This is a genomic window from Streptomyces sp. NPDC030893 (assembly GCF_055571535.1).
Map to the genome: position 1 here is coordinate 108795 of NZ_JBVIFC010000016.1, position 55704 is coordinate 164498.

60 protein-coding genes, 1 rRNA gene and 2 pseudogenes (1 of these 63 cut by a window edge) are annotated in these 55704 nt (G+C 71.2%); 34 read left to right on the forward strand and 29 right to left on the reverse strand.

Annotated elements, in window-relative coordinates; translation table 11 throughout:
• Positions 1–36, reverse strand: the start of a protein-coding gene (locus tag ACZ434_RS26525; protein WP_468460060.1) for a hypothetical protein. The gene continues 777 nt to the left of window position 1, outside the view; 36 of the gene's 813 nt are visible here — the first part of the coding sequence; it begins with the start codon at positions 34–36; its stop codon lies off the left edge, out of view.
• A complete protein-coding gene (locus tag ACZ434_RS26530; protein ID WP_468460062.1) occupies positions 33–851 on the reverse strand; it encodes a hypothetical protein in 819 nt (272 codons plus the stop codon). The genes ACZ434_RS26525 and ACZ434_RS26530 overlap by 4 nt, the downstream gene beginning before the upstream one ends.
• A gap of 102 nt (positions 852–953) precedes the next feature.
• On the opposite strand from ACZ434_RS26530, the gene ACZ434_RS26535 reads away from it, so the two are divergent.
• Positions 954–1316, forward strand: a complete 363-nt coding sequence (locus tag ACZ434_RS26535) for a DsrE family protein (protein ID WP_468460064.1) — start codon at positions 954–956, stop codon at positions 1314–1316.
• A 13-nt stretch (positions 1317–1329) separates the two neighbouring features.
• On the opposite strand, the gene ACZ434_RS26540 is transcribed toward ACZ434_RS26535, so the two are convergent.
• The 8 genes from ACZ434_RS26540 to ACZ434_RS26575 form a co-directional block, all read right to left on the reverse strand.
• Complete coding sequence (locus tag ACZ434_RS26540) at positions 1330–1593, reverse strand: DUF3099 domain-containing protein (RefSeq protein ID WP_468460066.1); 264 nt, start codon at positions 1591–1593, stop codon at positions 1330–1332.
• Positions 1594–1680: 87 nt separating this feature from the next.
• The gene (locus tag ACZ434_RS26545) at positions 1681–1968 is read right to left on the reverse strand and encodes a DUF1416 domain-containing protein (RefSeq protein ID WP_006348354.1); all 288 of its coding nucleotides are present in this window, start codon (positions 1966–1968) and stop codon (positions 1681–1683) included.
• Positions 1969–2010: 42 nt separating this feature from the next.
• Entirely contained in the window at positions 2011–2856 is an 846-nt protein-coding gene (locus ACZ434_RS26550; RefSeq protein WP_468460068.1) for a sulfurtransferase, read from the reverse strand.
• Positions 2857–2979: 123 nt separating this feature from the next.
• Positions 2980–3087 (reverse strand): putative leader peptide, encoded by a 108-nt coding sequence (locus ACZ434_RS26555; RefSeq protein WP_392039930.1) that lies wholly within the window; start codon positions 3085–3087, stop codon positions 2980–2982.
• Positions 3088–3283: 196 nt separating this feature from the next.
• A complete protein-coding gene (locus ACZ434_RS26560; protein ID WP_468460070.1) occupies positions 3284–4024 on the reverse strand; it encodes an LmeA family phospholipid-binding protein in 741 nt (246 codons plus the stop codon).
• Between the two features lie 187 nt (positions 4025–4211).
• Positions 4212–5339: a hypothetical protein gene (locus ACZ434_RS26565; RefSeq protein ID WP_468460072.1), complete on the reverse strand. Its 1128-nt coding sequence runs from the start codon at positions 5337–5339 to the stop codon at positions 4212–4214.
• Positions 5336–5596 (reverse strand): MoaD/ThiS family protein, encoded by a 261-nt coding sequence (locus ACZ434_RS26570; protein WP_468460074.1) that lies wholly within the window; start codon positions 5594–5596, stop codon positions 5336–5338. The genes ACZ434_RS26565 and ACZ434_RS26570 overlap by 4 nt, the downstream gene beginning before the upstream one ends.
• 56 nt (positions 5597–5652) lie before the next feature.
• Entirely contained in the window at positions 5653–6525 is an 873-nt protein-coding gene (locus ACZ434_RS26575; RefSeq protein WP_468460076.1) for an alpha/beta hydrolase, read from the reverse strand.
• Between the two features lie 245 nt (positions 6526–6770).
• Here ACZ434_RS26575 and ACZ434_RS26580 point away from each other — a divergent pair, with 245 nt between their 5' ends.
• The 5 genes from ACZ434_RS26580 (at position 6771) to ACZ434_RS26600 (ending at position 12138) form a co-directional block, all read left to right on the forward strand.
• The gene (locus ACZ434_RS26580) at positions 6771–7550 is read left to right on the forward strand and encodes a response regulator transcription factor (protein ID WP_468460078.1); all 780 of its coding nucleotides are present in this window, start codon (positions 6771–6773) and stop codon (positions 7548–7550) included.
• A gap of 107 nt (positions 7551–7657) precedes the next feature.
• Positions 7658–8680, forward strand: coding sequence for a LacI family DNA-binding transcriptional regulator (locus ACZ434_RS26585; RefSeq protein ID WP_468460080.1), 1023 nt, complete (start codon positions 7658–7660; stop codon positions 8678–8680).
• Between the two features lie 93 nt (positions 8681–8773).
• The gene (locus ACZ434_RS26590) at positions 8774–9847 is read left to right on the forward strand and encodes a S1C family serine protease (RefSeq protein WP_468460082.1); all 1074 of its coding nucleotides are present in this window, start codon (positions 8774–8776) and stop codon (positions 9845–9847) included.
• A 99-nt stretch (positions 9848–9946) separates the two neighbouring features.
• Complete coding sequence (locus tag ACZ434_RS26595; protein ID WP_468460084.1) at positions 9947–10681, forward strand: response regulator transcription factor; 735 nt, start codon at positions 9947–9949, stop codon at positions 10679–10681.
• On the forward strand, positions 10678–12138 hold the full coding sequence (locus ACZ434_RS26600) for a sensor histidine kinase (RefSeq protein ID WP_468460086.1): 1461 nt from the start codon (positions 10678–10680) through the stop codon (positions 12136–12138). Before ACZ434_RS26595 ends, ACZ434_RS26600 begins: the two co-directional genes overlap by 4 nt.
• A gap of 162 nt (positions 12139–12300) precedes the next feature.
• Here the strand turns inward: ACZ434_RS26600 and ACZ434_RS26605 are convergent, their stop codons facing one another.
• Genes ACZ434_RS26605 through ACZ434_RS26620 form a run of 4 tightly spaced genes read right to left on the reverse strand, consistent with a single transcriptional unit; the run spans position 12301 to position 17444 of the window.
• On the reverse strand, positions 12301–13710 hold the full coding sequence (locus ACZ434_RS26605; RefSeq protein ID WP_468460088.1) for a DUF6177 family protein: 1410 nt from the start codon (positions 13708–13710) through the stop codon (positions 12301–12303).
• A 34-nt stretch (positions 13711–13744) separates the two neighbouring features.
• Positions 13745–14611 carry an immunity 49 family protein gene (locus tag ACZ434_RS26610; protein WP_468460090.1) on the reverse strand — a complete coding sequence of 289 codons (867 nt, stop codon included), beginning with the start codon at positions 14609–14611 and terminating at the stop codon, positions 13745–13747.
• Between the two features lie 14 nt (positions 14612–14625).
• Positions 14626–17055, reverse strand: coding sequence for a hypothetical protein (locus tag ACZ434_RS26615; RefSeq protein ID WP_468460092.1), 2430 nt, complete (start codon positions 17053–17055; stop codon positions 14626–14628).
• A complete protein-coding gene (locus tag ACZ434_RS26620) occupies positions 17052–17444 on the reverse strand; it encodes a DUF6507 family protein (protein WP_468460094.1) in 393 nt (130 codons plus the stop codon). The genes ACZ434_RS26615 and ACZ434_RS26620 overlap by 4 nt, the downstream gene beginning before the upstream one ends.
• Before the next feature lie 304 nt (positions 17445–17748).
• Here ACZ434_RS26620 and ACZ434_RS26625 point away from each other — a divergent pair, with 304 nt between their 5' ends.
• From ACZ434_RS26625 to ACZ434_RS26640, 4 genes and pseudogenes are all read left to right on the forward strand, one after another.
• Positions 17749–18303 (forward strand): DUF7691 family protein, encoded by a 555-nt coding sequence (locus ACZ434_RS26625; RefSeq protein ID WP_468460096.1) that lies wholly within the window; start codon positions 17749–17751, stop codon positions 18301–18303.
• Between the two features lie 78 nt (positions 18304–18381).
• Positions 18382–18633 carry a hypothetical protein gene (locus tag ACZ434_RS26630; protein ID WP_468460098.1) on the forward strand — a complete coding sequence of 84 codons (252 nt, stop codon included), beginning with the start codon at positions 18382–18384 and terminating at the stop codon, positions 18631–18633.
• Positions 18633–19025 (forward strand): DNA-binding protein, encoded by a 393-nt coding sequence (locus tag ACZ434_RS26635; protein WP_468460100.1) that lies wholly within the window; start codon positions 18633–18635, stop codon positions 19023–19025. Before ACZ434_RS26630 ends, ACZ434_RS26635 begins: the two co-directional genes overlap by 1 nt.
• 34 nt (positions 19026–19059) lie before the next feature.
• Positions 19060–19229, forward strand: a pseudogene (locus ACZ434_RS26640) (DUF1737 domain-containing protein); the annotation flags it as partial.
• A gap of 77 nt (positions 19230–19306) precedes the next feature.
• Here the strand turns inward: ACZ434_RS26640 and ACZ434_RS26645 are convergent.
• Positions 19307–21145, reverse strand: coding sequence for a bifunctional metallophosphatase/5'-nucleotidase (locus ACZ434_RS26645; protein WP_468460102.1), 1839 nt, complete (start codon positions 21143–21145; stop codon positions 19307–19309).
• A gap of 159 nt (positions 21146–21304) precedes the next feature.
• Here ACZ434_RS26645 and mshD point away from each other — a divergent pair, with 159 nt between their 5' ends.
• On the forward strand, positions 21305–22282 hold the full coding sequence (gene mshD, locus ACZ434_RS26650) for a mycothiol synthase (RefSeq protein WP_468460104.1): 978 nt from the start codon (positions 21305–21307) through the stop codon (positions 22280–22282).
• Here mshD and ACZ434_RS26655 read toward each other — a convergent pair.
• Genes ACZ434_RS26655 through ACZ434_RS26675 form a run of 5 tightly spaced genes read right to left on the reverse strand, consistent with a single transcriptional unit; the run spans position 22242 to position 26779 of the window.
• On the reverse strand, positions 22242–22943 hold the full coding sequence (locus tag ACZ434_RS26655; protein ID WP_468460106.1) for an ABC transporter: 702 nt from the start codon (positions 22941–22943) through the stop codon (positions 22242–22244). The two genes, mshD and ACZ434_RS26655, sit on opposite strands and share 41 nt — an antisense overlap.
• The gene (locus ACZ434_RS26660; protein WP_468460108.1) at positions 22934–24457 is read right to left on the reverse strand and encodes an ABC transporter permease; all 1524 of its coding nucleotides are present in this window, start codon (positions 24455–24457) and stop codon (positions 22934–22936) included. Before ACZ434_RS26660 ends, ACZ434_RS26655 begins: the two co-directional genes overlap by 10 nt.
• Entirely contained in the window at positions 24454–25314 is an 861-nt protein-coding gene (locus ACZ434_RS26665) for an ABC transporter ATP-binding protein (protein ID WP_468460110.1), read from the reverse strand. Before ACZ434_RS26665 ends, ACZ434_RS26660 begins: the two co-directional genes overlap by 4 nt.
• A 56-nt stretch (positions 25315–25370) precedes the next feature.
• Positions 25371–26231: a cupin domain-containing protein gene (locus ACZ434_RS26670; protein ID WP_468460112.1), complete on the reverse strand. Its 861-nt coding sequence runs from the start codon at positions 26229–26231 to the stop codon at positions 25371–25373.
• Positions 26228–26779 (reverse strand): RNA polymerase sigma factor, encoded by a 552-nt coding sequence (locus ACZ434_RS26675; RefSeq protein ID WP_468460114.1) that lies wholly within the window; start codon positions 26777–26779, stop codon positions 26228–26230. Before ACZ434_RS26675 ends, ACZ434_RS26670 begins: the two co-directional genes overlap by 4 nt.
• Positions 26780–26890: 111 nt before the next feature.
• Between ACZ434_RS26675 and ACZ434_RS26680 the strand changes: the two genes are divergently transcribed.
• The 12 genes and pseudogenes from ACZ434_RS26680 to pstB all read left to right on the forward strand — a co-directional run bounded on the left by ACZ434_RS26680 (position 26891) and on the right by pstB (position 39379).
• A complete protein-coding gene (locus ACZ434_RS26680; protein WP_468460116.1) occupies positions 26891–27316 on the forward strand; it encodes a GntR family transcriptional regulator in 426 nt (141 codons plus the stop codon).
• Complete coding sequence (locus ACZ434_RS26685; protein ID WP_468460118.1) at positions 27313–28206, forward strand: ABC transporter ATP-binding protein; 894 nt, start codon at positions 27313–27315, stop codon at positions 28204–28206. Before ACZ434_RS26680 ends, ACZ434_RS26685 begins: the two co-directional genes overlap by 4 nt.
• On the forward strand, positions 28203–29249 hold the full coding sequence (locus ACZ434_RS26690; protein ID WP_468460120.1) for an ABC transporter permease: 1047 nt from the start codon (positions 28203–28205) through the stop codon (positions 29247–29249). The genes ACZ434_RS26685 and ACZ434_RS26690 overlap by 4 nt, the downstream gene beginning before the upstream one ends.
• Positions 29246–30115, forward strand: a complete 870-nt coding sequence (locus tag ACZ434_RS26695; RefSeq protein WP_468460122.1) for an ABC transporter permease — start codon at positions 29246–29248, stop codon at positions 30113–30115. Before ACZ434_RS26690 ends, ACZ434_RS26695 begins: the two co-directional genes overlap by 4 nt.
• Before the next feature lie 171 nt (positions 30116–30286).
• Positions 30287–32653, forward strand: coding sequence for an RNA degradosome polyphosphate kinase (locus ACZ434_RS26700; protein WP_468460123.1), 2367 nt, complete (start codon positions 30287–30289; stop codon positions 32651–32653).
• Positions 32634–33000: pseudogene (locus ACZ434_RS26705) on the forward strand (CHAD domain-containing protein); the annotation flags it as partial. The gene ACZ434_RS26700 and the pseudogene ACZ434_RS26705, both read left to right, overlap by 20 nt.
• 512 nt (positions 33001–33512) lie before the next feature.
• Entirely contained in the window at positions 33513–34505 is a 993-nt protein-coding gene (locus tag ACZ434_RS26710) for a CHAD domain-containing protein (protein WP_468460172.1), read from the forward strand.
• Between the two features lie 38 nt (positions 34506–34543).
• The gene (locus ACZ434_RS26715; RefSeq protein WP_468460125.1) at positions 34544–34993 is read left to right on the forward strand and encodes an NUDIX hydrolase; all 450 of its coding nucleotides are present in this window, start codon (positions 34544–34546) and stop codon (positions 34991–34993) included.
• Between the two features lie 221 nt (positions 34994–35214).
• Positions 35215–36342 (forward strand): phosphate ABC transporter substrate-binding protein PstS, encoded by a 1128-nt coding sequence (gene pstS / locus ACZ434_RS26720; RefSeq protein ID WP_468460126.1) that lies wholly within the window; start codon positions 35215–35217, stop codon positions 36340–36342.
• A 133-nt stretch (positions 36343–36475) separates the two neighbouring features.
• Positions 36476–37483: a phosphate ABC transporter permease subunit PstC gene (gene pstC, locus ACZ434_RS26725; protein WP_468460128.1), complete on the forward strand. Its 1008-nt coding sequence runs from the start codon at positions 36476–36478 to the stop codon at positions 37481–37483.
• On the forward strand, positions 37480–38532 hold the full coding sequence (gene pstA / locus ACZ434_RS26730; RefSeq protein ID WP_468460130.1) for a phosphate ABC transporter permease PstA: 1053 nt from the start codon (positions 37480–37482) through the stop codon (positions 38530–38532). The genes pstC and pstA overlap by 4 nt, the downstream gene beginning before the upstream one ends.
• Positions 38533–38602: 70 nt before the next feature.
• Positions 38603–39379, forward strand: coding sequence for a phosphate ABC transporter ATP-binding protein PstB (pstB, locus tag ACZ434_RS26735; RefSeq protein ID WP_468460132.1), 777 nt, complete (start codon positions 38603–38605; stop codon positions 39377–39379).
• A 172-nt stretch (positions 39380–39551) separates the two neighbouring features.
• On the opposite strand, the gene ACZ434_RS26740 is transcribed toward pstB, so the two are convergent.
• Together ACZ434_RS26740 and ACZ434_RS26745 are read right to left on the reverse strand one after the other, a co-directional pair.
• Positions 39552–40550, reverse strand: a complete 999-nt coding sequence (locus tag ACZ434_RS26740) for an inorganic phosphate transporter (protein ID WP_468460134.1) — start codon at positions 40548–40550, stop codon at positions 39552–39554.
• Between the two features lie 7 nt (positions 40551–40557).
• On the reverse strand, positions 40558–41178 hold the full coding sequence (locus ACZ434_RS26745) for a DUF47 domain-containing protein (protein ID WP_093769288.1): 621 nt from the start codon (positions 41176–41178) through the stop codon (positions 40558–40560).
• A 239-nt stretch (positions 41179–41417) separates the two neighbouring features.
• Here ACZ434_RS26745 and ACZ434_RS26750 point away from each other — a divergent pair, with 239 nt between their 5' ends.
• A complete protein-coding gene (locus tag ACZ434_RS26750; protein WP_468460136.1) occupies positions 41418–41768 on the forward strand; it encodes a metal-sensitive transcriptional regulator in 351 nt (116 codons plus the stop codon).
• A gap of 14 nt (positions 41769–41782) precedes the next feature.
• On the opposite strand, the gene ACZ434_RS26755 is transcribed toward ACZ434_RS26750, so the two are convergent.
• The 5 genes from ACZ434_RS26755 to ACZ434_RS26775 all read right to left on the reverse strand — a co-directional run bounded on the left by ACZ434_RS26755 (position 41783) and on the right by ACZ434_RS26775 (position 45832).
• Positions 41783–41947, reverse strand: coding sequence for a hypothetical protein (locus ACZ434_RS26755; RefSeq protein ID WP_468460174.1), 165 nt, complete (start codon positions 41945–41947; stop codon positions 41783–41785).
• A gap of 105 nt (positions 41948–42052) precedes the next feature.
• Positions 42053–42898 carry an SCO4651 family lipoprotein gene (locus tag ACZ434_RS26760; RefSeq protein ID WP_468460138.1) on the reverse strand — a complete coding sequence of 282 codons (846 nt, stop codon included), beginning with the start codon at positions 42896–42898 and terminating at the stop codon, positions 42053–42055.
• A gap of 570 nt (positions 42899–43468) precedes the next feature.
• Positions 43469–44182: a phosphatase PAP2 family protein gene (locus ACZ434_RS26765; protein WP_468460140.1), complete on the reverse strand. Its 714-nt coding sequence runs from the start codon at positions 44180–44182 to the stop codon at positions 43469–43471.
• Positions 44183–44395: 213 nt separating this feature from the next.
• Entirely contained in the window at positions 44396–45403 is a 1008-nt protein-coding gene (locus ACZ434_RS26770) for a C40 family peptidase (protein ID WP_468460142.1), read from the reverse strand.
• A gap of 90 nt (positions 45404–45493) precedes the next feature.
• Positions 45494–45832: an ATP-binding protein gene (locus ACZ434_RS26775; RefSeq protein WP_468460144.1), complete on the reverse strand. Its 339-nt coding sequence runs from the start codon at positions 45830–45832 to the stop codon at positions 45494–45496.
• 296 nt (positions 45833–46128) lie between these two features.
• Here ACZ434_RS26775 and ACZ434_RS26780 point away from each other — a divergent pair, with 296 nt between their 5' ends.
• From ACZ434_RS26780 to ACZ434_RS26825, 10 genes are all read left to right on the forward strand, one after another.
• Positions 46129–46974 carry a helix-turn-helix domain-containing protein gene (locus tag ACZ434_RS26780; protein WP_468460146.1) on the forward strand — a complete coding sequence of 282 codons (846 nt, stop codon included), beginning with the start codon at positions 46129–46131 and terminating at the stop codon, positions 46972–46974.
• A gap of 11 nt (positions 46975–46985) precedes the next feature.
• The gene (locus tag ACZ434_RS26785) at positions 46986–47180 is read left to right on the forward strand and encodes a DUF397 domain-containing protein (protein WP_468460148.1); all 195 of its coding nucleotides are present in this window, start codon (positions 46986–46988) and stop codon (positions 47178–47180) included.
• Positions 47181–47189: 9 nt separating this feature from the next.
• The gene (locus ACZ434_RS26790) at positions 47190–47375 is read left to right on the forward strand and encodes a DUF397 domain-containing protein (protein ID WP_468460150.1); all 186 of its coding nucleotides are present in this window, start codon (positions 47190–47192) and stop codon (positions 47373–47375) included.
• Positions 47376–47384: 9 nt separating this feature from the next.
• Positions 47385–47591, forward strand: coding sequence for a DUF397 domain-containing protein (locus tag ACZ434_RS26795; protein ID WP_468460152.1), 207 nt, complete (start codon positions 47385–47387; stop codon positions 47589–47591).
• Between the two features lie 206 nt (positions 47592–47797).
• Positions 47798–48106, forward strand: coding sequence for a hypothetical protein (locus tag ACZ434_RS26800; RefSeq protein ID WP_030829533.1), 309 nt, complete (start codon positions 47798–47800; stop codon positions 48104–48106).
• 200 nt (positions 48107–48306) lie between these two features.
• Complete coding sequence (locus ACZ434_RS26805; RefSeq protein ID WP_468460154.1) at positions 48307–49101, forward strand: DUF8175 domain-containg protein; 795 nt, start codon at positions 48307–48309, stop codon at positions 49099–49101.
• Positions 49091–50440, forward strand: a complete 1350-nt coding sequence (locus ACZ434_RS26810; protein ID WP_468460156.1) for a hypothetical protein — start codon at positions 49091–49093, stop codon at positions 50438–50440. Before ACZ434_RS26805 ends, ACZ434_RS26810 begins: the two co-directional genes overlap by 11 nt.
• A complete protein-coding gene (locus ACZ434_RS26815) occupies positions 50437–51996 on the forward strand; it encodes an SCO6880 family protein (RefSeq protein WP_468460158.1) in 1560 nt (519 codons plus the stop codon). The genes ACZ434_RS26810 and ACZ434_RS26815 overlap by 4 nt, the downstream gene beginning before the upstream one ends.
• Before the next feature lie 13 nt (positions 51997–52009).
• Positions 52010–53419, forward strand: coding sequence for an ATP-binding protein (locus ACZ434_RS26820; protein ID WP_468460160.1), 1410 nt, complete (start codon positions 52010–52012; stop codon positions 53417–53419).
• Between the two features lie 12 nt (positions 53420–53431).
• Entirely contained in the window at positions 53432–54958 is a 1527-nt protein-coding gene (locus ACZ434_RS26825) for a type IV secretory system conjugative DNA transfer family protein (RefSeq protein WP_468460162.1), read from the forward strand.
• Here ACZ434_RS26825 and ACZ434_RS26830 read toward each other — a convergent pair.
• Positions 54947–55528 (reverse strand): GNAT family N-acetyltransferase, encoded by a 582-nt coding sequence (locus ACZ434_RS26830; RefSeq protein ID WP_468460164.1) that lies wholly within the window; start codon positions 55526–55528, stop codon positions 54947–54949. The two genes, ACZ434_RS26825 and ACZ434_RS26830, sit on opposite strands and share 12 nt — an antisense overlap.
• Positions 55529–55617: 89 nt before the next feature.
• Positions 55618–55704: ribosomal RNA gene (rrf, locus tag ACZ434_RS26835) — 5S ribosomal RNA — on the reverse strand; the annotation flags it as partial.

Sequence of the window (55704 nt, forward strand, 5' to 3'; positions counted from 1 at the left end):
CGCACCGGAGGCGCCGGGCTCAGGTGTCTCACTCACAGCCGCTCCATCTGCCGCTCGGCCAGATCCATGACCAGCTTCCTGGGGACGGGCTCGAGCCCGCTCACCCACACCGTCATGGCGACGTCTCCCCGCCAGGCCCGCGCCGAGGCCCGGTGGATGGGCTCGAAGCCGGGTTCGGTCTCGCGCTTCATCATGTACACCCGGCCGTCGCCGGTACCGGGAATGGCCCAGTCCCGGGTCGTCCTCCCCTCCGCCCAGCGACTCGCGTTGTCGACGTCGTCGGCGGCCGCGAGTTTCGCTTCCTGGCGGTACTGGGTGAGGCGGATCTCCACGAAGTAGCCGTCGGCCTCCCATGAGATCTCGGCCATCCGCCGGAACTCGCCGGCCAGCAGCTCTCCGAACGCATCACCGGGATCCTCGTAGTACCCGGCGTAGACGGCCAGGCTCGCCCAGCCGTCGACCCCGGCCGCCCAGTCCGTCTCCTTCGCCCCGCGTGGCTTCTTGAGCAGCAGTGTGCGCAGGTCCCCATCGGTCCTGACGCGGCGGTCCTGCTTCGCGGACAGGGGCTCGGGCGCCTCGCCCTCCGCCTGCGCGAGCACCGGCTGCGACAGCGGAGGCAGTCGCGTGGGCGCACGGTCGGCCTGTACGAGATAGCCGGTGCAGGTGCCGGCGACACCGCCGAGCACGGCCGCGGCGGCGATCAGCGCGGTCGTCCGCCCCCGCCGGCGCTTCAGGGGCGCGTCCGGAGCCGGGGTCTCCTCCGCCGGTGATTCCGGTGCCAGGACCGCCTCCGGCGCATCCGCCGAACTCGGCTCGTCCCGGGCATCGTCGGCTTCTTCGGGCTGTTCCAAGACGTTCCCCCACAGAAGGTGAAGCGCGCGTTCCGAGTGCGCGTGCAGAGGAGACCCACGGCCGTCGGCCGAAGTTGCGGCGATCATGATTACGATTCGGTCATGGCGAAGAAGCTCGTGATCAAGGTGACCGCGGGGGCCGATGCTCCCGAACGGTGTTCGCAGGCCTTCACGGTGGCGGCGGTGGCCGTGGCCAGTGGGGTCGAGGTCTCGCTGTGGCTCACCGGGGAGTCCGCGTGGTTCGCCCTGCCGGACCGTGCCGCCGGGTTCGAGCTGCCGCACTCCGCGCCGCTGCCCGACCTGCTGGACTCGCTGCTCGCGGGCGGCCGGGTCACCCTGTGCACGCAGTGCGCGGCCCGCCGCGAGATCACGGAGAAGGACGTCCTCGAGGGCGTACGCATCGCCGGCGCGCAGGTCTTCGTGCAGGAGGCCATGGCGGACGGCGTGCAGGCGCTCGTCTACTGAGGCACCTGCCGGACTACCCGGGCGGCCGTTTCCTGCCGTCCAGCTCGTCCCACCACTCGTCGGACTTCGGGTCGCCGGACGGGTCGTCCCACCAGCGGTCGTCGGGCCCGCGCCGGTTGGCGACCACCGCGGCGAGCGGCGGGATGACCATGGCGACCAGGCACATGCCGACGGCGGCCGGCACCGACCAGAGCCGTACGACGCCCCAGGCCAGGACGAACAGCCCGATACAGGTGCCCATCATGACGAAGTACGTATGCCGCCTGCGCGCGTACATGTCTCCAGCGTAGGTCCGCACATGCCGAAGGGCCGCATCCCGGGCGTCCAACCCGTGGGATGCGGCCCTTCGGCCGTTTCCGCGTCCTCAGACCGCGATCGCGACCTCGGCCAGACCGCCCTGCTGGGCGACGACCGTGCGGTCGGCGGTGCCGCCGGGCACCAGGGCGCGGAGGGTCCAGGTGCCCTCCGCCGCGTAGAAGCGGAACTGACCGGTGGCGGAGGTGGGGACCTCCGCGGTGAACTCGCCGGTCGAGTCCAGCAGACGGACGTACCCCGTCACCGGCTCGCCGTCGCGGGTCACCTGCCCCTGGATGGTGGTCTCACCGGGCTTGATCGTCGAGGCGTCCGGGCCGCCGGCCTTCGCACCGCACATGTCGTACTCCTGAAGTGGTCTGGAGAGGTCGGTCGGGAGGGGTCACTTGCCGGGGCCGAGCTCGATCGGCACGCCGACGAGGGAGCCGTACTCGGTCCAGGAGCCGTCGTAGTTCTTGACGTTCTCCACACCGAGCAGCTCGTGCAGCACGAACCAGGTCAGCGCGGAACGCTCGCCGATGCGGCACAGGGCGATGGTGTCCTTGGACAGGTCGACCTGCTCGTCCTCGTAGAGCGCCTTGAGCTCGTCGTCGGACTTGAAGGTGCCGTCGTCGTTGGCGTTCTTGGACCACGGGATGTTGCGGGAGGACGGCACGTGGCCGGGGCGCTGCGACTGCTCCTGCGGCAGGTGGGCCGGGGCGAGCAGCTTGCCGGAGAACTCGTCGGGGGAGCGCACGTCGACGATGTTCTGGTTGCCGATGGCGGCCACGACGTCGTCGCGGAAGGCGCGGATGGACGCGTCCTGCGGCTTGGCCTGGTAGTCGGTCTTCGGGCGCTCCGGCACCTCGTCGCCGGGGACCAGCTCGCGGGCGTCCAGCTCCCACTTCTTGCGGCCGCCGTCGAGGAGCTTGACGCTGTCGTGGCCGTACAGCTTGAAGTACCAGTAGGCGTACGACGCGAACCAGTTGTTGTTGCCGCCGTAGAGGACGACCGTGTGGTCGTTGCCGATGCCCTTGTCCGACAGGAGCTTCTCGAAGCCGGCCTGGTCGACGAAGTCACGGCGGACCGGGTCCTGCAGGTCCTTCGTCCAGTCGATCCGGATGGCGTTCTTGATGTGGTTCTTCTCGTAGGCGGTGGTGTCCTCGTCCACCTCGACGATGGCGATGGTCGGGTCGTCCAGGTGCTCCTGGAGCCAATCGGCGTCGACCAGGACGTCGCTGCGGCTCATGCTGTTCTCCTCCGGGGCAGTTGCGGCGGGGCGTGCGAACGAGAGGGGTGCGCCCGGGTGGGCCGGCGCACGGGTGCCCTCAGCGGGGCGGGGCGAGAGACGCGGACGTCGGCGGACGTCCGCTCAGAAAGTGCGACAGAGCATGGCGGCGACACGGCACAGGTCCACTGCCCGCCGCTTCGTGAGATCCGCCCGTCCCCGCGACTGGGGGACGCTTGTCTGACACTGCATGGGGTCGATCGTAAGGAGGACAGGGCGGGCATGTCACCGGCGTGTCGCATGCTGAGACGAGATCGTCCGCGAACCGAGACCGCAGCCCCCGCGATCCACCCTCGGGCCCCCGCGCTCCCGCCCGCCGGACCCTCCCATCTGCCCTGCGGACACCGCCGTCTCGCCTGACGGACACCGGCCCCCGCCAAAGCGTTCCCTACCCGACCAGACGGACGTCGGAACCCTTCACCACGATGTCCACGCCGTTCTCGGCGGCCTCGACCTTGTCCAGGCGGATCCCGCCGGGGAGTCCGTCGATCTTCTGCTCGAAGTCGGTGATCTTCCGGATCCGCGCCTCGGCGAGCGGCACTCCTCCGAACTCGGGCAGCGCGTCGGCCTTCACCCGCACGGTGTCACCGTCCACGACGGTCACCGAGCTGAGCACGGAGACCGGCTCGGGCAGCTTGTTGCCGAGCACGGTGGCCTCCACCTCGACCTTGATCTTCCCGTTGCCGCCGTGGGAGAGGCCGACGACCTCGGCCGTGACCCCGCGGGCCACCTGGGTGGGCTCGGACGTGGCCTGCTTCAGCAGCTCGTCGTAGGCGACGGTCGCGGTACCGGTGGCGCTGTCGGCGACGGCGGAGCTGAAGTCGCTGGAGAACTCGACGCCCTTCATGTCGGCGCGCAGATCGCCGATGCGGATCCGCTGGGCGCCGTCGCCGGTGCCGGCCTCGTAGCCCTCGATACCGACCTGCACCTCGTCGAGGGTGCCGCCGACGACCTGGGTGAGGAAGGGGAAGCCCTTGATGGACACGTCCGGGGTGGACGCGAGGTTCTCGTTCGCCTTCAGGCGGTCCGCGGCCTCGCCCTCGGCGAAGTTGACCGCGACGCGGTCCACGATCACGAAGATTCCGCCCAGGATCACGAGGACGATGAGCAGTATTCGCAGTGCGCGCATGCGGTGTTTCCCCCACCTGTGCTGTTCCGACGCCGTTCCCCGACGACCGGGTGGCCGTCCTGCGCGAGGGTAACTCGCACGGGTGTGTGGGCCGGGGGATTGTCGATCAGCTGTGACAGGGGGTGGTGGCGCCGGTGCCGGCATACGGCCAGCGCCCCGCAGCCCACGGGCACACGGCCGCCGGCCGTCAGGCGAAGAGCCTGCCCAGGACGTACACCGCCGGTCCCGCGGCCGCCAGGGGGAGCGCGATGCCGGCCGTGAAGTGCACGAACCGCGACGGGTAGTCGTAGGCGGCCACCCGGTGACCGATCAGCGCGCACACGGCCGCACCGGCGCCCAGCGCCGCGCCCGAGGCCTCCATCCCCGCGACCGCGAACCCGGCCCCCGCAGCGACCGCGAGCGCGGCCACCACGGACGCCGCGGTGGGCAGCGGCAGCGCCCGCGCCACCATCGCCACCGCCACGGCGACCGCGCCGGCGGTCACCGCGTCCGCGTCCGCCGCCAGATAGCCGCCCGCCGCGATCGCCAGCGCCGCCGCGGCGACCGTCGCCATCAGTCCGTACATCCGCTCGTCGGGATCCGCGTGCGACCGCAGCTGGAGCACCAGCGACAGCAGCACCCACACGCCCAGCGTCCCGAGAATCGCCGCGGGCGACCGGTCGGACGCCAGCAGCGCCACGTCCGCGACCACCGCGCCCAGGAACCCCAGCGCGATCCCCTGCCGGGCCGGCCACATCCCGTTCAGCCGGAACCAGCCCGCCGCCGTGAGCGCCTGCAGCACCACCAACGGCACCAGCAGCGCGTACGTGCCCAGCGCCGCCCCGCCGGCCAGCAGCAGCCCCAGCACCGCGGTGAGCAGCGCGGGCTGCATCCCGGGATCGATGATCGGCGAACGCCCCTCCGCCCGTGCCCGCTGCGCATCGGTGACGCGCGAGTTCCCGCCCAGCGTGGCCGGCCCGTACTCGGGCCCATCCTCCTGCCGGGGCGCGGGCTCCTGCCGGGGCGCGGGCTGCTGTGCGGGCGGGGGCTGCTGCGGGGGCAGGTACGACGTCTCCTCGGCAGCCGGAGCCGCGGCCACCGGCGGCTGCATCTGCGTCTCCCACGTCTGCCCCTGCCACTGCTGCGTGTACTGCTGATCCGCGTACGGATCGTCGTATCCCTGCTGCTGCCCGGGCCAGACCTGCGGCTGCGGGTACGGCTGTGGCTGCTGGTACGGCTGTGGCTGCTGCTGCGGGTACGGCTGCGGCTGCTGCTGCTGGGGATACGGCGGCTGATACGGGTCGTGCCCCCCGGCCCCGTACGGCTGGTTCGTCATCGACACCCTCCTGCGAACGGCGGAAGCACCTCGACCGTGCCGCCGTCGGCCAGCCGTACCGCGTCGTGCGCGCGCTTGCCCACGGGATCACCGTCGACGAGGTACGAGCACCGCAGCAGCACGCGCGTCAGTTCGCCGGAGTGCCGCGCGCGCACGGCGTCGAGGGCGTCGGCGAGCGTGACCGCCTCGTACGCCTCCTCGGCCACCCCGGCCGCGGCCTTGGCGGCGGCCCAGTACCGCACCGTGACCTTTGCCATCTGCTGGTTCCTCTGGTTCCTCGGTCGGAAATCGGTTGACGGTGAACACCGTCAGGCTAGCCCGCCCGGGCGACCACCCAGTCCCCGATCCTCCGCAGCAGCGGCTCCGGCGCCGCGTTCTCCGCGTGCCCCATGCCGGGCTCGACCCACAGCTCCCCGTGCTCCCCGGCGGCAGCCGCCAGCATCCGCGGATGGTCCAGCGGGAAGTACCCGTCCCGGTCCCCGTGCACGATCAGCAGCGGCGTGGGCGCGATCCGCGGCACCGCCTCGACCGGTGACAGCGGTACGGGGTCCCACTGCCGGTGATGGATCCGCGTCCGCAGCCCGTACCGGCCCACCAGCCGCCCGGCGGGCCGGGTCACCACCCAGTGCAGCCGCCGCATGGGAGCCGTCCCCCGGTAGAACCACCGCGCGGGCGCGCTCACGGACACCACGGCGTCCACCCCCGCGCCGGCCCCCGCGTCCACCCCGGCCGCGTCCCGGCTGATCGCGGCGTGCCGCAGCACCACGGAACCGCCCATGGAGAACCCGACGGTGGCCACCCGCGCGTGCCCCCGCTCGCGCGCCCACTCCACCACGGCCGCGAGATCGAGCACCTCCCGGTCCCCCACGGTCGACCGCCCGCCCGACGCCCCGTGCCCCCGGAAGGAGAACATCACGACACCCCCGTACCGGGAGAGTTCCCGCGCGACCCGCCGCACATGGGGACGGTCCGCGTCCCCGGTGAACCCGTGCGCGATCACGAAAACAAGATCGGATGAAGAATCCGCTCCGGGTTCGTATACGGAATCGATCGCCACACCGTCCGCCGTACGCAAGAACGCACGCAAAGGCACACCGCGCGGTGTCACCGCCCCCGTCTCGGAATACGGACGAATGATGGATCGAACAGTGGATCGCGCCACATGACCTGCCGGACCGGTGCTCATGTCGGCTATTCTGCTGCGAAGAGGACTCGGGCAGCGAAGCCCCCGGGTCCTTTTGTGCTTTCGGAAGCGTTGTATACGAACGCGGGAAACCGCCGGGTGTACGGGCCGTCGAACGCACGCAGCAATGCCGTAAACGTCCTCGCAGGGACCGAGGAGGAACCAGACGTTATGGGCGAGCGAACCGTGCACGACAGCAGGACGGCCCCGACCCGGGCGCGGCGGATCCCGGCAGGTGAGGCGGCACGATGAGCTCACTGCTGCTGCTGACCAACGCGCTCCAGCCGTCGGCGGAGGTGCTCCCCGCCCTCGGTCTGCTCCTGCACTCCGTGCGGGTGGCCCCCGCGGAGGGCCCGGCGCTGGTCGACACCCCCGGCGCCGACGTCATCCTCGTCGACGGCCGCCGCGACCTCCCCCAGGTCCGCAGCCTGTGCCAGCTGCTGCGTTCCACCGGCCCCGGCTGCCCGCTGATCCTGGTGGTGACGGAGGGCGGCCTCGCGGCCGTCACCGCGGACTGGGGCATCGACGACGTACTGCTGGACACGGCGGGCCCGGCGGAGGTGGAGGCACGCCTGCGCCTGGCCATGGGCCGCCGGCAGATCGTCAACGACGACTCCCCCATGGAGATCCGCAACGGCGACCTGTCCGTCGACGAGGCGACCTACTCCGCGAAACTCAAGGGCCGGGTCCTCGACCTCACCTTCAAGGAATTCGAACTCCTCAAATACCTCGCGCAGCACCCCGGCCGGGTCTTCACGCGTGCCCAGCTGCTCCAGGAGGTGTGGGGCTACGACTACTTCGGCGGCACCCGCACGGTCGACGTGCACGTACGACGTCTGCGCGCCAAGCTCGGCCCCGAGCACGAGTCGCTGATCGGCACGGTCCGGAACGTCGGTTATCGATTCGTTACGCCTGAAAAGGCGGAACGCCCGGCCGACGACACGAAGACCAGGAGCGACCGGCAAAAGCCCTCGGATACGGACGAGACGACCGCGGGGAGGACCGCCGGGGCGCCGTCACGGGCGTAGCGGTCGCACGCATGAGCGTTGCGTTCGCACAGACGAGCCGTTTCCGTGCTGTTCGGAACCCTCTTCACTCCCTGCCCGGACGGAATATATCCGCGTAGACTCCGCGCGTGGCCAAGGTAACCAGGGATGATGTGGCGCGGCTGGCGGGTACGTCCACCGCCGTCGTCAGTTACGTCATCAACAACGGACCCCGGCCGGTCGCCCCGGCCACGCGCGAGCGCGTTCTCGCCGCGATCAAGGAGCTGGGGTACCGGCCCGACCGTGTCGCCCAGGCGATGGCGTCGCGGCGCACGGATCTCATAGGCCTGATCGTGCCGGACGCGCGCCAGCCCTTCTTCGGGGAGATGGCGCACGCGGTCGAACAGGCCGCGTCCGAGCGCGGGAAAATGGTGCTCGTCGGGAACTCCGACTACATCGGTGAGCGCGAGGTCCACTATCTGCGCGCGTTCCTCGGGATGCGCGTCTCCGGACTGATCCTGGTCAGCCACGCGCTGAACGACCTGGCCGCGGCGGAGATCGAGGCGTGGGACGCCCGGGTGGTGCTGCTGCACGAGCGCCCGGAGGCGATCGACGACGTGGCGGTGGTCACGGACGACCTCGGCGGCGCCCAGCTCGCCGTACGCCATCTGCTGGAGCACGGGAACGCGTACGTCGCCTGTGTCGGCGGCACGGCGGACACCCCCGCCGTCGGCGACCCCGTCTCGGACCACGTCGAGGGCTGGCGGCGCGCGATGAAGGAGGCCGGGATACCGACCGAGGGCCGCCTCTTCGAAGCACCGTACAACCGCTACGACGCCTACCGCGTGGGCCTGGAGATCCTCTCCGGCCCGGACCGCCCGCCGGCGGTCTTCTGCTCCACCGACGACCAGGCGATCGGCATCCTGCGCGCCGCGCGGGAGCTGCGCATCGACGTGCCGGGGGAGCTGGCGGTCGCCGGGTTCGACGACATCAAGGAGGCGGCGCTCGCCGATCCGCCGCTGACCACGGTCGCCTCCGACCGCCCCGCGATGGCCCGCGCGGCGGTCGACCTGGTCCTCGACGACGGTCTGCGGGTGGCGGGCTCGCGCCGCGAACGCCTGAAGCTGTTCCCGTCCCGCCTGGTGGTCCGCCAGTCCTGCGGCTGCGCGTAGCCCGGCACCCTTTATATCGGGCATACGCGGTTCTGTCGGACTTCTCAGTACGCACTCAGGGTGCTCTCATGGTCCGGCGCGAGGCTCATGAACATGACCGAGAGCCCCCGCCCGAGCGGCGCCTACGAGAACAGCCCCGACCTCCCGCACAGCCCCCACCAGGTGAACCCGGAGTGGCCGCCCCCGCCGGCGTACGCCCCGACGCCCGCGCACGCCTCGGCCCCGCCCTCCGACCCGACCGCGACCCCGACCCCGGACCCGGGCCACACCCCCGACCCGGCCTCCGCGCGGAGGCGCAAGCGCACCCGCGGCCCCGCCACCCTGCTCGCCGCCGTGGCGATCGTCGCGGCGGCCGTCGGCGGCGGCACCGCCTACGGCTTCCAGGAGCTGACCGGCACCGAGACGGTCGCCTCGTCGAGCCCGGCCGGCACCGACGTCGTACCGTCGAGCCGGAAGGGCACGGTCTCCGGCGTCGCCGAGGCGGTCAGCCCGAGCATCGTCGAGATCAGCGCCGCCACCAGCAGCGGTGCCTCCACCGGCTCCGGTGTGATCATCACCGAGGACGGCGAGATCATCACCAACAACCACGTCGTCGCCGGCGCCGACACCGTCGAGGTGCGCACCCACGACGGCACGACGTACACCGCGAACGTCGTCGGCACCGACAGCGGCAAGGACCTGGCGCTGATCAAGCTGGAGAACGCCTCAGGCCTGAAGGCCGCCACGCTCGGCGACTCCGACGGCGTGCAGGTCGGCGACCAGGTGGTGGCGATCGGCTCGCCCGCGGGCCTGACCGGCACGGTGACCAGCGGTATCGTCTCCGCCCTCGACCGGGACGTGACCGTCTCGACGGACGAGAGCCAGGGACAGCGGGGGCAGAGTGGCGGCGGCTGGCCGTTCGAGTACGACGGCCGCCAGTTCAACGGCGACACCGGCGGCTCGAAGACCACGTACAAGGCCATCCAGACCGACGCCTCCCTGAACCCCGGCAACTCCGGCGGCGCGCTGATCGACATGAACGGCGCCATCATCGGCATCAACTCCGCGATGTACGCGCCCAGCGGCGCGGACCCCTCCGCGGCGGGCAGCGTGGGCCTGGGCTTCGCCATCCCGGTCGACACCGTCAAGGCGGACCTGCCGGCCCTGCGCTCCGGCGCGACGAACTGACGCGCGCCGGGGGAAACGTGCGAGGCTGAAGACCCGAACGAGTCCCGAGCCGGCCCTCATGGCGCCCCTCCCGTCGCAGACAGAGGAACCCGACACCCCATGACCCCCGCAGATGGCGACCGTGCCCCCCAGCGCATCCTGATCGTCGACGACGAGCCGGCCGTGCGCGAAGCGCTCCAGCGCAGCCTGGCCTTCGAGGGGTACGGCACCGAGGTCGCCGTCGACGGCGCGGACGCCCTGGAGAAGACCGAGGCGTACCGGCCCGACCTGCTGGTCCTCGACATCCAGATGCCCCGCATGGACGGCCTCACCGCCGCCCGCCGCATCCGCGCCACCGGCGACACCACGCCCATCCTGATGCTGACCGCCCGCGACACCGTCGGCGACCGGGTCACGGGCCTGGACGCCGGGGCCGACGACTACCTGGTCAAGCCGTTCGAGCTGGACGAGCTGTTCGCCCGTATCCGCGCGCTGCTGCGCCGCAGCTCGTACGCGGCGGCGGTGGCCGCCTCCGCCGAGTCCGACGACGTCCTCACCTTCGCCGACCTGCGCATGAACCTGGCCACGCGGGAGGTCACCCGCGGCGACCGGCCCGTGGAACTGACCCGCACGGAGTTCACGCTGCTGGAGATGTTCATGGCCCACCCGCGCCAGGTCCTCACCCGTGAGCAGATCCTGAAGGCGGTCTGGGGCTTCGACTTCGAACCGTCCTCCAACTCGCTCGACGTGTACGTCATGTACCTGCGCCGCAAGACCGAGGCGGCCGGCGAACCGCGCCTGGTGCACACGGTGCGGGGGGTGGGGTACGTGCTGCGGCAGGGCGGCGCGGAGTGAGAGGGCTGGTGCGCCGTTTCCGGGCGCTCCCGATCCGGGCGCGGCTGGCCCTGCTGGTGGCGGCGGCGGTGGCGTTCGCGGTGGCCGCGGTGTCGGTGACCTGCTGGTTCATCGTGCGCGGCAAGCTGTACGACGAACTCGACGACGATCTGCGGTCATCGGTACTCACCCTCCAGGGGGAGGAGTTCGAGCAGCTCACCAACGCCTGCGTCCAGGAGCCGTCCGACACCGGCACCATCACGCCGCCGAGCGGCAACCAGTACGCCCAGCTGGTCCGCGCGGACGGCCGGGTGTGCGTCCTGCCCTACGCGCCGGCCGCGATCGACGTCACCGGCGGCGACAAGGACGTGGCCGAGCACCCCGACCCCGAGAAGGGCACCTTCCGCGACGGCACCGACAGCGACGGCGAACGGGTGCGCGTGCTGACGACGGCCGTCGTCGTCAAGACCGGCCTGCTGAGCCGGGCCGTGGTCCAGGACTACGCCTTCGTCGTCGCCCTGCCGCTCAGCAACACCCAGTCCACGCTCAACGAACTGGCGCTGCTGCTGCTCCTCGTCTCCGGCGTCGGCGTCCTCGGCTCCTCCGCCGCCGGACTCGCCGTCGCCCGCGCGGGCCTGCGCCCCGTCGACCGGCTCACCGAGGCCGTGGAACACGTGGCCCGCACCGAGGACCTGGGCGTCCGCATCCCCGTGGAGGACGACTCCGAGGACGAGATCGCCCGCCTCTCCCGCTCGTTCAACTCCATGACGTCCGCGCTGGCCAGCTCCCGCGATCTCCAGCAGCAGCTCATCGCCGACGCCGGCCACGAACTGCGCACCCCGCTCACCTCCCTGCGCACCAACATCGAACTCCTCGGCCGCAGCGAGGAGACGGGCCGCCCCCTGCCCCCCGAGGACCGCAAGGCCCTGCTCACCTCCGTCAAGGCCCAGATGACGGAACTGGCCGCCCTCATCGGCGACTTGCAGGAACTGTCCCGCCCGGACACGGGCCCGCACGGGGACCGCACCCAGATCGTCGCGTGGCACGACACCGTCGAGTCGGCCCTGCGCCGCGCTCGGCTGCGCGGCCCGGAGCTGACCATCACCGCGGACCTCCACCCCTGGTACGTACGCGCGGAACCGGCGGCCCTGGAACGGGCGGTGGTCAACGTCCTCGACAACGCGGTCAAGTTCAGCCCGCCCGGCGGCGCCGTCGAGGTCCGCCTCACCGACGGCGTCCTCACCGTCCGCGACCACGGACCCGGCATTCCGGCCGACGAACTCCCCCACGTCTTCGACCGCTTCTGGCGCTCCCCCACCGCCCGCGCCCTCCCCGGCTCCGGCCTCGGCCTCTCCATCGTGGCCCGCACGGTCCACCAGGCCGGCGGCACCATCACCCTCACCCCGGCCGACGGCACCGGCACCACAGCCACCATCCACCTCCCCGGCGCCCCGACCCCTCCCCCGGACATGCCATAACCCCTTACGCTCACGACGTGCCGATCACCTACGAGTGGCGCGGCGACATCGACAACGCCGCCCTCGACGCCCTTCACGCCTCCGGCTTCCGGGTGACGGCCGCGGGTCTGCTCGCGCTGTGACGCCCGCGGCTGAGCGCCGGCCTGCCGTCCTCGCAGAAGGTCACCGGCCGCCCGAGCCGCCCTCCGGTGGCCGCACCATGCCGGTCAGGTCCCGCAGTTGCTCCCACGCCGCCCCGCCTTCCCCCAACCGGTAGTGCAGAGCACCCCGGCCACCGGGACCGAGCCGCACGGGCTCGGGGACCATGGCCGGTGGACGGCCGATCCGGTCGGCATCCGCATGGCCCACGGTGAAGGCGACGGGCATCGGCGGCGGTTCCGCGTGGGCGGGTACGGTCAGGTCGCGGCGCCCCGGGCGGAGTGCCGTGAGCAGGGTGACGAGCCCGTGCTCGGCGTCGAGTTCGGCGGCGAGCGCCTCCACGGCGTCCAGCGGCGGGGGCTCGTCGGCGGCATATCCGAGGGTGAGGGCGATGTCCTCCTCGACTCCCGCCGGGGTGCGCGTCACGCGCACGGTGGCGAGCAGGGGCCGGTCCGGGTGCCCCACGGCGATCAGCCAGGTGGGCCGGGGCGCCCGGGAGCGGGCCAGGTCCGTCACCTGGCGGGTGGACCAGGGCAGATTGACCGGCTCGGCCGTGCTCCACCCGGCCGGGGGCCCGCCGGCCAGCCGCGTACAGGCCGTCTCCAGGGCGTGCCCGAGCACCAGGTCCGCGTCCGCCGGATGCCGGGTCCGGAGTGTGAGCGACAACTGGCGCCCGCCGGTTGCGGTGCCGGCCGCGAAGGCCCCGGCGAGGCGGGCGGCTCCTTCTTCGTCGCGTACGGGGGTGAAGGTGCCGCCCTTCCAGTGGAGTACCGCGCCGGACAAGCCGTCGTAGTAACCGTCCTGCGGGTCCTGGACGACCCAGCGGTTGGGCAGGCCGCGCAGGGCGGTGCGGGTGACGAGGGTGAGCCGGGCGCCGGGCGGGGTGACGATCTGCACGGCACGGTCGTGCTCGGCGGCGGCGCGCAGGGCGTCGGACAGCCAGCTGGTCATGGCGACGAGGGGGCGTTCCTGGATCACCACGGCGGTGCTCGGGGTGAGCACGTCGACGGCGGGCGTCGCGGTGGCGGGGACCGGGACGGCGGAGAAGTCCGTGGTCAGCGGCACCACCTCGGTGGCAGCGGCTCCGGGCGGCCAGACGGCCCCGCCGAGTACGGTGACCAGTCGCCCCGCGAAGGAACCCGCGATCCGCCCGGCCTCGGCGACGGCGGTGGAGGCGCGTGCCTCCGTCCACCACACCGGACCGTCGCGCCCGGCGCCCTCACCGCCGAGCAGGCGGGCGGTCTCCCCGGGGACCTGGACCAGCACCGGCGCCTCCACGGACACCAGGGGCCGCCCGTCGGGCGCACAGAGCTGTACGACCGCCCCGTCGGCCAGGGAGTTCACACCCAGGTCGGGACCGCCCGCGTACAGGCCCGCGAGCAGGGTGGGCAGGTCGGGCATCCTCGGGGTGAGGGCGATGACGTCCTTGGTCACGGCTTTCGGCCGCCTGTCTCACGGAGCACGTGGATCACGTGTCGAACTCTCCGACCCATGAACGCCTCAGCAGATGTTTGGGCAAGTACTCGGACTCGACCTCGATCGGCATATCTGCGTCATAAGCCATGCAGGCGATGGCGAGTGGGCCGAGGGCGACCAGACCTTCGCCGCTCAGCGAACGCGCCTCGTCGGCGGCCCAGTATTCTTTGTGCCAGGTGATGGCGTCGACGAGTGCTCCATTGAACTGTTCGGCGTCCTGGCGCTGGTAGCGGTGGAAGAGTTCAAGGGGCGGATAGAGGATCTTCAGCATCAGCTCTTTGCTGGCGATCCGTGGGATCTCGGGGTCGGTTCCGTTAACAGCAGTGACCAGGGTGTCCCACATTTCCCGCCGACCGAACCAGGCGTTCTGCAGGGTCTCCACCCAGGCATAGATGTATTCGTCGAACTCCGCGCCGGACGCGCGGAGAAACGAGACAGGAACTTGAGCCAACTGGTTCGCACGGTCATTCTCTCTGCAGATGGCCGCCAGGTAGAAGGCGGTGAGCCAATTACCCGCGTGCAGATAGTCCTGAGGTCCGGTCACCGGAAGGTGCTTCACCTCCCCCATGCTCCCTATCCGGCAGGCGACCGGCCCTTCCGCCGCCGTGCCTGCGGCGAACAGCGCGGACCCCACTTGCATGGCCGTGACCCACGCCTCCCACGTCGGGAACATCCCCGCCTCGGGGTCTGTCAGGCAGCGCCACTTCGCGACAGCCAGCGTGAGCATCTGAGCGTCGTACCGGTAGTCCGCCGACGTCTCGATCTCGTCGAGCATTTCCCTGGCGCTGTCGATAATGGGCGCCATGGCTTCGGCCGCGTTGTTCGTGCGGAATTCATGACGAGGAATGCGTGGGGGCACGTGCCCTCCTCTTACTAGATCTTCAGGTGTTCCAGCACGGCACCAGTGTAGGAGGAGCCTGGGTTGTCGTTCGCCTTGACCAGGACATACTGCAGTTTCCCTTGCGTCAAAGCAGCGCGGAGAACCTTCGCAATGTCAGCGTCTCGTCCACCACGTAGCGACATCTCAGCAAGAATCGTGCGTATGTACACCTTAGTGCCCTGCTTGACCCTCAACCCCTGGGCCCCACCATCGTCGCCGATATGCGGGTTGGCCAGGTCCTCCGGGTCAGCACGGCCACGACGCCAATCGAGTTTCCCTGCCGGCGCCTTTTCTTCGACGATGAGATAGTGGCCGTCGTCGCCGAGTTCGTACACATCGTCGAACATGTTGGCGCCATTGGGTGTCTTCGGGAGCTCCATTCTGACAGCCGTCGGGAACTCCCGCGGAATGACGTGCAGCCTGGCAGCCTTCTCGCCGAGTTCCTCGGATATCTTACTATTATTGGGCACATTGCCGAGCCGCGCGGCGTAAGCCTCCTGCGCCTTCTTAAGGGCCCCCTGCGTGGTGGCCGAAGGTGTCTCGCCGAAAGCATTTTCCGCGTTGGCCAGGTTCACCGATGCCCGGCGGTTCGCCGCCGCGGCGTCGAGGTCAGGAAGATTTCCGTCGGGGACCGTGTCCGTCCCAAGATTTTTTGCCCCCCACTTAACTTCAGATGGCCCACTCGGCAAGTCGTGCTTGGACACCAGCTTTCCGTTCGCGTCCCTGGCAAGGAGAGGCAACTCGACACCATCAACGATCCTTTCGGCTTCCCTGCGTCGGTTGAGAGCGTCATAGTGTTCTTCGCGCCAAGCAGGGTCGTTGTTGGCCTTCCAAACGTGCTCGTCCTGGATGCGCTTTCGTTCCGCAACGGTGAGTTCCCGGTCTCCGGCGGGATTCGTTTCCCCGGAATTGCCGTCTGAATCGCTTGCCCTCTCGGCAGGTCTCGACGGCTCATGGCCGCCACCGGCCCCGTTGACATCGCCTGTTCCTTGGCGAGATGACGGTACGTGCGCGCTGCGTCGAACGCTGCTACCGGTATCGGCTGTTGTTCCAGTGGATCCGCCGCCTGTATGCGTGGACTCCTGCTGTGACGCTCTGCCGCCAACTCCCGCGGGTTCCCGCACTCGCCCCGGCGTACCCCCGGTCTCGACGGAGTGTTCCGCCCTTGGTACGTCACCGACGGCGTGACCGTGCCTGTCGTAAGGAATGAACTCGCCGTTCTCGACGACGACTCTGGAACCGTCCTCCAGTTCGATGACGCTGTGGACGCGTTGGGCGTCCGCCGCAGCGCCCGTGCCCGCGGTGATCCTCGACGTCAGGTCGGACAGCTTCGGCAGTTTGCCGGCTGCCGCGCCCGTGGCTCTGAGGCCCACGTACAGGGGGTCCATGTAGAGCCCGGCCTTGGAGGCGGCGCCGGCGGCGTTCGAGGCCAGGCCTCCCCTGCCCGCCCTGGACGCGGCAGCCAGCGGCCCGGCGCCCAGCGTGAGGACGTTGAACAGGACGGTCCCGGCGGCACGCGCCGGGTTCTCCTCCCACTGGTCCCAGGCGACGACCCCCTTGGCGAACTCCTTGGCCGCCTGCTTCGCCCGGACCTCGTCCTCGCTCTCCTCGTCCGGGCCCGCCACCCAGTCCATGAAGGCGTCGTACGGGGTCATGGTGTAGAGGCCGATGCCGGTGACGACGTCCTTCAGGCCGCTCCACGCCTCACCGTCCCCGGTGCCCAGCGCCCACAGCCCCTTGGCGGCGGCCTCGATGCCGTCCTTGTAGATGCCGTCCCAGACCAGACTCTTGGCCCCGTGCCCGAACCAGCTCCAGCTCCACGCCTCGTAGGTCTTGTCGTCCACACTGCCCCAGGGCAGCTCCTTCGCGTCCTCGAACAGGGCGGGGTCATACCCGTACGGGACCGTGCCCCGCTCGACGAGACCGCTGCCGTCGTCCGTCACGAACCGGGGCCCGCCCACCACCGCGGAGATCTTTCCCGCCGCACGGCGCTCCGCGTCCTGGAAGGCGAACTGCGTGGCGGACACGTCGTCGATGAGCTGCTTGTTGCGGTCGACCTTCTTCTCGTCCTCGGTCCAGTCGTCATCGCCCTCGACACTGTCCGTGAATGCGACGGCGTCCGCCTTGAGCTGCTTCAGGCGCTCGGCCAGCGGACGCGCCTCGATGGAGAACGTGTCCAGCGCGTCGGCCACGGTCTCGAGCTTCCCGGCGAAGTCATCGGCCTTGTCCATCACCGGCCGGGTCGTGGCGAACAGCGCCTCCGCCTCGGGCGCGGTGTAGAACGCCCCCAGCATCTGGAAGCGCGAGTGCACGTCCGCACCGCCGTTGCGGATGCCGATGGCGTCACTGCGCAGCGCGGAGACGTCCTTGTCCAGCTCGTCGAAGTCGCCCGTGAACTGCGGTATTCCCCCCGGGCTGATCACTTCCGGCCATCCCCCTCGCCCTTGCCCTCGCCCGGCAGGTCGATCTCCGGCGCCGCCAGAGCCCCACGCTGCGCACGCGCGGCCATCTCCTCGTCACCGAACACGTAGGCAGCCGTCGCCTCTCGGGCACCGTTCACCGACTTGGCCGCCCGCGCCCCGAGGAACAGCACGTCACCGGCGGTCCGCTCCACGAACAGCTCCAGCGCCGCACCGACAGGGCCGGTGGGAACGGCACCGCAGTACGGCCCGCTGATGGTCCCGGCAGACGCTGCCGCGCTCACCACATCCGTGCCGTACGCCTTGACGTCCTTGGCCACGTCCTCCATCGCGTCCTTGACCAGCGAGGTCACGAACTCGACGCCGGACGGCGATATGTTCCACCCCGTCACGTATCAGCCCCCGCCTCGACCGAGACCCCGGCGTCGCACGAGCGCCGGTCCAGGTTCCGCCCCATGAATACTTCCCCCTTGAGGACAGCAAAGTTGATCATTGAACGAAAGCGCCGCGTCAAAGTGCAGCCGACCCCATGTCGAATCATCGCCCCGCCCCCCGTACGTCACTTGCGCCTCTCGCGCACTCGAACATCCTGTCGCCCGCTCTATTGCAAACGCAATGCGAGGAAGGGGAGTTGACGCAAAGCACGCCCACCACGACACCGCGTCCGGCAGACCGGCGGCGTGGTGATGTCAGTGAGTGGCTTTAGATTCGGCGCATGAGTTCATCACTGAGCGGCAACTGGAGCACGCGGACGACCAGTTCCGAGCCAGCATCCAGGAGGGTGCGCCCACCGCGTACGAGGCACTGCACGCGGTAGTCCACGGTGGGCCCTTCAGCGCGGACAGTGAGCATGCCTTCCAGTACGCGTACGCGTACCAGCGGCTGTGCTCGCTCACCGGGTCGTTCCTGGCCAACGACTCTTTCACGCCCCACCGGGGCGACTGGCTGTCGGTCGTCGGCCAGGGGATGAAGGCCCTGGGGATCACCGCCGTGTCCGTCGAGGACTTCGGCTTCGGCCGCCTTCCGGCTCCGCTGCCGTCCACCTACGTCGTGGACTGTGGTGAGTGGGCGCCGGAACGCATAACGGAGGCACTCGAGCAGTTCGAGGCAACCAAGCGGGCCGTCGACGAGTCGCGACAGGCCCCGCCGCCCCTCGAGCCCGACGTCGTGGACGCGGTCATGCAGTGCATCGGATGGATGCGCCAGGCGCAGGCACAGCCGGGCTTCGGCGTCATCGGCTTCCGCTTCTGACCGGCGGCAACTTCCGACGACGGAGACTCAGTGCCTTCACCTCTACCACGGGGTGCTACCAAAGGTAGGATGAGGTGCATGAGCGGTAGCAAGAAGTACTCGATCAGTCTCCCCGAGGACCTGGCCGAGACGGTGCGCGCCCATGTCGGCCCCGGTGGCTTCTCGGCCTACGTCGCCGAGGCTCTGGAGCACCGGGTCGCCATGGACAGACTGCGGGAGATCGTCACCGACTTCCAGACCGAGCACGACGAGCTCACCCGCGAGGAGATCGAGGCCGCCCGCGCCCTGCTGCGCCACGACCACCGAACGTCCGGCGGGGCCGCTGCCTGATGCCCGGAACGCTTCTGCTCGACAGCGAGGGCCTCTCGAAGCTCTACCTCAAGGATCGTGCCGTCGTGGCCTTCGTGCAGGCCGCCGTGGAGGAGAGCGTCCGTGTGGCCACCAGCGCCATGACCACGCTCGAGGCCGATTACGAGCGCGTCCACCCCGCCCGCATCAAGTGGGTCCTCTCCCGGGTGGACGTACACGACGTCACCAAGGCGGTCACGGACCACGCCGCGACTCTGCTGCGCGCGCACCGCCTCCACGGCCACAAGTACGCCATCGACGCCGCCCTTGCCGCCATCGCCCGCACGGCGCCGCAGCCTGTCACCCTCCTGACGTCCGACCCCGACGACCTGAAGCTCCTGTGTGGTCCCGCCGTGGAAGTGCTCAAGGTATGACCCGCTCAAGTGACCCATGTGGCACGGTGGCCCCATGTCGACACCACCCGACGGGCTGCCCGTCTACCGCGTACTGACCGGTCCCGACGACGCGGCGTTCTGTCGCCGGGTGAGCGAGGCGCTGGAGTTGGGGTATCAGCTGCATGAAGGGCCTGCCGTCACCTTCGACGGTGAGCGGTGATCGTCGCGCAGGCTGTGCTGTGGGTCGGTTGGCGGGGGAACGTCCGGGGGCCGGTACGTGGTGGTGGTGCGTCTCGTACCGGCCCCGGGCGTGGTCGTCGTTACTGCACGATCGTGATGCGGTCCGCCGCCGGTGGGGCGAGCGGGGTGGTGGGGGAGGTGTTGGCCGTCAGGTACTGCTCCAGGGCCGTCAGGTCGTCCTCGCCGACCAGGTCGTTCGTGCCCTGGCCGAGGGTCGGGAAGCCGTCGCCGCCGCCCGCGAGGAAGCTGTTCGTCGCGACGCGGTAGGTGGCGGCCGGGTCGATGGCGGAGCCGTCGAGCCTGATCGAGTCGGTGATCACGCGGTCCGCACCGGTCTTCGTCAGGTCCAGGGTGTAGGTCAGGCCGGAGGAGATCTGGAGGATCTTCGGGGCCGCCTCGTTCGGGCCGCTGACCTGCTCCTTCAGAGCCTGGATCAGCTGGGCGCCGGTGAAGTCCTGGAGGTTGACCGTGTTGGCGAAGGGCTGGACCGTGAAGGCCTCGGCGAAGGTGACCACGCCGTCGCCCTCGGCGCCGCCGGCCGCGTGGGTGAGCGGCGCGCGGATGCCGCCGGGGTTCATCAGGGCCAGGTCGGTCTCCGGGTCCAGGGTCCTGCCGTACGCGAGTTGCGCGTCGGCGATGAGGTCGCCCAGGGGGGATTCCGTGCCCTCGCGCACGATGTCGCCGGAGATGTAGCCGATCGGGCGGTTGCCGATGGGGGCGGCGAGGGTGTTCCACTTGTCGATCAGGCGGGTCATGTCGGGCGCCTTGGGGACGTCCCGGGTGACGACGTGGTTCGCGGACTTCACGGCCGTACGGGCGATGTCACCCGTCCAGCGGTCGTACGTCAGCGTGGTGTCGGTGTAGAGGCGGCCGAAGGACGCGGCCGAGGTGACCGTGCGGGGCTTGCCCGCCGGGTCGGGGATCGTGCAGGCGTACGCCGCGTGGGTGTGGCCGGTGACCAGCGCGTCCACGTCCGGCGTGACGTTCTTCGCGATGTCCGCGATCGGGCCGGAGATGCCGTCGCCGGCGCCCGGGGAGTCGCAGTCGTAGTTGTAGGAGGACGAGGCCGGGAAGCCGCCCTCGTGGATGAGCGCCACGATGGACTTCACGCCCTTGCGGCGCAGCTCCTTGGCGTACTTGTTGATCGTCTCGACCTCGTCCTCGAAGGCGAGGCCCTTCACGCCCTCGGCAGAGACGATGTCCGGGGTGCCCTCCAGCGTCACGCCGATGAAGCCGACCTTGACGCCCTTCTTCTTCCACACCCAGTACGGCTTGAGGAGGGGCTTCCTCGTCTTCTCGTTCAGGACGTTCGCCGCCAGGTACGGGAAGTCGGCGCCCTTGAACTTCTTGTCCGTGTAGCAGCCGTCGACCGGGTGGCAGCCGCCGTTCTGGAGGCGGGCCAGCTCGGCGGCGCCCTCGTCGAACTCGTGGTTGCCGACCGAGGTGACGTCCAGGTCGAGCCTGTTCAGCGCCTCGATGGTGGGCTCGTCGTGGAAGAGGCCCGAGATGAGGGGGGACGCGCCGACCATGTCGCCGCCGGCTGCGGTGATGGAGTAGCGGTTGCCCTCGCGGGCCTCGCGCAGGTGGGTGGCGAGGTACTCCACACCGCCCGCGTCGATGGTCTTCGTCGTGCCGTCGTGCTGGAGTTCGGTGACCCGGCCGGAGGAGCCCGTCGGGGGTTCCAGGTTGCCGTGCAGGTCGTTGAAGGACAGGAGCTGCACGTCCTGGTAGCGGCCGTGGTGGTGGCCGTGCGGCTTGCCCTTGTTCCCGTGGTCCGCGCGGTTCTCGCCGGCGGTCGCCGACCCGGGCAGGGCGGCGGCGGCCAGCGCGCCGGCGGTGAGCACACCGGCGGCGGTCGCGAGAAGACGGTTCGTACGGCGTCTGCGGCGCGGGTGGTGCGCCGGGGATGTGGCTGGCATACGCCCCCCTGTGGGTCCGAGTGGGTACCGGCGCAGCCTAGAGTCAACGCGCGTAGCACGACAGGGTATTCAGGGTTACGACCTGGTTTATCTTTCGCCGGCGCCGTTGCCGTCCGTTTCGCGGGCCCCCGTCCGCGCGGTCCCCTTACCCTCGTAGGCATGACCAGCGACGACTTCCTCCGGCCCGGCCGCTCCCGCTCGCTCCAGACGTACGCCGCGCTCTCCGCCGAGCGGACGGAGGCGGTGCTCGCCCTGCTCGCGGAGGCCGCCCGGGCCGACGGTCAGCAGGCGGTGTCCGAGCAGGGGCGGCTGCAACTGCGCGGCGGGGAGCGGGAGGGGGTGTCGCACCTGCTGCTGTCCGTCGACGACGAACTCGTCGGGTACGCCCAGTTGGAGGACACCGATCCGGTGGAGCCGCCGGCCGCCGAACTGGTCGTGCATCCCTCCCACCGGGGCCACGGGCACGGGCGGGCCCTCGGGACCGCGCTGCTCGCCGCCTCCGGCAAGCGGCTGCGGGTGTGGGCGCACGGCGGCCATTCCGCCGCCCGGCATCTGGCCCAGGTGCTCGGTCTGACGCTGTTCCGGGAACTGCGGCAGATGCGGCGGCCGTTGGCCGGGCTGGACCTGCCGGATCCGGTGCTGCCGGAGGGCGTGCGGGTCCGTACGTTCGTGCCCGGCCGGGACGACGCCGCCTGGCTCGCGGTGAACGCCGCCGCGTTCGCCCACCACCCCGAGCAGGGCTCGCTCACCCAGCGCGACCTGGACGACCGCAAGGCCGAACCCTGGTTCGACCCCGAGGGGTTCTTCCTCGCCGAACGCGGTGACGGGGCCGGTGACGCGGACGCGGCCGGTGACGCGGACGGTGACGGGGGCGGCCGGCTCGTCGGCTTCCACTGGACCAAGGTGCACGCGGCGGAGGGACTCGGCGAGGTGTACGTCCTCGGGGTGAGCCCCGATGCCCAGGGCGGCGGCCTCGGCAAGTCCCTCACCACGATCGGGCTGCGGTACCTGGCGGACAAGGGGCTGCCCACGGCCATGCTGTACGTCGACGCCGACAACAAGGCCGCGGTGTCCGTCTACGAGCGGCTGGGCTTCGTCACGCACGAGACGGATCTGATGTACCGGACGGAGACGTGAACCGGCGCGGCGCGTAGCGCCGTACCGGCTCCGTGAGGCAGAGCGCGCCCGCCGCCAGGAGCGCGCACAGCAGTACCGCCCAGCGGTCGTGGGCCGCCGCCCACCGCTCGTCGTCCGGCGTTACGAACAGCTCCCAGTCCCCGGTGCTCAGCAGCGGCGCCAGGATCGCGGTGGCCAGCAGGAACCCGGCGACCGCCTGCCCCGGCCGGGCGCCGTCCCCGCGGTGGACGGTGAGCGCGGCCCCGGTCAGGGCGAGGACCAGGACCGTCGCCGCCTCGACGGTGACGTCGGCGGCCGGGGGGCGTACCGGCTGCGGGACCAGGAGCAGGGCGGCGGTCCACCACCCGGCGGCGACCGGCGCGAGGAGGGCGAGCCGCAGTCCGTGACGGAGGGCGCGCCGGGCGGGGACGGCGGCGGTGGTGTGCCGGGCCGGGTCGTCCAGCAGGAAGGCCGCGCCGAGGGCGAAGGCGAGGGCGGCCGCCCGCAGCGCGGTCAGCGCCGACCAGCCGTTCGCGTCCTCGCCCGTCAGCCTCGGTACCGCGGCGAGCAGCAGCCCGAGGCCGCCGCCGGCCGCGATCATCCGCCAGGGCAGGGTCCGCAGGACCGGCCGGGTCAGCTCCCGCACCAGCACCGTCGCCGCCGGTCCGCCGTTCACAGGCACGCGTCCTCCCCCTCCGGCGCGTCGAGCCCCAGCACCTGCGCCACCCGCTGTGTGGTCACCTTCGGGGCGGTCAGCTCGGCCCAGCCGGCCCGCACCTTGGCGGCGGCCTCGTCGCGGGGCAGCTCCAGCAGCTCGCGCAGCAGTTCCGTGTGGGCGGTGGTCATGTGCAGCGGCTCCGTCCGGGAGATGACGATCGCCGACCCGGTGTCGCTGTCGTCCAGCCGCACCCGCCGCAGGTCCGCCACCGGGTCGGGCCGGCCGGCGAGCGCCGTCCACATCACGGTGACGATCCGGCCGTCGCACATCGCGCCCGCCGTCTCCTCCTCGCCCGTGACCAGGACCCCGGCGACGGCGACGGCGAACTCGGGCACCCGGTTGCCGCCCCAGGAGGTGCCGACGGTCACCTCGCCCGGCCGGGCGGACGGGGTGAGTGCCGCGTCGCCGTCCAGGCCGTAGCGCGCCTCGACGCGCTGCCGTACGGTCAGCGGGCGGTTCCCGGCGTCACCTCCCGCGAGGGCGCGCACGTCGTCCACGATCTCCGCCCAGTCCCCGGTGCGCGGCCCCCATTCGGGGAAGGCGCAGTACGTGGTGCCGTCCCGTTCGGCGCACTTCTGGGTCTTCTCCGGGGCGAGGGTGGCCTGCTCGCGCGCCTCGGTGATCTCCTCCGGCACGCCCCCCGACTGGCCCACCGCGCCGGCCAGCGTCAGCGCCACCGCCACGGCGGCGCCCGCCCGAACGGTGCGCAGCCGCGCGCCCCCGGAGAACAGCACCGCCAGCAGGGCCGCGCTCAGGGCGAGGCCCGCCAGGTAGAGGGCGTGCCAGGCGGCGGGGCGGCCGATCAGGTCGGAGGGGAGAGTGGCGAAACTGTTCTCGCCGACCGAGGGCATCAGCCACCGCGTCCGGCCCTGGCCGGAGGGCCCGGAGCCGAGCATGAAGAACAGGAGCATCAGGACGATCAGCAGCGGGGCCGCGAGGGGCGCGGCCAGCACCCGGGCCAGCAGCACCCCGAACGCGCCGAACAGCAGCACGGACAGCGGTCCGACGAGGAGTTCGCCCGGCGAACCGTGGCCCACGGCGCCCGGCTTGAGCGCCTCCCAGGTGAACTGGCCGCCCACGCAGACCGCGACGAGCAGCGCCGCCGGCACCACGGACAGCAGGTGCGCGGCCGTACGGCGCCACGGCTGGACCACCAGCACGGTCAGGTGCCGGTCGGTGTCGTGCCGGCGGGAGCGCAGCACGGCCTGGTGGGCGCCGAGCAGCACCGCGAGGCCGACGAGCAGCGGCCCGCCCTGGGTGGCCCGGTCGACGTCCTGGAGCGCGGGGTGTCCGTCGTACGAGTCGTGGGTGCGCCACACCGTCCAGGCGAGGTAGACCGCGAAGGCCACGAGGACGGGGATCCGCAGCAGCAGCCGGCGGCTCTCGAAGGCGGCCAGGGCGAGCACGGCCGCCCAGGAGGCGCGCGGTCCGGTCGTCACCTCGGCCGGGGAGGGCCGTTCGGTCGTCGTCGTGGTCATGCCGTCACCGCCGTGCCCGCGTCGTCGAGGGTGAGCAGGTAGCCGTCCTCCAGGGTGGGTTCGAGCAGGTCGGCGCCGGGCGGCGGGTCGCCCACGTTGCGGAAGGTGCCCGTGCCCGTGCGCCATCCGGCCCGCGCGCCCGCGTCCCGCCCGGTGCTGCTCCACACCCGGCCCGCGGCCCGTGCGGTGAGCTCGGCGGGGGTGCCGTCGAAGCGGACGGCGCCGTCGGCGAGGACCACCACGCGGTGGCAGAGCATCGCCACGTCCTCGGTCTGGTGCGTGGACAGCAGCACGGTACGGCCCTCTCCGGCGCGGGCGATCAACTCGCGGAACCGCATGCGCTGTTCGGGGTCGAGTCCGACGGTGGGTTCGTCGAGGACGACGAACTCGGGGTCGCCGACGAGCGCGGCCGCCAGCGCCACCCGCTGCCGCATCCCGCCGGACAGCTTCTTGATGCGCTTGCCGCGTACGTCGCCGAGACCGACCTCGTCGAGCACGCGGCGCACCTCGCCGTGGCGGGCGGCGCGGTCGGTGAGTTCCTTGAGGATCGCCACGTAGTCGACGAACTCGAAGGCGGTGAAGTCGGGGTGGAAGCCGGGGGTCTGCGGCAGGTAGCCGAGGTGGCGCCGGACCTCCTGCCGGCCGCGCGAGGTGGCGGGGTCGTGGCCGAGCACGGTGAAGGCGCCCCGGTCGGCCGGTACGGCGGTGGCGAGCACCCGCAGCAGCGTGGTCTTCCCCGCGCCGTTGGGCCCGAGCAGCCCGGTGACGCCGGGGGACAGCGCGAGCGAGACGTCGTCGAGGGCGCGGGTGCGCCCGAAGTGCAGGCTCAGCCCGGAGGCGGAGACGGTGGGGGTCATGCGGAACTCCGTACGGATCGGGGAGGTCGGTCGGTGCCGGGGCGGCGCGACGGTGGTCAGACGGCGCCGCGCCGGCTGGTGTCGAAGCGGTCGCGGAGCAGGACGAGGAGGCCGGCGGCGAGCGCGGCGACCGCCGCGGACACGCCCTGGCCGGCCGCGGTGAACGGGGCGAGCGTGCCGTCCGCGCCGTCGGCGCGGGCCGCCTCCGCCGTGAGCAGCAGCGCGACCCAGCCGCCGCCGACGAGCGACGGGGCGAGCACCGGGCCCAGCCGTGCGGTGAGCGCGAGGGCGGTCGCGGTGAGGGCGAGGGCGGGCAGCAGCCAGGTCAGGGCGCGCAGTCCGTACCCGGGCAGGGCGAGGGTGGCGAGCCCGTTGAGGCCGAGCCCCGCGCCGAGCACCGCGACCGTGCGGATCATCAGCAGCCGGAAGCCGTGCACCGGGGCGACGAGGGCCATCTCGTACGTGGGGTCCACGCCGGGCCCGTACGACAGGGCGACCCCGGCGAGCGGCAGCAGTGGTGCGAGGGCGAGGAAGAGGGTGGGGCCGGCGGAGCCGGTGGTGTCCTGCCCTGCGGCGACGGCGACGGTGAGCAGGAGCACGGCGGCCACCGCGCCGAGCCAGGAGCGGCGCAGCGCCGGCGTGGCGGCGAGCAGCCGTGCGGTGTGGTCGGCGATGCCGAGCCGCACCAGCAGTGACTCCACCAACCCCGGGCGGGGCGCGTCGAGTTCGGCGTCGAGGCGGTCCCAGCCGGTGTCGAGGGCGACGGGGTCGCAGGCCGCGGCGAGCAGGGACCGGCAGTGGGCGCAGGCCGTGAGGTGGGTGTCGGCGGACCAGAGCGCGGGCGGCTCCAGCTCGCCCCGGGCGTAGGCCCGCAGGTCGTCCTCGGGGACGTGCCAGCCCGTCGTGGTGTGCGTCATGCCAGCGCCTCCCTGAGTTGCCTGCGGGCGCGCATCGCCCGCGTCTTGACCGTGCCCGGCGGAATGCCGAGCAGGACGGCGGCCTCCCGGGTGGTCAGCCCGTCGACGACCGTGGCCTGGAGCACCGCGCGCAGTTCCGGCGAGAGCCGGACCAGGGCGCCGGCCAGGTCCCCGTGCTCCACCCCCGCGAGCACGCGTTCCTCCGCCGACACCTCGTCGCGGTGGCGCAGCCGCGCCAGCGCCTGGCGCAGCCGGCCGCGCGCGCCGGCGCCGCGCAGGGCGTCGACCAGGCGGCGCGAGGCGATGCGCCACAGCCATCCGGCCGCGTCCGCGCCCTCGGCCTCCCGCCGGTACCGGGCCGTGCCGCGCCACACCGCGAGGAAGGTCTCCTGTACGACGTCGTCGACGATGCCCGCGTCGGCGCACCGGCCGCGCATCCGGGCGGTCAGCCACGGCGCGTACCGCCGGTACAGCTCCTCGAAGGCGCGCCGGTCGCCGTCCGCCGCGACGGCGCTCAGCAGCTCCCCGTCGCTTCTCGTTTCGCTCACGTCTCCTCATCGGACGGGCCCCGCCGATCGGTTCACACGATCGGGGGTTGACTTTCGCACGCCCCTTGCACCACCCTTTCACTACTCAATTAGTGAAAGGGTGGTTGTGGAGTGGTCCACTACCGCATCGACCGGCACAGCGGCGTGGCCACCTACGTCCAGATCGTGCAGCAGACCAAACAGGCCCTGCGCCTGGGCATGCTGGCCCCCGGCGACAAGCTGCCCACGGCCCGCGAGGTGGTCGAAGCGACCGCCGTCAACCCCAACACCGTGCTGAAGGCCTACCGCGAGCTGGAACGCGAGGGCCTGGTGGAGGCCCGGCGCGGCCTCGGCACCTTCGTACGGCGCTCCCTGGGCGCCGCCCCGGCCGACTCCCCGCTGCGCGCGGAACTGGAGGAGTGGGCCGCCCGGGCCCGCGACAGCGGCCTGGAGCGCGAGGACGTGGCCGCGCTGTTCACCGCCGTACTCGACACGCACTACCCGGCACGAACGCCGGGCACCGCACACCCGAAGACCCCTCAGGGAGACCCGTCATGACCGTCCCGGCCATCGAGGCGGACGCGCTCGGCAAGCGCTTCGGCCGGCGCACCGCCTGGGCGCTGCGCGACTGTTCCTTCCGGCTGCCCGCCGGCCGCGTCTGCGCCGTCGTCGGCCCCAACGGCGCGGGCAAGTCGACGCTGCTCGCGATCACCGCCGGGCTGCTCGCCCCCACCGAGGGCACCGCCACCGTCCTCGGCACGGACCCGGCGACCGCCCGCCCCCGGGTGGCCTTCGTCGACCAGGACAAGCCGCTGTACCCGCAGCTCACCGTCGCCGAGACACTGCGCATGGGCGCCGACCTGAACCCCGGCCGCTGGGACGCGGACACCGCCGGGCGGATCGTGGCCGGCGGCGACCTGGACCCGGGCAAGCGGGTCCGCGCGCTCTCCGGCGGCCAGCGCACCCGCGTGGCGCTCGCCCTCGCCCTCGGCAAGCGGCCCGAACTGCTGCTCCTGGACGAGCCGATGGCCGACCTCGACCCGCTGGCCCGGCACGAGCTGATGGGCGTGCTGATGGGGCAGGCCGCCGCGCACGGCACGACGATCGTGATGTCCTCGCACGTCGTCGCCGAGCTGGAGGACTCCTGCGACCACCTGCTGCTGATCGGCGGCGGCCGGGTCCGGCTCGCCGGTGAGATCGACGACCTGCTGGCCGCCCACACCCGGGTCTCCGCCCCGGCGGAGAGCGAGCTGGCCCCGCACCAGGTCGTGGAGTCCCGCACCACCGGCCGCCAGCTCAGCGCGCTGCTCCGCCCGGCCGGACCGCTGCCCGGCGACTGGCGCGCCGGCGCGCCGTCCCTGGAGGAGCTCGTCCTGTCCTACCTGCGCAACCCCGGCGCCCCCTCCCCGGCGGCCCCGGCGCCCGACACCACGGAGGCCGCCGCGTGAGCACCACCCCGACCACCACCGCGGCCACCGCGCCGGCCGCCCCCACCACCGGCCGCCCCGCCCCCGCGCCCCGCCAGCTGCGCTGGCTGGTGCGGCTGCACCGCCCGGCCCTCCTCGCCGGTGCGGCCCTCGTGCTGCTGACCGGCGCGGGGCTGCTGTGGCTCGGCGGCCCGCTCACCGACGCCTCCGCGGCGGCCTGGAAGGAGTACAACGCCTGTTCCTCCAGCCCGCGCTGCTCCTACGACCAGGAGTCGATCGTCCGCTACAAGGAGGTGTACAACTACACGACCTACGCCGTGCTGGCCCTGCCGTTCCTGATCGCCGCGTGGGCCGGCGGCGCGCTCACCGGCCGCGAGATGGAGTCCGGCACGGCCCGCCTCGCCTGGACCCAGGGTGTCTCCCCGGCCCGCTGGCTGGCCGCCCGGCTCGCCTTCCCGGCCGTACTGACCCTCGCGTCGACCGGGCTGCTCGCCGTGCTGCACCGCCTGGCCTGGGTCATGGCCGAGGACAGCGTCGAGACCGCCAAGTCGTGGGACGACTACCCCACCTTCTACGCCAACGGCCCCCTCCCGGTGGCCCTCGCCCTGGCCGGACTGGCCGCGGGCGTCCTCGCGGGTCTGCTGCTGCGCCGCTCCCTGGCCGCGCTCGCCACCGCCGCGGTCGCGGTCGGCGCGCTGTGGGCGGCCGTCCACACCGCCCTGCCGTACCTGTGGCCCGCGGTCACCAGGACCAGCGGTCTGCAGTACGGCCCGGAGGGGCACGGCATCGTGGTCGGCGAGGGCGTGCTGACCGCCGCCGGCGACCGGCTGCCCCTCCCCTGCTACACCACCATGATGCCCGGGTGCGAGGCGACCCTGTCCGACATGGACGCCGTCAGCTTCTACCGCGACCTCCACCCCGCCGCGCACTACTGGCCGCTCCAGCTGGTCGCCTCCGCCGTCGTGCTCGCCGTCGCCGTGCTGCTGGCCGTCGCCGCCTTCCGGCTGCTGCGCCGCCGCACCGGTGCGGCCGCCGGGAAGGCCGCGGGGAAGGCCGCCGGATGAGCGGTACGGGTACGGCGGCACGGGCGCGGCTGCCCCGCACGGTGCTGCGGGTGCACCGTACGGCCCTGCTGGTCTGGGGCGGGTTCGTCGCGGTCCTGGTCTGCTGGCAGGCGTGGCTGAACGGGATCACCGTGGAGGAGGTGCGGGCGGCGGAGGCCGCGTGCTCGAACGCGTGGAGCTGCGTGGACGTCATCGAGGCCCTCCGCTACAGCGAGCCGACCGGCTACGTCGGCTTCCTCACCGGCTACGGATTCCTCGCCGTCGCCGCGTTCGCCGGGGGTGCGCTGATCGGGCGCGAGCTGGAGTCCGGTACCGCGCGGCTGGCCTGGACGCAGGGGGTCACCCCCGTCCGCTGGCTGACCGCCAAGCTCGCCGTGCCGGCCGTGGCACTCGTCGCCGGCGGCACGGTGCTGGTCCTGGCGTTCCGCTGGGGCTGGGCCGCCCACCGGGACCTCATGGGCCACGACTGGGCCGCCGCCGAGGTGTTCGTGGCACGCGGTCCGGCGACGGTGGCGTACGCGCTGTGCGCCCTCGCGGCCGGCACGCTCACAGCGCTGCTGCTGCACCGCGCGCTGCCCGCGCTCGCCGTGTCGGTGGCCGCGATGTGGCTGCTCAACGCCGTCCTCGGGCAGGTCCGCGCGTCCCTGTGGCCGGCCGTGACCCGCACCGGGCCGGAGCGGTTCGAGCTGCCGGGCAACGTCTGGCAGGTGGAGTGGGGCCGTACCGCCGCCGGCGGGCACTACGCGACGTACCACCCGGCCTCCCACTTCTGGCCGCTGCACCTGGTGGAGACCGGCATCGTGCTGGCGGTCGCCGTCGCCGCCACGGCCGCCGCGTTCGCGGTGCTGCGCCGCCGCACGGGCTGACGGATCCGGCCGTACGGCGCCGCCCTCACGCGGGACGGGCGCGGGGCGGACGCGGGGCGGGGGACGGGCGCGGGGGACGCCGTACGACCGGACCCTGTGGGCCGCCCCGCGCTATCCCGTACGTCATGTCTCCGTAACCGCTGATTCAGACAGGCTTGCGACGCTCGGCCAATGCATCCCGCCGTGCCAGAGCCCGCACCGCCCCGACGGGTGAACGGGGGGAACGGGGACGCCTCAGGGCCACCACCGCTCCCACCCGCCTTTTCCGACGCGCCCGTGATGCCCCCGGCGCGGAAGAATGGGGTCATGAGCCAGCCCAACACCCAGGCACAGGTACAGCACCCGCAGCCCTCCGTGGGCTCCATCGCCGCCCACCGCCCGCACACCGTGGCCGGAGTGGTCTCCGACCTGGAACCCGACATCGACGCGGACCTCGACGGATACGAGGAGGCGCAGACGGACGGCGCCCCGCTGCCCCAGGGCCGCTTCCTCGACCGGGAACGCAGCTGGCTCGCCTTCAACGAGCGCGTGCTGGAGCTCGCCGAGGACCCCGCCACCCCGCTGCTGGAGCGGGCGAACTTCCTCGCGATCTTCGCCAGCAACCTGGACGAGTTCTTCATGGTCCGCGTGGCCGGCCTGAAGCGCCGGATCGCCACCGGGGTCGCCACCCGCTCCGCCTCCGGACTCCAGCCGCGCGAGGTACTGGAGATGATCTGGGCCCGCTCCCGCGAGCTGATGGCCCGGCACGCCGCCTGCTACCACGAGGACGTCGCCCCGGCGCTCGCGGAGGAGGGCATCCACCTGGTCCGCTGGAACGAGCTGACGGAGAAGGAGCAGGCCCGGCTCTTCACGCTCTTCCGGCACCAGATCTTCCCCGTCCTCACCCCCCTCGCGGTCGACCCGGCGCACCCCTTCCCGTACATCTCGGGTCTGTCGCTGAACCTGGCCGTCGTCGTACGCAACCCGGTCACCGGCCACAAGCACTTCGCCCGGGTGAAGGTGCCGCCGCTGCTGTCCCGCTTCCTGGAGAGCTCCCCCGGCCGCTACGTCCCCATCGAGGACGTCATCGCGGCCCACCTGGAGGAGCTGTTCCCGGGCATGGAGGTGCTGGAGCACCACGCGTTCCGGCTCACCCGCAACGAGGACCTGGAGGTCGAGGAGGACGACGCGGAGAACCTGCTCCAGGCGCTGGAGAAGGAACTCATGCGGCGCCGCTTCGGGCCGCCGGTGCGCCTGGAGGTGGAGGAGTCCATCGACCGGGAGGTGCTGGACCTGCTGGTGCGCGAGCTGAAGGTCGGCGAGGCGGAGGTGTACCCGCTGCCGGGCCCCCTCGACCTCACCGGTCTGTTCCGCATCCACAGCCTGGACCGGCCGGAGCTGAAGTACCCGAAGTTCGTCGCGGGCACGCACCGCGACCTGGCGGAGGTGGAGTCGGCGTCCCCGCCGGACATCTTCGCCGCGCTGCGCAGCCGGGACGTGCTGCTGCACCACCCCTACGACTCCTTCTCCACCTCCGTGCAGGCGTTCCTGGAGCAGGCGGCGGCCGACCCGGACGTGCTCGCCATCAAGCAGACCCTCTACCGGACGTCCGGCGACTCCCCCATAGTCGACGCGCTCATCGACGCCGCCGAGTCCGGCAAGCAGGTCCTCGTCCTCGTCGAGATCAAGGCCCGCTTCGACGAGCACGCCAACATCAAGTGGGCGCGCAAGCTGGAGGAGTCCGGCTGCCACGTGGTCTACGGCCTGGTCGGCCTGAAGACCCACTGCAAGCTGTCCCTGGTGGTCCGTCAGGAGGGCGAGACGCTACGGCGTTACAGCCACGTCGGCACCGGCAACTACCACCCGAAGACGGCCCGGCTGTACGAGGACCTCGGCGTGCTCACCGCCGACCCGCAGGTCGGCGCGGACCTCTCCGACCTGTTCAACCGTCTCTCCGGCTACTCCCGCCGGGAGACCTACCGCCGTCTGCTGGTCGCCCCCAAGTCCCTGCGGGACGGCCTGGTCTCGCGGATCGACAAGGAGGCCCAGCACCACCGTGCCGGGCGGCCCGCGTACGTCCGCATCAAGGTCAACTCGATGGTCGACGAGGCCGTCATCGACGCCTGCTACCGGGCGTCGCAGGCGGGCGTCCCGGTGGACGTGTGGGTGCGCGGCATCTGCGCGGTGCGGCCCGGCGTGGAGGGCCTGTCGGAGAACATCCGGGTACGGTCCGTCCTCGGCCGCTTCCTCGAACACTCCCGCGTCTTCGCCTTCGGCAACGGCGGGGAGCCCGAGGTGTGGATAGGCAGCGCGGACATGATGCACCGCAACCTCGACCGCCGGATAGAGGCGCTGGTACGGGTCACCGACCCCGCCCACCGGGCGGCGCTGAACCGGCTGCTGGAGACCGGCATGTCCGACACCACGGCGTCCTGGCACCTCGGCCCGGACGGCGAGTGGACCCGGCACGCGACGGACGCGGACGGCCAGCCCCTGCGCAACATCCAGGAGATGCTCATTGACGCCCGGAGGCGCCGGCGTGGCACAGCGACACCATGATCCGATCGCCGGTCCCGTTCCGGTGGACGTCCTGGCCGGCTATCTGCGGGCGCAGGCGACCGAGTTCCTCCGCGCGCTGCGTCTGCACCGGGAGACCGGGGCGGGCGCGGCCGCGTCGGAGGACTCCGTCGAGGCGGCCCGCGCGCTGCGCCGCGCCGCCCGCCGTATCAGCGCCAGCCTCCACACCTTCCAGCCGGCCCTGGACCCCGGCTGGTCCGAGGCGCTCCGCCCCGAACTGGCCTGGGTCTCCGGCACCCTGGCCCAGGAGCACGCCCACACCGCCCGCCTGAACCAACTCCTGCTGGCCCTCCACCGCCTGTCAGGAGCCCCGACCCTCCCCTCCCAGAACACCACCACACCACCCCCACCAGACACCCCGAACGCGGGCACCCGCACCGGGCCGCCCGCGAACACCCACACCCCGGACGGGACCACCCACCCCGGCCCCACGAACACCCACACCCCGGACGCGTCCGCCCACACCGGCCCCGCGAGCCCCCGCACCCCGGACGGGACCACCCACCCCGGCACCGCGAGCCCCCGCACACCGGACACGGGCACCCGCACCTCGGACGCATCGGCCCTCACCCCGCCCACGGACACCCGCATTCCAGACCCGGCCACCCACACCGGGCCCGCGAACACCCGCACCCCGGACGGGACCACGCACCCCGGCACCGCGAGCACCCGCACCCTGGACGCAGCCACCCACACCCCACCCACGGTCACCAGCACCCCAGATCCGGCCACCTGCACCGGCCCTACGGACACCCAGACGGCGGACGAGACCACCCGCCCCAGCGCCACGAACACCCGCACCCCGGACGCATCGGCCCTCACCCCGCCCACGGACACCCGCATTCCAGACCCGGCCACCCACACCGGCCCCACGGGCACCCGCACCCCGGACGGGACCACCCACCCCGGCCCCGCGAACACCCTCACCCCGCACTCGGGCACCCGCCCCGGCCCCACGGACACCCGCACCCCGGACGCACCCGCAGCCCACCCGGCCCCCGCCGCCCCGGCCGCCAGGCCCGGACGCACCGCACGGGCGACCGGGCCGACCCGTACCGTCCCCCTGGCCGGAGGCACCGGCCCCGCCCGGCGGACCGCGACCACCAGCGCCACCACCGCGACCACCGCCACCGCCCCCCAAGCCCCCCGCACCGCCGGTGTGCTCGCGCCCGACGGCGGACGTTCCGCCGTACGGCGGCCCGTGCCCGCCCCCGACCGGGGAAACCTCACCGTCGGTGCCGCCAAGGCCGGTGCGCTGCTGGACCGGCAGCTGACGCTGGCCCGGACCCGGGCGCACTCCACGGCGCTCCAGGCGCTCGGGTCCTCCCGGTTCCACGGGGTCGCCGACAAGGTCGCCTTACTCGCCAGCGAGGTGCCGCTGTCCCCGGCGGCCGACGGCGTCGACCTGCGCCGGCAGGCCGACGCCGCGCGCGACCGGCTCGCCGACGCGGTCGCCGCGCTGCCGCTGCTCACCGCGGGCAGCCCGTACAACGCGGAGGCGCTGATCCACGGGCTCTCCCCGGACCCGTCCCCGCACCCGCAGGACGCCCCGTGGCACCAGGTGCGGCTGCTGCTGCGGCTGCACCGCTACGCCCGCGAGGTCCTGCGCGCCGGCACCGACCCCTCGCTCCTGGCCGCCGGTGAGGCACTGGACCGGCACCGCGACGCCTCCGAGGCGGCCGCCGCCGCGGCGCAGGCCGCCCGCACCCCCCGGATCGCCCCGGCCACGGCGTACGCGCTGGGCGTGCTCCACGCCGACCAGCGGCATGAGGTGGAGGCAGCGCGGTACGCGTTCCAGCGCGCCTGGCGGAAGGAAGCACTCGGCACGCCATAGGCCGGCCACCCACGGAGCACAGAGCACGGAGGCACACGGTGAGCACCCACGACCCGGGCGGGAACCGGCCCCGCGCCCTCACCGTCCGGGCCGCCGGCTGCGTCCTGTGGCGCCGCTCCCCCGTGACCGGCGAGCTCGAACTCTGTCTCGTCCACCGGCCCAAGTACGACGACTGGTCCTGGCCCAAGGGCAAACTGAAGCGCGGCGAGGACCCGCTGGCCGGCGCCCTGCGCGAGGTCGCCGAGGAGACCGGGCACACCGCCGTACCGGCCGCCGAGCTGCCCACCGCGCACTATCTCGCCAACGGACGCCCCAAGCAGGTCCGCTACTGGGCGGCCGAGGCCGTCTCCGGCGCCTTCACCCCGAACGACGAGGTCGACCGCCTCCTCTGGCTCCCCCCGGACGCCGCCCGCGCCCACCTCACCCGCCCCGACGACGCGGCCCTCGTGGACGCCCTGCTCGCCACGCTCCGCCCGGCAGCACCCTGACCGTCCGGTATCGCCCCGTGTCCTCGACGTAAGCGTTCCGTGACCTCACCGCACCGTCCACAGGGGTTCACCCCTCGTTCATGTACGCCAATCGGCCGCTTCACCTGATCTGCCTAATTTCGGCCTTACGCGATGCGGACCGCCCCCGGGAATGGGGGACCGTGTCACCCACACTTCGCACGCCGCCGAATTCAGGACGGCGGCCACTGGAAGGGACTCAAGTGAAGCTTCAGCGCAAGAACCGGCGGGCCCTCGCTCTCGGTGCTCTCGCCGTCTCCGGCGCCCTGGCCCTCACGGCGTGCGGCTCCGACGAAACCGGCAACAGCAACGGCGGTGACGCCTCCGCCACCGCGCAGGCCGGCAACATCGACTGCGGCGACGCCAAGGGCCAGCTCCAGGCCTCCGGCTCCTCCGCGCAGAAGAACGCCATCGACGCCTGGGTCAAGCAGTACTCCGCGGCGTGCAAGGGCGTGCAGGTCAACTACAACCCGACCGGTTCGGGCGCCGGCATCACCGCCTTCCTCCAGGGCCAGACCTCGTTCGCGGGCTCCGACTCCGCGATGGACGCCGAGGAGATCAAGCAGTCCCAGAAGATCTGCAAGGACGGCCAGGCCATCGACCTGCCCATGGTCGGCGGTCCGATCGCCGTCGGTTACAACGTCGAAGGCGTCGACGAGCTCGTCCTGGACGCGCCGACCCTCGCCAAGATCTTCGACAGCAAGATCACCAACTGGAACGACGAGGCGATCGCCAAGCTCAACCCCGACGCCAAGCTGCCCGACCTGAAGATCCAGGCCTTCCACCGCTCGGACGAGTCCGGCACCACGGACAACTTCACCACCTACCTCCAGGCCGCCGCGCCCAAGGACTGGACGTACGAGCCGAGCAAGTCCTGGGAGGCCAAGGGCGGCCAGTCCGCGCAGGGCTCCTCCGGTGTCGCCCAGCAGGTCAAGCAGACCCCCGGCGCCATCTCCTACATGGAGCTGTCCTACGCCAAGGACGGCATGAACACCGTCTCCATCAAGACCGAGGCCGCCGAGCCGGTCGCCGCCACCGTCGAGAACGCGACCGCCGCCATCGGCGCCGCCAAGGTCGTCGGCACCGGCAAGGACCTCGCGCTGGAGCTGGACTACACCCCGTCCGCCGACGGCGCCTACCCGATCGTCCTGGTGACGTACGAGATCGTCTGCGACAAGGGCAACAAGGCGGAGACCCTGCCCACCACCAAGTCCTTCCTGAACTACATGGCTTCCGAGGACGGCCAGTCGCTGCTGGCCGACGCGGGCTACGCCCCGATGCCCGAGGAGATCATCACCAAGGTCCGCGAGACCATCTCGAGCCTCGCCTGACCCGAGAGTGCGGACCGGCCCCGACCACGGAGCCGGTCCGCACCGTCCGGTGCACCGCCATCAGGAGCCCCCGGACCCCGGACGGCTCCGACCGAGCCGCCGGCCCCGGCGGCTCCGCAGACCGGAGAACCCGATGGACATCACGACACAGAAACCCGCCGCACCCCCCGCCGCACCCGGCCCGGCCGCGCCCACGGACCAGCGCGCCGCGCGCGGGGCCACCCGACCCGGTGACCGGATCTTCCTCGGGCTCTCCCGCGGATCCGGCATCTTCGTCCTGGTCCTCATGGCCGCCATCGCGGCCTTCCTGACCTACCGCGCCTCCATAGCCATCAGCAAGAACGAGGCGAACTTCTTCACCTCCTTCGACTGGAACCCCAGCGGCACCCCGCCGGAGTTCGGCATCGCCGTCCTGGCCTTCGGCACCGTCGTGTCGTCGATCATCGCCATGGTCATCGCGGTCCCGATCTCGGTGGGCATCGCCCTGTTCATCACGCACTACGCGCCCCGCCGGCTCGCCGGCCCGATCGCGTACGTGATCGACCTGCTCGCCGCGGTCCCGTCCATCGTCTACGGCCTGTGGGGCGCCCTCGTCCTGGTGCCGCACCTGGGCGGCCTCTACGGCTGGCTCGACGACTACCTCGGCTGGACCGGGATCTTCGACTGGAACGGCGGCGCCCCGCGCTCGCTGTTCACCATCGGCATCCTGCTCGCCCTGATGATCGTCCCGATCATCACCAACGTGAGCCGTGAGGTCTTCCGCCAGGTCCCGCGCATGCACGAGGAGGCGGCCCTCGCCCTCGGCGCCACGCGCTGGGAGGTCATCCGCATGTCGGTGCTGCCCTTCGGCCGCTCCGGCGTCATCTCCGCCTCGATGCTGGGCCTCGGCCGCGCGCTCGGCGAGACCATGGCCGTGGCCATGGTGCTCTCGCCGTCCTTCGACATCAGCGCCAGCCTGCTCGACCCGGGCGGCGGCACCTTCGCCCAGAACATCGCCAGCAAGTTCAACGAGGCCACCGTGATGGGCCAGGACGCGCTGATCGCCTCCGGCATGGTGCTCTTCGTCATCACCCTGGTGGTCAACGGCGCGGCCCGCCTGATCATCGCCCGCCGCAAGGAGTACTCGGGGGCCAACGCATGAGCCACGCAACCCTCTCCCCCAAGCGCAGCTCCCTGCGCGGCGCGACCCTGCCCAAGTGGTTCGCCTGGGCGGTCGCCGCCGGCTCCCTCGCCCTGGGCTACGGCATCAGCGCCGCGGCCGGCCTGAACAGCAGCATCCAGTGGGCCCTGATCGCCTCGCTGCTCTTCGTCCTCGGCTCCTACGGCATCTCCGCCAAGGTCGAGGGCCCCCGCCAGGCCAGGGACCGCACCGCGACCAGCCTGGTCTGGGTCGCCTTCATCCTGGCCGTGACCCCGCTGGCCTCCCTCATCTGGGAGACGGTCAAGCGCGGTGTGAAGGTCCTCGACGTCTACTTCCTCACCCACTCGATGGGCGTGGTCGCCGACTCCGAGCCCGGCGGCGGCATCTACCACGCCATCCTCGGCACCCTGGAGCAGGTCGGCCTCGCCACCCTGATCTCCGTGCCGATCGGTGTGCTCACCGCGATCTACCTCGTCGAGTACGGGCGCGGCAAGCTCGCCAAGGCCGTCACCTTCTTCGTCGACGTCATGACGGGCATCCCGTCGATCGTCGCCGGTCTGTTCGTGCTGAGCCTGTGGGTCCTGATCCTGAAGATGGGCCCGTCCGGCTTCGCCGGCTCGATGGCCCTGTCGATCCTGATGATCCCGGTGGTCGTCCGGTCCACCGAGGAGATGCTCAAGCTCGTCCCGAACGAGCTGCGCGAGGCGTCCCTCGCCCTGGGCGTGCCGAAGTGGCGCACGATCCTGAAGGTGGTCCTGCCGACCTCCATCGGCGGCATCGTCACGGGCGTGATGCTCGCGATCGCCCGCATCACCGGTGAGACCGCCCCCGTCCTGCTGCTGGTCTGGGTCACGAACTTCATCAACGCGAACCCGTTCCAGGACCCGCAGGCGTCGCTGCCGATGTACATCTACCTGCAGTACGCCAACAGCGGCGGCTCGGGTGCGGCGTACGACCGTGCCTGGGCGGCGGCCCTGACGCTCATCGCCTTCATCATGATCCTCAACCTGGCGGCCCGCGGCATCGCCCGCTGGAAGGCCCCGCGTTGACACTCTGCGGCTCCGCCGCGTGGCCGGTCGCCGAAGGCCACCCCCAGACCTGAAAGAAGAAGTGATACCCATGGCCAAGCGCATCGACGTCAGCGGCCTCAACGCCTACTACAGCTCCTTCCTGGCCATCGAGGACATCTCGATGACCGTGGAGCCCCGCTCGGTGACGGCCTTCATCGGCCCCTCCGGCTGCGGCAAGTCCACCTTCCTGCGCACCCTCAACCGCATGCACGAGGTGACGCCCGGCGGCCGGGTCGAGGGCAAGGTCATGCTCGACGACGAGAACCTGTACGGCGCCGGCATCGACCCGGTGGCGGTGCGCCGCGAGGTCGGCATGGTCTTCCAGCGCCCGAACCCGTTCCCGACCATGTCGGTCTACGACAACGTGGCGGCGGGCCTGCGCCTGAACGGCAAGTACAAGAAGTCCGAGCTGGACGACATCGTGGAGAAGTCCCTGCGGGGCGCCAACCTCTGGAACGAGGTCAAGGACCGGCTCAACAAGCCCGGCTCGGGCCTCTCCGGCGGTCAGCAGCAGCGCCTGTGCATCGCGCGGGCGATCGCGGTGGAACCGAACGTCCTCCTGATGGACGAGCCCTGCTCCGCCCTGGACCCGATCTCCACGCTCGCCATCGAGGACCTGATCGGCGAGCTGAAGGAGCGGTTCACGATCGTCATCGTGACGCACAACATGCAGCAGGCGGCCCGCGTCTCCGACCGCACCGCGTTCTTCAACCTGGCGGCCGTCGGCCAGCCCGGCAAGCTGATCGAGATCGACGACACGGAGCGCATCTTCTCCAACCCGTCCGTCCAGGCCACGGAGGACTACATCTCCGGCCGCTTCGGCTGACCGATCCCCTCGCGGTGCTGCATGGCGGTGCCACCGCGAGGCAAAGGGCCCGCCCCCGAACCCGGGGGCGGGCCTTCGTCATTGCGGGCAGTCGTGCCGCAGGGGCTCGAGCGAAGCCGAGAGTGGGGGAGGCACCCCGCAAACGCCGGGCTGCGCAACACCCCCCGCCCAGCTACAAGAACGCCAAGCTCACCACTCCGTAGGACAACGCGGCAACAGCCGCCGCCGCAGGCATGGTGATGAACCACCCGAGAACAATGTTCTTGGCAACCCCCCACCGCACCGCATTGACCCGCTTCGTCGCCCCCACACCCATGATCGCCGACGTAATCACATGCGTAGTCGAAATCGGCGCATGAAACAGAAACGCCGACCCGAACATGATCGACGCACCCGTCGTCTCCGCGGCGAACCCCTGCGGCGGATCCAATTCGATGATCTTCCGCCCCAGCGTCCGCATAATGCGCCAGCCCCCCGCATACGTCCCCGCGGACAGCATCACCGCACAGGCGATCTTCACCCACACCGGAATCGGATCGCCGTAATCCTCGACATCGGCGATGACCAGCGCCATCACCACGATGCCCATCGTCTTCTGCGCGTCCTGCAGACCGTGCCCCAGCGCCATACCCGCCGCGGACACCGTCTGCGCGATACGGAAGCCCCGCTTGGCCTTGTGTGGATTCGCCCGCCGGAAGATCCACAGAATGGCGGTCATCACCAGGTAACCGGCGATCAGACCCACCACCGGCGACACGAACATCGGAATGACGATCTTGTCGACCACGCCGTGCCAGTACACCGTCGTCCCGCCGGCGAGCGCGGCCCCCACCATGCCCCCGAACAGCGCGTGGGACGAGGACGACGGCAGGCCGAAGTACCAGGTGATCAGGTTCCAGACGATCGCCCCGACCAGGGCGGCGAAGAGGATCCCCATCCCTTTCGAGCCCTCGGGTGTCTGGATCACCCCTTCACTGACGGTCTTGGCGACCCCGGACCCCATGAACGCGCCGGCGAGGTTCATCACGGCCGCCATCGCGAGCGCCACCCGAGGTGTGAGCGCGCGCGTGGAGACGGACGTGGCGATCGCGTTCGCCGAGTCGTGGAAGCCGTTGGTGTACGTGAAGAAGAGCGCGACCCCGATGGTCACGACCAGTGCGAAGGTGTCCATGAAGGGTTCAGGACTCCTTGACCGCGATGGTCTCCACCGTGTTCGCCACGTGCTCGAAGGCGTCCGCCGCCTCTTCCAGTACGTCCACGATCTGCTTGAGCTTCAGCACCTCGATGGCGTCGTACTTGCCGTTGAAGAGGTGGGCCAGCAGCTTGCGGTGGATCTGGTCGGCCTGGTTCTCCAGACGGTTGACCTCGATCCAGTACTCGGTGAGGTTCTCCATGGTGCGCAGGTGCGGCATGGCCTCCGCGGTGAGCTCCGCGGCCCGTGCCAGGACCTCGATCTGCTGCTCGACGCCTTTGGGCAGTTCCTCGACGCTGTAGAGGACGACGAGGTCGACGGCCTCCTCCATGAAGTCCATGATGTCGTCGAGGGAGGACGCGAGGGCGTAGATGTCCTCGCGGTCGAAGGGCGTGATGAACGAGGAGTTCAACTGGTGGAAGATCGCGTGCGTGGCATCGTCACCGGCGTGTTCCGCGGCCCGCATACGCTCTGCGATCTCGGCCCGGGCGGAGGTGTCCGCCCCGAGCAGTTCCATCAGGAGCTTGGAGCCCGTGACGATGTTGTCCGCGGACGCGGCAAACATGTCGTAGAAGCTCGTCTCCCTGGGGGTCAGACGAAAGCGCACGTGGGGTCCTCGGTATGCATCGGTGTCGGTCAGGCTGATGCTAGGCGCATCATCCGGCCACGTGTAACGGGCCGCCCCCCAGTGTCGCCCATCAGGCACAGCGATCAGCACGGGGGCGGGCCGAGGCCCGTTTCCGGCCGCGGCGCATGTCATTGGCCAACAGGCCTATACCCAGCAAAGTTCGGTACCATATACCCGCCAGGGGTATATATCGGCCATCACCATCACAGGAGGACGCGATGACGACCACCGAAACCGGCGCGGACGCGGCCTCCACCCCCGAGGTGGTGACCGATCACGACCGGGGAATTCACGGTTATCACCACGAGAAGCAGGAACACCTCAAACGACTGCGCCGCATCGAGGGCCAGATCCGCGGACTGCAGCGCATGGTCGACGAGGACGTCTACTGCATCGACATACTCACCCAGGTGTCCGCCTCCACCAAGGCCCTGCAGTCGTTCGCGCTCCAGTTGCTGGAGGAGCACCTGCGCCACTGCGTCGCCGACGCGGCCCTCAAGGGCGGCGACGAGATCGACGCGAAGGTCAAGGAGGCCACCCAGGCCATCGCCCGCATGCTGCGCACCTGACCCGGCCGGGGGCCTCAGTCCTCCGCGGACTCCGCACGGGCCTCGCCCACCCGCAGCACCTCGTCGATGCTCTCCAGACTGAGCCGGTCCTCGGCGGCGGAGGCGGCGATGATCAGCTCCCCGCACAGCTCGATCTCGGCGAGCGCCACGTGGTCCTGAACCGTCCTGAGCGGAGCCACGCGCCTCACCTCGTCTCCGTCGTCACCGGCTTCCTAGAGTAGGGAGCGCCCTACGCACCGCGCATGGCACGGAAGGGCTAGTTCGCGCCGGTCACTCCGGGCCGTTCACTCCTCGGCGATCCGGCCGGCGTAGATGTCCCCGGCCTCGGGGAGCCGTACGTCGGCGGGGGCCCCGAAGTCGTAGAGCAGCGTCGTCGAGGCGACCGCGACGGGCTCGGCCTGCAGTCCGTTGACGAAACTGAACCGGTGCCGGACCTTACGGATCCGGCCCTCGTCGTCGAGGTAGACGTCGAACGGCACCCGCACGGTGGCGAACCCTTTCGCCGCCGCGCCCAGCGGCCCCCGGTTCGCTTCCGAGGCCGCCCGCGAGGCCTTCTCCAGGTCGGCGGTCCCCCGGTAGTGGAGCACCTTCGTCCCCGCGACCTCGGTCCGCCCGACGAACGTCGCCGACCGCGTCCCGAGCAACACCTCGGCGGCGGCGAACGGATCGGTGGCCCCGCCGGTGACGAGGTTCCCGTCGGTCAGGGTCCCGGTGTCCACTCTCACCCACTTGTCGGCGGGCACCCCGGCTCCCCGGTTCTTCATGAACAGCGCACCCGGAGCGAGCAGCTCGGTGATGGGCCGCCGCACGGTCTCACCGGCCGGGCCCTGCGGCAGCAGCACCTTCAGCCGGCCGAGCCGCTTGCGGTAGTCGTAGACCCCCTCGCCCCGGATGGTCACCCGGGTCCCGCCGGTGGCCATCTCCAGGGACGTGCGCGCCTTGGAGCTCCCGGCGTCCACCAGCACCCCGGCCGCCTCCCGCAGCACCCGCACGGGATCCCCCGCGGGGGCGCCGTCGGCGGTGACGTCACCGCGGGCGCAGCCCGCACTCCCGAACCCCACGCAGCACACGACCCCGACCACAGCCACCCTGCCGCGCATCCGCCTGTGCCGCTGCCGTCGTCGAGCCATGCCTGCCTACCCCCGCTCCGTCCGACACGGGCCGCTTTGTCGTCGGGGTTAACGACCGGTAAGTGGCCCCGTCACGCCGATGGGCCGGGCGATACCGTGGTCGGGTGCCGCACGAGGACGACGAGCCGGCCCCCGGCCCCCACACCACGACCACCACGGAACAGGGCCCCTTCTGCACAGCCCGCTGCACCTGCGGCTGGCGCGGCCCCGCGAGAAGAGCCCGAAGCCAGGCCCGCAAGGACGCCCAAAACCACACCCCCGAGTGACCCCACTGCGAGCACCCGCACCACGCGCCTGCGAGCACCCCGGCCCCCCAACTGTTGGCACCCCGCCCCCGCAGCTGCGAGCACCCGGCCCCGCAGCTGCGGGCAATCGTGCCTCCCCCAGAGGGGGTACCCCCAGGGCGGCACGGGTGGGCGCAGCGGCACCCCGCAAACGCCGGGCTGCGCAACACCCCCCGCCAGCCGCCACCCCCCGCTCAGCCAAACGGCCCGCGCAACCAAACGGCCCGCACAGCAAACGGCCCGCCCGGGAAAACCCCGGACGGGCCGTCAACACCCAGCCTCAAGATCAGGCAGCCAAATCCCGCTCATCCGCCCCCGAGGCCCCCGCCCCGTTCCGAGCCCCGCCCCCCCGAGCCCCCCGCTCACGCCCGCGCCGCCCCTGCGCAACAACCAGCCACCCACCCCGCGGCGACCGCTCGATCGCCCGCATCAACGGCGTCAGCAGAGCCATCGCCACCGGCGACAGCAGCAGCGCGACAGACGTACCGAGCGCAAGCCCGCCGATGACGTCCGTCGGATAGTGCACACCCATGTAGACGCGGATGAACCCGCCCAGCAGCCCGAACACCAAGCCGATGATCCCGAGCCGCCGATTGGCCAGGAACAGCCCCACCGCCAGCGCCATGCACAGCGTCGCGTGGTCGCTGACGAACGAGTAGTCGGTCTTGCCCTGGACCAGGACCTCGAGCCCCTCATGGTCGTTGAAGGGCCGTGGCCGCTCCACGAATCCACGTATCGGTACGTTCACCAGCACCGCGACGCCCGCCGCGAGCGGGGCCCAGACCAGGGCCGCCACGGTGGGGGCCGCGTCCTCGCCGCCCCGCTTCCTGACGCCCCACCAGCACCAGACCAGCATCCCCAGCAGAGCGAACAGGATGCCGAACTCGCCCACGAACTCCATGACTCGGTCGAACCACGGCGGCGCGTCCTTGGCGAGGCCATTGATGTCGTAGAGCAGGTCGACGTCGGGGTTCGACCCGGAATCGGCGAGTCCAGCCATGGTGCTGCGGCCCCTTCGTCAATATCTCCCGGCGCACCGTTCGCACGCCGTCTTCAACCACCCCCGTGGTCCGTAGATCCGCTCATCGGCTCGGCTACGACAACAGGAACGCATGACACCCGTTGATACGTTCCACGCTCCACCAGATGATCACGCAGACGTTATCGAAGAGAGATACATCTCCGCAGCTCAGGGGGAGGGTTAACGCTCCGCTCACACCGTCGTGGGGAGTGCTTTCGCGCCATCCTCGGTGACACGGGTGGCACCAAAGTAGTCAGGAGTGTCGATCGGGTCGAATCGGATCACGGCACCCGGCCGGGGCGCGTCGATCATGTACCCGCCGCCGACATAAATACCCACATGCCGGATGGCCCGGGAATTGGTGAGGTCGTCCGAGAAGAACACCAGATCACCGGGGAGCAGTTCGCTCCGCTTGGGGTGCGGCCCGGCGTTGTACTGGTCGTTCGCCACGCGCGGCAGCGTGATCCCCACACTCTCGTACGCCGCCTTGGTCAGCCCCGAGCAGTCGAACCGTCCGCCCTGGTCAGCCGTGCCGTTACCGCCCCACAGATACGGCGTCCCGAGCTTCTTCTGCGCGTAGGCGATGGCTCCGGCGGCCTGCTTCGAGGGGTCGACCCGCCCGACCGGCGCGGCGAAGCTCTTCTCCAGCGACCGGATGCGCTTGACGTAGTTCTGCGTCTCCTTGTACGGCGGGACACCCCCGTACTTGATGACCGCGTACGCCCCCGCGTTGTAGGAGGCCAGCATGTTTTCGGTCGGATCCCCGCCGACGTCCTTCACATAGCCCGCGAGGGTGCAGTCGTACTTCGCCGCGGACGGGATCGCGTCCTTCGGGTCCCAGACGTCCCGGTCCCCGTCGCCGTCGCCGTCGATCCCGTGCGCGGCCCAGGTGCCGGGGATGAACTGGGCGATGCCCTGCGCCGCGGCGTGGCTCTGCGCCTTCGGGTTGAACCCGCTCTCCTGGTAGAGCTGGGCGGCGAGCAGGGCGGGATTGATGGCGGGGCAGAGGTTGCCCCACGTCGAGACCAGCTGCTGGTACTCGGCCGGCACGCTGCCCTTGGCGAGCGCCTTGGTCGCCCCGCCCACGCCGTTGACCACGTTCCCGGCGATGACGTACACCCCGACGACCAGCAGCATCACGAAGGCAAGCACGGAGCCGACGGCAAGGGTCGCACCGACCCACACCTTACGCACCGTCAACCACCCCTCACCGTCCGGCAGTCACCGCCGCTCGACAGTGTAAGGGCGGCACCCGCCCTACGGGCCGATCCCGTACGACGAAATGCACGGTCAGCCGCACTCCGCCCACAGCACCTTGCCACCCGACGCCCCCTCCACCCCGCCCAGCAACGACGCACCCCACGCGTCCGCACAGGCCCGCACGAGCGCGAGCCCCCGCCCACCCTCCGAACCCCCGTGCGGCATGCCCCCGCCGGCCCGCCCGTCCCCGAGCCCGACGGGAACGGTGGGGTCCTTGTCCCACACACCCACCCGAAGCTGCCCGGACACGGTGGGCCGGATGTAGAGCGCGTACGGCCCGTCGGTGTGCAGATGCGCGTTGGTCAGCAACTCGGAGGCGAGCAACTCGGCCGTGGGCACGAGCTCCCCGAGCCGATAGGCCCCCAGCACGGACCGCAGGGTCGAACGGGCAATACCCGGCGACCGCGGATCCCGCGAGAGATGAAGGGTGTAGGACCAGGCCGGGGATACGGTGGACATGGAAGTCTCCTGTCAGTCAGGTCAGTTGGTTGGATGGATGCGAACAGGTACCCAGTGGCAGTGCCGAGCCGTCGATCGGTGCGCTTCTGGATGGGGCGCCTGCAACTAAAGCTAGCGGCGACCGTGAAAACCTTTTAACGGTTTCGATAGAAACCCACATACTGCACTCGTGTGAGTGACACGCACGGCAAGGAGGCAGCCAGCCCGTGAGAAGCAATCCGACGGGCCGCCAGCTCCGCTTGGGCAGCGAACTGCGCAAACTCCGAGAGCGCGCCGGCCTGACGGCCGTCGAGGCCGGTCAACTTCTCGGCATCAAGCCGAACCAGATCAGCAACATGGAGGCAGGTCGGGCAGGAGTCAGCCCCGATCGCGTCCGCACCATGGCCCACCACTACGAATGCGCCGACCAAAGCCTCGTCGAAGCCATCGCCGGGATGACGGGCGAGCGCAGGCGTGGCTGGTGGGAGGAGTACCGCGACCTCCTGTCACCCTCACTACTGGACCTGGCCGAGCTCGAACACCACGCGATGCATCTGCGCAGCGCCGTGACGGCCCATATCCCCGGACTGCTTCAAACGATCGACCACGCCCGGACGCTGTTCCGTGAGGTCGTCCCTGAGCTCGGACCACCCGACATCGAGCACCGCGCTTCGTTCCGCATCAAGCGCCAAGCGGTGATCTACCGAGACTCCCCAACCCCGTACCTGGCACTCATCCATGAAGCCGCCCTGCGGATGCGATTCGGCAGCACGGCTACTGCCGGAGCCCAGTTGCGGCACCTGCTGGACATGAGCGAGCGGGAGCACATCACCATCAGGGTGATCCCGTTCGCGGCCGGAGGCTTCCCGGGGTCGGGGCAGTCGATCTTCTACTCACGCGGGCCGGTGCCTCAGCTCGACACGGTCCACCTCGACCAGTCTCACGGCCCAGTCTTCCTCGACGCAGAGGCCCAACTCGACAAGTACCGCAACGTCCTCCGTCGGGTCGAGTCCCGAGCCCTCCCACCGGAGAAGTCTCGGGACCTCATCCACGCCATCCACCAAGATCTCTGAAGGGACCTGAAGTGCCCCAGTCCACTTGGCAGAAGTCGTCCTACTGCGGCGAGGGCGACTCCTGCGTGCACGTAGCCATGACACCCGCCACGATCCACATAGCCGACTCCGCCGACCCCGGCGACGCGATACTCACCACAACCCACGAAGCGTTCCGGCGCTTCATCGATGCCGTGAAGGCAGTGGGCAGCAGCCAACCGACCTGAGGAGCAGTCATGCACAGTCTCCCTTGGCTGAAATCCTCGTACTGCGCCTCCGGCGACTCCTGCGTGCACGTGGCCAAGACACCCACCGCGACCCACGTAGCCGACTCCGCCGACACGGTGCTCACCACCAGCCACCAGGCGTTCCGCACCTTCATCCGCGCGGTCAAGACCGCGAGCATCCGTCAGCCGACCTGAGAGGCAGTCATGCACGCACTCCCATGGCAGAAGTCCTCCCACTGCGGCGAGGGCGAGTCCTGCGTGCACGTAGCCAGGACACCCACCGCGATCCACATGGCCGACTCCGCCGACCCCGGGGACGCGATACTCACCACGACCCACGAAGCATTCCGGCGCTTCATCCGGGCCGTCAGGGAGGAGCCCCGCTTCGTTGCTCAGCGTTACATCACGTGATACACAGAGCGACGATACGACTCTTCACCCATCGGAGCGCGCCCCTGCCGGGGCCCGGCGCGCGCCGGTGGCAAGCTGTTCCTACGAAACCCGCCAACAGATGACGCCAAGTCGACATACGAGAGCGCCATCGTCGGCGACAATGAGTCCTGACCTCTGCACCACCGCAGGGGTGCGGAACTACCCATACAGGGGCGGTGACTTACATGTTCTTCGCGGCCGACGAGGGAGACATCAACACCATTATCGGCGGGATCGCTCCGGATTGGGGCCCCTTCGGCAGCTTGGGCAACGAGGCCAAGATCATGATCGAGGTGGTCATGGCGGTCGCCATCCTGATCTGCCTGGGCATCGCCATCTGGGGGGCGGCCAAACAGCGCATCGGCGCCACCGCGTTGAGGGACACGTTCAGCGCCGAACAGGGCAAGGGCCTCATCATCGCGGGGCTCACGGGCGTCTTCATCATCGGCTCGCTCGGCACCCTGTTCACCATCGTGTACGGCATGGCCGTGTAGCTCCGCGCCACCACTCCCGACCGGGCACGCCCGGCACCCCCTCCATCCCACCCACCCGTCGTGCCCACCGGCTGAGGTTGCGTTTCCCTGATGTCCAGTCACCACACCGCACCCGAACGGGAGCCGGCCCGGCTACCGTCGTACGTGGAGTACACGGAGTACGAGGTGTATCCGCACAACGCTGAGGGGGCGTACGCGGCATGAGTCTCGGAGACGACACCGGTCAGACCCGCACCCGTCTGCCGGAAGCAGGCGGCGGCGCGCGCAGAGGCGCCCGCTCGTCATCGCGCAGCCTCATCACCGTGGTCGGTGTGGTGGTCGTCCTGATCGCCGCGATCGCCTTCGCGAACCGTGGAGGGGACGACTCCGCGGGGGAGGAAGGCGGCTCCGGCGACTCGCCGAAGTCGGCGGCGACGGCCCCTTCGGGGAAGAAGCCAGTGGACACGAAGACGGCCGGCATCCCCTCCGGCTTCGCCCACGACCGCCAGGGCGCGGAGAGCGCGGCGGCGAACTACGCGGTGGCGCTCGGCTCCGACGGCATGTTCCGCCCGGACCGCCGGCGCGAGATCGTGCAGGCCCTGGCGGACTCCCGTTCCGTCGACAGCCTCCAGTCCGGCTTCGACGCGGACTACTCCGCCGACTTCCTCAAGTCCCTCGGGCTCGACGAGGACGGCAAGGCCCCCGACGGCAGCACGTTCGTCAACCGCACGGTCCCCGCAGGGACCAAGGTGACTGCCTACAGCGACAACGCAGCGACCGTCGAGGTCTGGTGCCAGGGTCTCTTCGGCCTGGCCGGAGAGAAGTCGACCAACCCCGTCACCAGCAGTTGGTTCACGGTGACCATGAAGCTCAATTGGAGCGGTGGCGACTGGAAGGTCTCGGAGACCACCCAGAAGACCGGCCCCACGCCCGTCCCCGGAGACAATCCCGCTTCCGGAGCCGATGAGATCAGCAAGGCGGTCCAGGAGTTCGGAGGCCTCACCTATGCCCGGTAGCCGACACCGCGTCCTCAAGCTCACCGGCCTTGTCGCCGCCGTTCAAGCGACCGCCGTCCTGCTGGCCGCGCGGGCCGCCGCAGACCCCTCGCCCTCCCCGACACCGACGCCGACGGAGGGCGACAACCCCTGCGAGCTGATCGCCGGCCCCGCCAAGGAGTACTGCGAACGTGGACAAGCGGGTGAGAACGGCGAGGGTGCCACCACCCTCGACGACCCCTCCGCCACCCTCGACCCCCTCGCCTCCCTCGCCCAGGGCTGTGCCGACGCCGCCTCCTGGACGATCAAGCAGCTCAGCGGTGCCGTCGAGGACACGGCGAACGTCGACTTCACCAACGACACGTTCCTCCAGCAGTACGCCGTCGTCTTCGCCGCGTCGACGATCCTCACGCTCCTGCTCTGGCTCCTCGCCGTCGCCAAACGCGCAGTGCGCGGCGTCCCCCTCACCACCGCGATCTCCGAGGCGATCGGCTTCCTCTGGCTGACCGTGCTCGCCTCCGCCTTCACCCCGCTGATCCTCTACACCGTCGTCTCGGCCACCGACAGCATCACCGACGTGCTGGCGAAGGCGACCGGCGACCAGACGGACACGTTCTTCGGCACGTTCGCCGGCGCGCTCGAGAAGGGCGACGACATCGGCGGCGGCCCGATCATGCTGATCGTCGTCTCGCTCGTCTCCATCCTCGCCGCCGGCATCCTCTGGCTGGAGCTCGTCATCCGCGCCGCCCTGCTCTACGTCGGCGCCCTCCTCGGCACGGTCGTCTACGCCGGCCTGGTCGACAAGAACCTGTGGGGCCACGTCCGCCGCTGGGCGGGCATCATGATCGCGGTGATCCTCGTGAAGCCCGTCATCGTGATCGTGCTCGGCCTCGCCGGGGCGCTCTCCGCCGAGGAAGGCCCGGACGCCTTCTCCGCCGTGGTCTCCGGACTGGCGATCATCCTGCTGGCCATCTTCGCCTCGGCGATGATCTACCGCTTCGTCCCCGGCTTCGGCGACGAGATCGCCGGCTCCCGCAACAACCGCCTCATGCAGGGCGCCGAGGGCAAGGCCGCCGCCGTGATCAGCTCCCCCGCGACCCTGGTCGCCCAGGGCATCAAGACGCACAGCACCCGCGCCGACAACCACGGCGGCGGTGGCGGCGGCCAGTCCTCCGGCGCCCGCGCCTCCAACCCCGCCTCCGGCGGCGTCGCCGCGCACAGCTCCCGCGCCCCGAGCGGCAGCGGCACCGGCACCGGCACCGCCGCCCCCGCACCCCGCTCGGGCAGCCCGGTGAACACCCCCCACGCCAGCAGCACCCGCAACAGCAGTACCAACCGCACGGGAGGTGAAGGGCGTTGACGACCGAGTCCCACTTGTCCCATCCGGTCACGCCCCGCCGTACGTATCTGATCGGCCGCGCCCGGCCGAACGCGATCGTCGGCCGCAATCGCGAGACCGGAGAGATCGCGCTGATCGTCGTGGGCGCGTTCCTCGGCATGATGTGCGGGCTTCTCGTCCCCGTCCTGACCGTGCGGATCGTGCTGCTCGCCGGCCTGCCCATGATCGCGCTGGCCGCGGTCTACGTGCCGTACAAGGGCCGCACGTTCTACAAATGGTTCGAGATCAACCGCAGCTACAAGCGCACCGTGCGCCGCGGCACCACCTACCGCTCCGGAGCCGTCGAGGCGGGCACCCGCATGGACGGACGCGAGGTGGCGGTCGGGCCGCCGCCCGGGATCGGGCGGATCACCTGGCTCGCCGCGCCCTTCGGCCCGGACGAGATCGCCGTACTGCTCCACGCGGACCGCAAGACCGTCACCGCGGCCATCGAGATCGAGGGACCGGGCGTCGGCCTGCGCGACTCCGAGGACCAGGAAGCCCTCGTCGACCGCTTCGGCACGCTCCTCAAGCACGTCGCCAACGGCGACGGCTTCGTCACCCGCATTCAGATGCTGGCCCGCACCCTGCCCGCCGACCCCGACGCCCACGCCAAGGACGTCTCCCTGCGCGGCGACGAGAAGTCACCGCCGTGGCTGCGGCAGTCGTACGAGCAGCTCCAGTCGATGGTGTCCACCAGCAGCGAGCAGCACCGCGCCTACCTGGTCGCCTGCATGCACTACAACCGCGAACTGGCCACCGAGGCCAACACCATGGCCCGCGCGATGCGCAGCCAGGGCGGCGGCAAGGTCGACCGGGACGCGGGGCTCGCCGTCGTCATGGCCCGTGAGCTGACCGACATCTGCTCCCGGCTCCAGGAGGCCGACATCCGCGTACGACAGCCGCTCGGCCAGAGCAGACTGTCCTCGCTGATCCACTCCATGTACGACCCGGACCACCCGATCGACCACATCCAGGCGATGACGCAGCGCAACGCCTGGCCGGCCGAGCTGGACGCCATGGAGCCCACCTACCTCCAGGCCAAGACCCGCGAGTCCGCCACCCGCGCCCCCTGGTGCCACGCCACCGCCTGGATCAAGGAGTGGCCGATGACCCCCGTGGGCGTCAACTTCCTGGCCCCCCTCCTCGTCCACACCCCGGACGTGATCCGCACGGTCGCCGTCACCATGGACCTCGAACCCACCGAGGTCGCCATCGAGCGGATGCTGACCGAGAAGACCAACGACGTGGCGGAGGCGTCCCGCGCCGCCAAGATGAACCGCACCGTCGACCCGCGCGACATGGCCGCCCACAGCAGGCTCGACCAGCGCGGCGAGGACCTCGCCAGCGGCGCCGCGGGCGTCAACCTCGTCGGCTACATCACGGTCTCCTCCCGCACACCCGAGGCCCTGGCCCGCGACAAGCGGACCATACGGGCGTCGGCCGGAAAGTCGTACCTGAAGCTGGAGTGGTGCGACCGCGAGCACCACCGCGCGTTCGTGAACACACTCCCGTTCGCCACCGGCATTCGAAGGTAGGGGCTGAGCCGCCATGCGGGATCCGCTGTCCGTCGTCACCGAGGCCTTCACGTCCTTCCTGTTCGGGAAGGTCGAGACGACCCGGCTGCCGGTGCGCACGTCCACGGGCCAGGCACAGGCGGTCTACCTGCCGACCGCCGCGCCCGGCCTCGGCGACTCCGGCGTCATCATCGGCCGCGAGGTCTACTCCGGAAAGGGCTACATCTACGACCCGTTCCAGCTCTACGGCCAGCAGCTGCCGGCACCGCACTGGCTGGTCCTCGGCGAGTCCGGCAACGGCAAGTCGGCCCTGGAGAAGACGTACGTCCTGCGCCAGCTGCGCTTCCGCGACCGCCAGGTCGTCGTCCTGGACGCGCAGGGCGAGGACGGCGTCGGCGAATGGAACCTCGTCGCGCAGGAGATGGGCATCACTCCCATCCGCCTCGACCCGATGGCCGCCCTGGACCACGGCATCCGCCTCAACCCGCTCGACCCGTCGATCACGACGACGGGCCAGCTCGCCCTGCTGCGCACCATCATCGAGGTCGCGATGGGCCACGGCCTGGACGAGCGTTCCGGCTTCGCCCTCAAGGTCGCGCACGCCTACGTCAACGAGACGATCGTCGAACGCCAGCCGGTCCTCTCCGACATCGTCGAACGCCTGCGCCACCCGGAGCCGGAGTCCGCGGAGGCGATGAACGTCGCCATAGACGACGTACGGGCGTGGGGCCTGGACGTCGCCCTGGTCCTGGACCGCCTCGTCGACGGTGACCTGCGCGGCATGTTCGACGGCCCGACGACCGTCGGCATCGACCTCGACGCGCCGCTCATCGTCTTCGACCTGTCCCACATCGACCGCAACTCCATCGCCATGCCGATCCTCATGGCGATCGTCGGCGTCTGGCTGGAACACACCTGGATCCGCCCCGACCGGAAGAAGCGCATCTTCCTGGTCGAGGAGGCCTGGCACATCATCAACAGCCCGTTCGTCGCCCAGCTCTTCCAGCGGCTGCTGAAGTTCGGGCGGCGGCTCGGCCTGTCGTTCGTCGCGGTCGTCCACCACCTGTCCGACGTGGTGGACGGTGCGGCGGCGAAGGAGGCGGCGGCCATCCTGAAGATGGCGTCGACCCGGACCATCTACGCCCAGAAGGCGGACGAGGCGAGGGCGACCGGCCGGGTCCTCGGCCTGCCACGATGGGCGGTGGAGATCATCCCGACGCTCACCCCCGGTATCGCGGTCTGGGACGTCAACGGCAACGTCCAGGTCGTCAAACACCTGGTCACCGAGACCGAACGCCCCCTGGTCTTCACCGACCGCGCGATGACCGAATCCTCCGCCGACCTCGCCGACGACGCCCTGCGCGCCGCCGAGCGGGAGGCGGAGGAACGGGCGGCGGCCTTCGTGGAGCAGCACGTCGGCGACTCCGAATCGACGGTGGCGTAGGGGGAGCAGGGCGTGAGACCGGACGATCACCGTGGGCACGGCGGGGCCGGCGGCGGCAGCCAGGGCGGTATCCCCGACGGGCTGCTGATCGGCATCCTCGGCTTCCTCCTCGGCCTGACCACGATGGTGTGGACGGCCACGGGCCTCGCGGGCCTCTTCGCCCACGGCCGCTGGCCGTCCGGCGTCAGCTTCACCCGCACCCCGGTCGCCGTGCGCCACCTCGTCGCCGACCCGCGGGACCTCCCCGCCGCCTGGCCGGACGCCCCGGCCACCGACCTCTCCGGGTACGGCCTCTTCTGGGGCCTGTTCATCGGCCAGCTGATGATCCTGGCCGTCCTCACGGTGTTCGTCGTGGGCACGGTCGCCCGCTGGCGGGCGGTACGGGCCCGGCGCCGGGCGGAGCGCGCGGCGGGCCTACGGAAGCCGCAGCCGGCACCCCGGCCGGAGCGCGCACGGGAGCCCGAGCCGGCACCCGAGCACCTGCACGAGGTACCGGCCCCGAGGGTGCCCGAGCAAGTGCCACCGGACCCGCAGCCGGCGGAACCACGGACCGCCGCGCTCACCGCCCCATCCAAGGACGAACCCGCGGACGGACGGAAAACCCCCCGCTCCGAAGGCCCGGGCCTCCACTACGGCCCCCCGGCCACCCGCCACACCACAGCCGCCCAGGCCATCCGGGACGCGGAGGGCCCCACCCTCGTCCTCACCTCCAACCCCACCCTCTGGCACGACACCAAGGACGCCCGCGCCAAACTGGGCCCCACCCACCTCTACGACCCCACGCACCTCTGCGACACCCCGGCCCGCCTCCACTGGTCCCCCACGGCCGGCTGCGAGGAGAAGGCGACAGCGGCTTCCCGCGCGGCGGCGCTCCTCGCCCCCGTACGCCCCACCTCCCGCCTCGACCAGGCGGTCAGCGACACCGCCGAGACGCTGCTCCGCAGCTATGTGCACGCCGCCGCCGTCGACGGCCGCACCGTCCGCCACGTCCACCGCTGGGCCCAGGGCGTCCAGGTGTACGACGCCGTACGCATCCTCCGCACCAACCCCAAGGCCGCCTCCGGCTCCGCCGGCGAACTCGAAGCGGCCCTCACCGCGCACCCCGACCGCCGGGACATGGCCCAGCAGTTGACCACCCGCGCGCTGTCGGCCCTCTCCACCCTCCATGTCCGCGAGGCGTGCACTCCCAACCGAAATGATGCCCTCGCCTTGGATTCCTTCATCGACGAAGGGGGAACGCTTTACGTTGTGGGCGAATCCATCGAGGATCCCCGCACCAACCCGGGCGCGATGCCCCTGCTGACGGCGCTCGCCTCACACGTGGTCGAGCACGGCCGGCGCATGGCCGAACGGTCATCCTCCGGTCGGCTCGACCCACCACTCACCCTCGTCCTGGACGATGTGGCGGCCGTGGCCCCGCTCCCCCAGCTCCCGGAGCTCATCGCCGGCGGCAGGGACCGGGGCATGCCCACCCTGGCCCTGCTCCGCTCCCGCGAACAGGCCCGCACCCGCTGGCCCCACGACGAACTACCGGTCTGACCCGGGCCGCCCGACCACCATCTCCAGCTCGTGCTCGTCCGGCCCGTCCCCCAACGGCACGCGCACCCCGCTCTCCACGAACCCCGCCTTGCGGTAGAAGCCCAGCGCCCGCGCGTTCTCCGGGTGCACGATGAGCCGCACCCGCTCCGTGCCACGCCCCCACGCCCATTCCAGCGCGGCATCGAACAACGCCTCGGTCAGCCCGCTCCCCCGGTGCCCTGGCGCCACATACACCCCCACGAGATGCCCCTGCCGCCGCTCGACGGCCAACCCCGCCCAGTCCGTCCCCCCGGCCTCCTCTATCAGCACGGCGACCGTGCCGACCCAGCTCCCGTCCGCCGTCTCGGCGACGAACTGCCGTGCTCCTCCGGCGCCTTCCGCCCCGCCGGCCGCGCGCTCCCGCCAGAACGAGTCCGGCCTGGCCGCGGCGGCCTCGTACGTTTCCAGATAGGCGAGATGCGCCAGCGGATCCCGCAGCGCGGTGAGCCGCAGCTCCTTCACCGCGGCCCACTCCTCGGCCCGCACCGGCCGGATGACACAGTCCTCGAAAGACATGACACTGACACTCATGGCCGCCACGGTAGTACCGGGGCTCGTCGAGCCGTCCCGAAACGCAGAAAGCCCCCGTGCCGAATGGCACGGGGGCTTTCTCACTATTTGTTCGGCGGCGTCCTACTCTCCCACAGGGTCCCCCCTGCAGTACCATCGGCGCTGTAAGGCTTAGCTTCCGGGTTCGGAATGTAACC

Coding starts and splice junctions, on each gene's coding strand:
- ACZ434_RS26580 (WP_468460078.1), top strand. CDS start 6,771: ATGAGCTCACTGCTGCTGCTGACCAACGCGCTCCAGCCGTCGGCGGAG.
- ACZ434_RS26595 (WP_468460084.1), top strand. CDS start 9,947: ATGACCCCCGCAGATGGCGACCGTGCCCCCCAGCGCATCCTGATCGTC.
- ACZ434_RS26635 (WP_468460100.1), top strand. CDS start 18,633: ATGCCCGGAACGCTTCTGCTCGACAGCGAGGGCCTCTCGAAGCTCTAC.
- ACZ434_RS26700 (WP_468460123.1), top strand. CDS start 30,287: ATGCATCCCGCCGTGCCAGAGCCCGCACCGCCCCGACGGGTGAACGGG.
- ACZ434_RS26560 (WP_468460070.1), bottom strand. CDS start 4,024: ATGCGCGCACTGCGAATACTGCTCATCGTCCTCGTGATCCTGGGCGGA.
- ACZ434_RS26545 (WP_006348354.1), bottom strand. CDS start 1,968: ATGTGCGGTGCGAAGGCCGGCGGCCCGGACGCCTCGACGATCAAGCCC.
- ACZ434_RS26665 (WP_468460110.1), bottom strand. CDS start 25,314: ATGACCCCCACCGTCTCCGCCTCCGGGCTGAGCCTGCACTTCGGGCGC.
- ACZ434_RS26830 (WP_468460164.1), bottom strand. CDS start 55,528: ATGAGTGTCAGTGTCATGTCTTTCGAGGACTGTGTCATCCGGCCGGTG.
- ACZ434_RS26630 (WP_468460098.1), top strand. CDS start 18,382: ATGAGCGGTAGCAAGAAGTACTCGATCAGTCTCCCCGAGGACCTGGCC.
- ACZ434_RS26565 (WP_468460072.1), bottom strand. CDS start 5,339: ATGACGAACCAGCCGTACGGGGCCGGGGGGCACGACCCGTATCAGCCG.
- ACZ434_RS26550 (WP_468460068.1), bottom strand. CDS start 2,856: ATGAGCCGCAGCGACGTCCTGGTCGACGCCGATTGGCTCCAGGAGCAC.
- ACZ434_RS26805 (WP_468460154.1), top strand. CDS start 48,307: ATGAGTCTCGGAGACGACACCGGTCAGACCCGCACCCGTCTGCCGGAA.
- ACZ434_RS26740 (WP_468460134.1), bottom strand. CDS start 40,550: ATGGACACCTTCGCACTGGTCGTGACCATCGGGGTCGCGCTCTTCTTC.
- pstB (WP_468460132.1), top strand. CDS start 38,603: ATGGCCAAGCGCATCGACGTCAGCGGCCTCAACGCCTACTACAGCTCC.
- ACZ434_RS26795 (WP_468460152.1), top strand. CDS start 47,385: ATGCACGCACTCCCATGGCAGAAGTCCTCCCACTGCGGCGAGGGCGAG.
- ACZ434_RS26575 (WP_468460076.1), bottom strand. CDS start 6,525: ATGAGCACCGGTCCGGCAGGTCATGTGGCGCGATCCACTGTTCGATCC.
- ACZ434_RS26810 (WP_468460156.1), top strand. CDS start 49,091: ATGCCCGGTAGCCGACACCGCGTCCTCAAGCTCACCGGCCTTGTCGCC.
- pstA (WP_468460130.1), top strand. CDS start 37,480: ATGAGCCACGCAACCCTCTCCCCCAAGCGCAGCTCCCTGCGCGGCGCG.
- ACZ434_RS26645 (WP_468460102.1), bottom strand. CDS start 21,145: ATGCCAGCCACATCCCCGGCGCACCACCCGCGCCGCAGACGCCGTACG.
- ACZ434_RS26590 (WP_468460082.1), top strand. CDS start 8,774: ATGACCGAGAGCCCCCGCCCGAGCGGCGCCTACGAGAACAGCCCCGAC.
- ACZ434_RS26670 (WP_468460112.1), bottom strand. CDS start 26,231: ATGACGCACACCACGACGGGCTGGCACGTCCCCGAGGACGACCTGCGG.
- ACZ434_RS26750 (WP_468460136.1), top strand. CDS start 41,418: ATGACGACCACCGAAACCGGCGCGGACGCGGCCTCCACCCCCGAGGTG.
- ACZ434_RS26820 (WP_468460160.1), top strand. CDS start 52,010: ATGCGGGATCCGCTGTCCGTCGTCACCGAGGCCTTCACGTCCTTCCTG.
- ACZ434_RS26570 (WP_468460074.1), bottom strand. CDS start 5,596: ATGGCAAAGGTCACGGTGCGGTACTGGGCCGCCGCCAAGGCCGCGGCC.
- ACZ434_RS26660 (WP_468460108.1), bottom strand. CDS start 24,457: ATGACCACGACGACGACCGAACGGCCCTCCCCGGCCGAGGTGACGACC.
- ACZ434_RS26790 (WP_468460150.1), top strand. CDS start 47,190: ATGCACAGTCTCCCTTGGCTGAAATCCTCGTACTGCGCCTCCGGCGAC.
- ACZ434_RS26765 (WP_468460140.1), bottom strand. CDS start 44,182: ATGGCTGGACTCGCCGATTCCGGGTCGAACCCCGACGTCGACCTGCTC.
- ACZ434_RS26540 (WP_468460066.1), bottom strand. CDS start 1,593: ATGTACGCGCGCAGGCGGCATACGTACTTCGTCATGATGGGCACCTGT.
- ACZ434_RS26535 (WP_468460064.1), top strand. CDS start 954: ATGGCGAAGAAGCTCGTGATCAAGGTGACCGCGGGGGCCGATGCTCCC.
- ACZ434_RS26800 (WP_030829533.1), top strand. CDS start 47,798: ATGTTCTTCGCGGCCGACGAGGGAGACATCAACACCATTATCGGCGGG.
- pstC (WP_468460128.1), top strand. CDS start 36,476: ATGGACATCACGACACAGAAACCCGCCGCACCCCCCGCCGCACCCGGC.
- mshD (WP_468460104.1), top strand. CDS start 21,305: ATGACCAGCGACGACTTCCTCCGGCCCGGCCGCTCCCGCTCGCTCCAG.
- ACZ434_RS26555 (WP_392039930.1), bottom strand. CDS start 3,087: ATGCAGTGTCAGACAAGCGTCCCCCAGTCGCGGGGACGGGCGGATCTC.
- ACZ434_RS26760 (WP_468460138.1), bottom strand. CDS start 42,898: ATGGCTCGACGACGGCAGCGGCACAGGCGGATGCGCGGCAGGGTGGCT.
- ACZ434_RS26685 (WP_468460118.1), top strand. CDS start 27,313: ATGACCGTCCCGGCCATCGAGGCGGACGCGCTCGGCAAGCGCTTCGGC.
- ACZ434_RS26695 (WP_468460122.1), top strand. CDS start 29,246: ATGAGCGGTACGGGTACGGCGGCACGGGCGCGGCTGCCCCGCACGGTG.